A 57,671-nucleotide genomic window follows, 5' to 3' on the forward strand; every position below is an offset into this window, starting at 1 on the left:
GGCCGAGATGTCCGCGCGGCCCGAGGAATTCGATGCGATTGCCGAGGCCGACCGACGGCAGCGATTCGACCTCGGCCACGGCCCGGCACTGCGGATCACCCTGGTGACACTGCCGGACGAGCGCCGCCGCATGATCGTGAACGCGCACCACATCCTGATGGACGGCTGGGCGGTCGCGGTATTCTTCCGCGAACTCATTGCCGTGTACGAGGCTGGGGGACAGGCGGATTCGCTGCCGTCTGCGCGTCCCTATCGTGATTACATCGGCTGGCTCGCCGCGCACGACGCGACCACGGCGTTGCAGAGCTGGACGGAATACCTCGCCGACCTGTCGGGCCCGCTCATGCTGGCCGACGGCGCCGCGGCCCAGGTCGGCACGGTCGTGCCGCGAAGGACCCGGCTGAGCCTGGACCTCGCAGACACCGACCGGCTCGTGCGCTGGGCACGCGCCAGTGGTCTCACCATGAGCACCGTGGTGCAATTCGCGTGGGCCGTGGTTCTCGGCAGGCTCACCGATCGCCGCGACGTCGTCTTCGGCACCACCATCTCGGGCCGCCCGGACTCGCTGCCCGGCGTGGAAACCATGATCGGCCTGTTCATCAACACCGTCCCCGCCCGCGTCGTGCTGGATCGCGACGATACCGTCGGCCAACAATGCGCCCGGATGCAGCGCGAGTCGGCGGCCATGCGCGACGCGGGCTACGTCAGCCTGTCGAACATCCAGCGCGCGGCAGGCCACGGCGCCCTCTTCGACGTCCTGTTCGTCTTCGAGAACGCCCCCATCGGCGCGGCCACCGACCCCATCGTCACCCGCGACGGCACCAGATTCCTGCCCGTTTCCATGGAAAGCCTGGTGCACTACCCACTTTCGGTCGTCTCCTACCTCAATGACGGCGTCCTGGTCGTCATGCTGGAAGCCATCGCCGAAGCACTGCCGCATTTCCCGGTCACCGACATCGGCGAGCGAATGCTGGCTGTACTGCGCCAACTACCCGACCACACCAACGCGAGCCCGGACACACTCGACGTCCTACTGCCCGCCGAGCGGGCCGCATTGGCAACGCCAGAACCAGCACAGTCGACATCCCGCAACGGCAACCCAACACTCGCGTACCGCATCGCCGCAGTCCTCGATAGCAGTTCACCAGCCGCGAGTAGCGCTGCAAACCATGCGATGTCAGCCTTGGATGGCGCCGTGGTCGGTTCAGAGACCGTCGTGTCGGCTGTAGACAGTGTGGCTGTCAGCCATACGTCGTCGATTGCAGATTCCGCCTCGGACGCTCGCGCCGACACTGCGTCAGATTCGAATAGCATTGCGGCCGACACCGTGCCCGAGCTGTTCTCGCGTCAAGCCGAGCTCACCCCCGATTCGGTCGCGCTGAGCTCCGGCGACCAGTGGTATACCTATCGTGAGCTGCGCTGCGAGGTCGGTCGGCTTGCCGGTGAGCTTGCCGAACATGGCGTCGGGCCGGAAAGCGTTGTGGCGCTGGTGCTGCCGCGATCGGTCCGGTCGATCATCGCGATTCTGGCAGTGCTGGAAGCGGGTGGTGCGTATGTGCCCATCGACGTGTCGGCGCCGGCTGCGCGCGTCGAATCCATGCTGCGCCAGGCCGGCGCGCGTCTTATGGTGACGGTCGGCGCGTGTTTGCCGCTCTTGGACGGGGCGGACCAACGGACACTGTTGGTGCTCGATGATCCTGTTGTCGCGCGACGGATCGCCGAGCGAGCCATTTCGACGCCACGTCCCGTGCCCGCGCAGTCGTTCGCATATCTCATTTTCACTTCCGGCTCGACCGGAGAACCCAAGGGTGTCATGGGGACTCATGCTGCCTTGGCCAGCTATTTCGCCGACCATCGCGACCGGGTGTACTGCCCGGCGGTTGCTCGGCTCGGTCGCTCGTTGCGCATCGCGCACGCGTGGTCGTTGAGTTTCGACGCGTCCTGGCAGCCCATGATCGGGCTGCTCGACGGACATGCGGTGCACCTGTTCGATGAGTCCGAGATGCGGGACGCGCAGGGTTTGGTCGCGGGGATCGTGCGCCACGAGATCGACATGATCGACACGTCGCCATCGATGTTCACCCAGCTCTCGGCCGCCGGACTGGTGGACGGTGAACGTTTGACCGTGCTCGCTCTCGGCGGCGAGGCCATCGGCGCACCGATGTGGAAGGCATTGCGCGCTCTGCCCGGTACCGCCGTTTACAACTGCTACGGCCCGACCGAAACGACGGTCGAAGCGGTGGTCGCGACCGTGAATACCGGCCGCGATGAGCCGGGCAGCGCCAACCCGACCATCGGCGGACCGGTGGATCGCATGGCGGCCTATGTCTTCGACACCATGCTGCGACCGGTGCCACGCGGCGTTGTCGGCGAGTTGTACCTGTCCGGGGCACAGCTCGCACGCGGTTACATCGGCAGACCAGCGGCGACCGCCGACCGCTTCGTCGCCGATCCGTTCCGCCCTGGCGCGCGCATGTATCGCACCGGTGACCTGGTCCGGCAGCTGCCGGAGGGTGACCTGGCCTACCTCGGCCGCGCCGACGACCAGGTGAAGATTCGCGGCTATCGAATCGAAATCGGCGATATCGAAACAGCGTTGCTGCGACTACCGCAGGTCCGCGCCGGTGCGGTAGTCGTCCTACAGCGCCCCAGCGGGCCAACCCTGGTCGCCTTCGCGGTGCTGGCTGCCCGTGCCGACACCGCAACAATCGGCGCTGATTCTGTGGTGTTGCCGGTCGACGCCGCAGAGCCGGAGAGTGGCTTGTCGGGCGGTCACATCGCTGGCACTGGGCGCGAGACCGAGCCGCCCACCGACACGGCAATACTCGGTGTCGCAGCGTTGCGATCTGCTCTCACCGCCTGCCTACCCGCGTATATGGTTCCGGCGCGGATCATTTCGGTGCCGGAGCTACCGGTCACCCCGAACGGCAAGCTCGACGTGCGGGCGCTCACTTCCCTCGGCCTCGCGACGTTGCAGAGCGCTGGTTCGGCCGAACGCACCCCGCCGCGCACCGAAACCGAGCGGACTTTGTGCGTCGCACTGGCTGACGCGCTCGGCGGCACATCTCCCGGAATCGATGATGACTTCATCGCGCTCGGCATGGACAGCATCGTCGCGATCTCGTTGGTGAATGCGGTACGCCGGGCCGGTCTTTCGGTGAGTCCGGCCATGGTGATGGCTGATCCGACGGTCCGTGATTTGGCTGCCGCGATCGAAGATCGTGCGGCGCAGTTGGATTCGGGTGCTTCGGTGACAGCTCAACCCGGCGAGGTATTACCGACACCGATCATGTCCTGGATGTACGAGCACGGCGGATTTCGCAGACTCGCACTCTCCACGCTGGTCTCGCTGCCCGCGGATTCGGATCGGTCCCGGCTCGAGTCGGTACTACAGGCATTGCTGGACGCACACGACATGCTGCGAGCCCGCGTCACGGCGACCGCGAGTGAACCCCGATTGGAGACGCGAGCGCCCGGAAGTGTTCGCGCGTTCGACATCTATCGTGAAATCGACGCCAGCACAGGTGATTTCGAGAAACTTCTCGAGGAGTGCTCGCGAGCTGCTATCGATCGCATAGACCCGTTCGCGGGCATCATGATTCAGGCTGTGCGCTTCCGGAGACCCGATAAGGCGGACGTGCTGCTGCTGTCGATTCACCATCTCGCGGTGGACCCGGTCTCCTGGCACATCATTCTGGCGGATCTGGCCGATGCCTGGCAGCAGCTCGACAACGAACAGCCCATGCTCACCCCCGAACTCACCGGCTACCGGCAATGGTCGGAACTGCTGAATGAACGCCGCGACGAACCGGAAGTGCTCGCCCAGCGCGACTTCTGGTCGGAGCAGCTCTCTGGCTCCGATCCCGAACTCGGCCTGCGCCGCCCGGACCCGTCGGTCGACACCTGGTCCTCGTACCGGCTGACCCCGTCGTTCACCACCGCGGAGATAACCCGGCGCGTTCTCACCGGGCTCGGACCCGATCGCGGCATGCGCGAATTCCTGCTCACCGCCCTGGCTATCACCCTCGCGACCTGGCGCGCCGAACGCGATCAGGATCCTTCGGACGGCGCACTCGTAGCGCTGGAGGGCCACGGCCGGGAAGACGCGACCGTCGGCGCGGTCGACACGTCGCGCACTGTCGGCTGGTTCACCACCGTATATCCGGTCCGGGTCGGCGCGGGCTCGCCGATCGACATCACCCGCGCCGAATCCGATCCGTACGCCGTCGCATCCATCATGAAATCCATTGCCGTGCAATTGGATAGTGTGCCGAACAAGGGTCTCGACTACGGCATCCTCCGCTACGGCGGCGCCAACCCGGAATTCGCGACCGCCCCGGATCCCCAGATCATGCTCGACTACCTGGGCCGTATGGACCTCGCTAGCTCGTCGAATGCGGCGTGGTCGCCAATCACGGATCTCGCTTTGCACAGGTGTCTTCCCATCGCACCCGAACCGGAGATGCCGTTGCGTTACGCATTAGACCTGGTAGTCGCGGTATATCCGGGCCGGGACGGCCCACAGCTGGCCACCCTGTTCCGCTGGAGCGACGCACTGTTCGACGCATCCGCGATCGACCGCTGCGCGGCCATTTGGCAACGCGCCGTCGCGGCCGTAGCGCACACACTCCAGGACAACCGAGTCGAAATCGAGGCAGCCCGATGAACGGAAAGGTACGCGACACTGTGAGTACCAGCACCGCCGCAATCGTGGTCGAGGACGTGCGCAAGTCATTCGGTGACGTGCACGCGGTCCGCGGCCTGTCCTTCTCCGCCCCCGCGGGCAGCGTCCTCGGCGTGCTCGGCCCGAATGGCGCGGGCAAGACCACCACCGTCTCGATCCTGTCGACGCTCACCAAGCCGGATGCCGGACGCGCCATGGTGGCCGGCCATGATGTCGTCCGCGAGGCCGCGGCAGTCCGTGCGTCCATCATGCTGACCGGGCAGTACGCGGCGTTGGACGAGGTGCTGACCGGTCGCGAGAACCTGGTGCTTTTCGGCCGGTTGATGGGTTTGCGCCCTAAACGGGCGCGGGCCCGCGCCGTGGAGCTGCTCGAACAGTTCGACCTGACCGCAGCGGCCGACCGACGCGTCGGCGGCTACTCCGGTGGTATGCGCAGACGTATCGATATCGCCTGTGGTCTGGTGCGCCGGCCGAAAGTGGTGTTCCTCGATGAGCCGACCACCGGCCTGGACCCGGTGAGTAGGCAGGGCGTGTGGTCGCTGGTGCGCCTCCTCAAGGAGCAGGGTGTCACGATTCTGCTCACCACGCAGTACCTCGAGGAGGCGGATGCGTTGAGCGACAACATCATTGTCATCGACAAGGGCACCGTGATCGCCGAGGGCACCGCCGACGAACTGAAGGCCCGTTCCGGATCGAGCTTCTGCGAGGTGGTTCCGGTCGACGCGGCCGATGTGGCCGCTGTCGTCACCGCATTGCACGGCCTCGGCGCCATCACCGTCGCCGAATCCGCGGACCGGGTCTCGCTGCCTGCCCCGGACGGTGCGGCCACGTTGGCCGAGGCGCTGCGCCGAATCACCGATGCCCGAATCGAACTCATCGATATCGCATTGCGTCGCCCCTCGCTCGATGAGGTGTTCATCGAGCTGACAACTCCGCAGCGCGTCCCGGCAGCGAGTGAGGCGAACGCTTGAGTATCGAAACAGCCTCTGCCGCCACGATTCCTGCCGGCATGCAATGGAGTGCGTTGAGCGGGCGGACCATTCGCGGCGCCGTCCGCGAGGGCGATCTCGCCTTCGGTTTCCTGGCGCCGATGATCTTCTTCCTGTGCTTCTATGTGCCGCTGCGCAAATCGATGGAAGCAGTCGATGGCGGCTACGCACAGTATTTGGTGCCGGTAATAGTGCTGCAGGGAATGTTCTTCACCGCGATGTCGGCCGGTGATCGTGCCGCGCGCGACACCTTCAGCGGTATGGGAACTCGTATGCGCTCGATGCCGGTGCGGCCGTGGGTTCCGCTCGCGGCTCGAATGTCGGCGAATTCAGTGCGCGCAGTCGTCGGTTTGGCGGGTGCGCTGGTCATCGGCTCGATCTTCGGCTTCCGATTCCACAGTGCGGCAACCGCTCTCGTCTTCCTGGTGCTCGCGCTCGCTTTCGGTGTCGCATTGGTTGTCGGCGCGGATACCCTCGGTGTTGCCACGGGCAAGCCGGAGATCGGCGCGTCGGCACTGTTGGCGCCGCAATTGCTGTTGATCATGATGTCGACGGGTTTCGTTCCAGCGGAGGGCTTTCCGGGCTGGATCCAGCCATTCGTGCGCAATCAGCCGGTATCGCAGGCGGCCGCGGCCCTGCGTGATCTCGCCGAAGGCCGGTTCACTTCGGTGCTCGGCGTCGCGGCGGCCTGGGCCTTCGGTTTGATCGTGGCGTTCACCGTGGTGTCGGTGTGGGTGGAAAGGCGGCGGGCATGAGGACGCTGATCGACCAGAGCCTTGTGGAAACGGGCAGACTGCTGCGGCGCTGGCCGCGCGAGCAGGAGGTATTAACCTCGACACTGGTCCTGCCGGTACTGCTGCTGCTGATGTATCAACTGGTGTTGAACAAGTTCCTCAGCGCGTCCACCGGTGTGGACGCCATCTACGGTTTCGTTCCGATGATCGCGGTGACCGGTGCCATGTACGGTGCGATGGGCACTGGCCTTTCGCTGTACGCGGAGCGGGAAAGTGGTCTGCTGCGCCGGTTTTGGGTGCTGCCGGTGCATCGCGCGTCCGCCCTGATCGGCAGGTTGCTCGCCGAATGCGGGCGTACCCTCATCGCCACGGTCGTCGTGGTCGCGCTGGGAGTCGCGCTGGGACTGCGTTTTCAACAGGGATGGTGGGGTGCACTCGGTGTGCTCGCCATTCCGGTGCTGTTGATTCCTGGCTTCGCCACGATGGTGATCACCGTCGGCGTGACCAAGGCGGGAAACAAGGTCGTCCAGCTGTTCTCGGCGCTCGTGCTACTGGGGATGTTCTTCAACTCCGGTTTCGTCCCGGTCGAGAACTACCCCGGCTGGCTCCAGCCGCTGGTCCGGGTTCAGCCGATGAGTTGCGCCATCGAGGCCATGCGCGCGTTCACTCTCGGCGGCCCCGTAGCGACCCCGCTTTTGCAAACCCTCGCCTGGTCTGTCGGGCTATCTCTTGCCTTCGGCGCCCTAGCGGTTCGTGGCTACCGCGCGGCGGCCGAAAGTTGATCTACCAGGGCAAACCGGTAATCGGACGAACTGGACATATAGCTTCTCAACTTGATCGTTACATCAGCTAATTATATAGTTCGCTGGGGTAACCATTTTGTTAGGGGCCGTTGTGACAATTCAAAATGATGATCTCGACCTGGCCGACGTCCAGACCATTCGCCGACGAATGCGATACGACCGAGAGCATCCGCATTACAAGTGGATCGTCCTGACGAACACGACCATCGGTGTCCTGTTGAGCGCGATCAACGCATCGATCGTGCTCATCTCGCTGCCCGCGATCTTCCGTGGTGTCGGACTGAACCCGTTGGCCGCCGGCAACGTCGGCTATCTGCTCTGGATGCTGATGGGGTACCTGCTCGTCACCGCCGTGCTTGTGGTGATGTTCGGGCGTCTCGGTGACATCTACGGCCGGGTCAAGATCTACAACCTCGGCTTCGCGGTATTCGCGTTCACCGCCGTCGCGCTGTCCTTCGATCCGTTCAGCGGCGGTGCGGGCGCGATGTGGATCATTATCTGGCGCGTGTTCCAAGGCGTCGGCGGCGCGATGCTGATGGCCAACTCGACCGCTATCCTCACCGACGCGTTCCCGGCCAAACAGCGCGGTACCGCGCTCGGCATCAATATGGTCGCCGCCGTCGCCGGCTCCTTCCTCGGCCTGCTCATCGGTGGTGTGCTGTCGGAATGGGATTGGCGCGCGGTGTTCTGGGTGAGCGTGCCGCTCGGCATCATCGGCGCCATCTGGTCCTACCGCTCGCTGCACGAGGTAGGGGAACGTACCCACGGCAAGGTCGACTGGGCGGGCACAATCACCTTCGCGGTCGGGCTCACCGCGCTGCTCACCGGCATCACTTACGGCATCCAGCCCTACGGTGGACATCCCACCGGCTGGACGAATCCGTGGGTGCTGGCGGCGGTCATCGGCGGGCTCGGCGGGCTCGGCGTCTTCTGCTTCGTCGAATCCAAGGTCGCCGAGCCGATGTTCCACCTCGCGCTGTTCCGCAACCGCGCCTTCGGCCTCGGGAACTTCGCCAACCTGATGGTCTCGATCGGTCGCGGCGGCATGCAGTTCATGCTGATCATCTGGTTGCAGGGCATCTGGCTTCCCCTGCACGGCTACAGCTTCGAATCGACGCCACTGTGGGCAGGTATCTACCTGCTGCCGCTTACCGTGGGATTCCTTGCCGCCGGACCGGTTTCGGGCTGGCTGTCGGACCGCTACGGTTCGCGCCCGTTCACCACCGGTGGTGCGATTGTGGCCGCCGTGACGTTCCTGCTGCTGCTCGTCATCCCCGTCGACTTCAACTACCTGGCCTTCGCGGTGATAATCCTGGTCAACGGCATCGGCTGTGGCCTGTTCATCTCGCCGAACACCGCCGCCATCATGTCCAGCGTGCCCGCCGCCCAGCGCGGCGCGGCCTCCGGTATGCGTGGCACGCTATTCAACGGCGGCAACGCTCTGTCCATGGGAATCTTCTTCTCCCTCATGGTCGTCGGCCTCGCCGCCAGCCTCCCGTCGGCATTGGATTCCGGCCTGCGCGCCCAGGGCGTGTCCCCGGGCGCCGCCGCCGACATCGCCAACATGCCGCCGGTCGCCAGCATGTTCGCCGCCTTCCTCGGCTTCAACCCCATCCAGGAATTGCTCGGTCCCACCGGGGAATTGGCCAAACCGGGTGTCAACGCCGATACCCTCACCGGCCAAGAATTCTTCCCCCACCTCCTCACCGGCCCCTTCCACACCGGCCTGGTCGTAGTCTTTGTCTCCGCGGCCGTAATGATGTTGCTGGCGGCCATCGCCTCCTACTTCGCCGGCGATAAGACCATCGAGGAACAAGAGGCCGAACTCGCCGAGGCCGACGAACTGGTCGCTGCCCGCTGATCGCGCCGTCGACCAGCCCCGCCTGATAGGTCCGGCCGCACCACCGTTCATGTGGCCGAAATGGGTTGAAACTCGTGGGCGACTCGGCGGGCGGGACCGTATTCTCGGCGGCGTGACCGACAGTTATGTCGAGGACCTCGCGCGTGCGAACACGGCCGTGGGTGAGCTGATCGCCGAAATTCGTTCGGAGCAATGGAAGGCGCCGACGCCGTGCACCGAATGGGACGTGCGGGACGTGGTGAATCACCTGGTGGTGATGAATCTGGTGTTCGTGGCTCTGCTCGGCGGCACCCCCGCGCCGGAGCGTGGCGTGAACCATCTTGGTGACGACCCGGTCGCGGCCTATCGGGCATCCGCGGCCGCGTTAGAGGCTGCCTTCGCCGTGTGAAACCCGCTCCCCGGGCAATGGCATAAGCCATGGTTGACTGCGCGGCCGTGTCAGGCTGCGTTGCTGTCGGACGGCGGGTGTTTTCGCGGCCGTTGGTGGAGTTCATCGCGGTCGTGTATGTGGGTGAGGGCTTTGGCGAGGAGTTCGCCGGGGTGGTGGCGGTGGTTGACGCGTGGTGTTCGGGTGGGGTCGATGTGGGGTGGGGCTATCCAGGCGGTGCGGCCCGGGTGGGTTGAATCTGATTCGAGGACAAGGGTTTTCCAGCCGCCGGGGCCATCGTGGATGAGGGCGTGGCAGTGATCGCAAGCCAAGGTCTCATTGCCGATATCGGTGAGCCCGCCGGTGTTCCATCCGGTGACGTGATGGGTGGCGCAAAGGCTGGCCGGGGCATCACAGCCTGGCCGGGTGCAACCGCGGATGGACGCGATCAACGCCAGTCGTTGTCCGGCACTGGCTAACCGTTTGGTGCGACCGAAATGTAGTGGCACGCCTCGGTGGTCGAACACCATAAGGAATGGTTGTGCACGCTCGGCGAGCTTCAACGCTTCGGCGACGGGGATGGTGCCGCCGGTAGCGGTGGTTGCGACACCCGCCGCGCGTTCTACGTCGGCGACGCTCATGGTCAGGATGGTCGAAACCGGTATTCCGCGATGTGCCCCGAGTCGCTGGGCCGGTATCTCGAGTTGCAGCAGCGCTATCAGGCCGTCGTGATTGCGCTGCGCTACGGTCCGGTAGTCGCGAGCGGCAGCGGCGACCATCGCGTCACGGTCGATGTATTCGCAGTTCCCGGAGGGGCTTTCGGGGTCATCGGGATTATTCATCCCTGGTCGCGCCAGTTTCGCCAGTACCGGATCCAGTAGTGCGCGCAGGGTGGGGGTGATTTCACCATGAATGGGGGACATACCGTCAGCGCGTTGGCGTCCGATGGTGACCGCGCGCATCCGTTGACGGTCTCCGTCGTCGGTGAGTTTTCCGTCGGGGTCCAGATAGGCGAGTATCGCGTCGCCCACTTTTGGGATGTCGTCGGGGGAACCGGTGCGGGCATGTTCGGCGAGAACTTGTTCGGCCGCTTCGAAATCCGGATCCGAGGTGGAGCCGGGGACTCGTTTCAATACCGCTGCGATTCGGGCGGCGTGGTCGGCGGAAATATCGCCCGCAACTAGCGCGGCGGCCGTTCGGGGGTGCTGTGGCTGGTGGGTTTCGCCGGACATGTCGTGCCACATGCCGAGGGAATGTGCGGCGGCGATCCGCCGGGTTGCTTCCTGACCGGACAGGCGAAGGGTTTCGGTCAGGAACCCCTTCGGTCCATGTGCGCCGACCCGGGCCGGGATGTGGCGTTCGATCACCTCGACTGTCAGCCGGTTGGTCAGCGCGGTCAGCATGCGAGTGCTGCGTTCGACATCGCGCAGCAGATCGGTAACCGCGTCGTCGGAGAGGCTGGTAAGCGGCTCTTCGAGCAGGCTCGTCACAGCGGTCAGCAGCGGGTCGGTGACCCGCTGCTGACCCGCCTCACTGCTCGAACGCATGTTCTAATGCTAGCGGGAATGGCTGGCCTGCGCACTATCAAATGTATTCTGATCTGCGGCTTTTCACATTTGAACAGTGGGTGTGGGGTGAGATCAGTTCTGTGCGGATGCGCGAGGTGTTCGGCGCCTGCGTGGTGTCGAGTGACCAGTGATCTGTACGCCGATCCAAAGTCGGGAATCGGTCCCGCACAGTCCTCGCATCCACGATGTCTTGACGCTGAAATGGCGAAATGCCCAGCGCGCCAGGGGTTTCGGTGGTCACGCAGGGCTGCGAGCGGTCGAACTCGCTATCGTTCACGTGTGTTGTGAAGGCGTCCCACTTGCTGGACGTGAAGACGAGCGCTGGGCCAGTGTGGTTTTGGAGCCTCGGATGCCTACATGCCCTCCGTCGAGGAACGCTACCTCAACACATTCCTGAGAGGCGCTGCTGCGGCTGCTCTTGAATCACTTGGCAGCATCTCGATCTATGGGATGTCATGCGTTAGGACTGCTGCGCCGCCCTGTTGGATCCGGCCGACCTCCCCGCCTCGGGTGCGAGGGTTTGGTTTGGTGTCCGAAATAAGTTCTCGGCAAACAGCATTCGCCGGTTCTATCGAAGCGTTTCTCGACCTGTTCCACGGCGAAACTCCGGCGAAGCGCGCAGCGGCCCCATTGGACAGCGCACCCTTCGTTCAATGGTCCGACGGTTTCGTGCTGTGCCGTTGAGGAGGCCGGGCGTGACGATTAGCCACCGCGCGACACGTCGGCATACGCGTCGTCGAATAGAGCCCAACCGTCGCGACGGCCCACCGTGCGTGCTGCGGCCATCCACCCTGCGGCATCGGCGGCGTCGACGAACGCGCGAACCACGCGTGGTTTGTTCAGGTTCATTAGGCGATCGCCCAATGAGATATCACCGGCGGCGGACATACCGCCGTCGGAGACCCAGCGCCCCGCGCCTGGCTCGAATATCAGCGTCAGCCCTACCGTCGATCCGAGTTGTCGGAGGCGCAAGATTTCCTGGCAGCCATCCCTGTGTCGGTGGTAGTTACTCCAGAGATGCCGCTGCGTGTCGATGGTGAGTACTCGGCGGCGGTGCTTGGTCATGCACCAGGCTACATGCGGGTTCGTGATTCGCCAGCGGTGGTGAGCCTCGTCGCCGGGCTCGCGCTGTGGGGCACGGACCTGTGCAACGAGATCCAGCACCGGCTGGACCGCTACCTGCACATCGACGTGAAAACCAGCGCTGTTTTCCTCGACGGTCAAGAAAGCGACCGCGCCCTTTTTGACCGCGGGCAGATCGTTGTAACCGGGTAGCTGGCGGTACTTTTCGTCCATGCCGGGGAGTAGCCGGCCAACAGTAGATCGGCGGAGAGTTCGTCGACACGTTCCGGAGACAGCGCCAGCCTGCCCTGGTTGGCGGGCTGCTCGGTGAGGTTCTTCGGGATGCCGATGCCGAGCTGGGTGAAGATCTTGCTGGAACCGTCGTTCGGATCACCTGGTTCTGCCAGGTCCCGACGGCCTCTTTGCTCAGCGCGGGCAGCGTGGGGCGAGTTCGGGAAGCTCGTCATAGGTCTTCTGATCCGCCAGAAATCCATCCAGCAGAATCAGATCCGGCTCTAACGCCGCCACCTGTTCGGCAATATTGCCGGTGGTGTTCAGCGCCTTGGCGGAACTCAGCGAGTCCGGTTCCCATGGCGGATTCGTCTTCGACGCCGCGGCGACATTGTCCACATAGCCGACCGGCGTCACCCCGAGCGCCAGTGCCGTGTCCATCCACTGATTACCCAGTGTGACAACCCTTTTCGGCGTGCCCTCGACAGTGGTCGTGCCCCGGGCGTGGGTAATGGTGACCAGCGCCGGTCGGCGTGGTGGGTTGAGCGTATCGGCGTCCGGATCGCGTGAGTGCTTTCGTAATCCCTGACGGTTCAGGCGCAGACGCGGTTGAGTTCGTTCGTGGCGGGGTCCAGGTCGGTGATGTTGTCATCGACCAAGGCGTTGGCGTAGCCGTTGATAGCATCCTTTTCTTCGCCAACGGCCAGGGCGGCCAGGCCCGACAGCCTGTCGGACAAAGCTTGCTGGGTGGCATCGTCCAGGGTGTCGCCGCTGTTATAGATCGCGGCGTTGATCAGCTCGATGGCTTTGGCGCAGGTGAGGGACTTCGCGTGTGCGGGCGCGGCGGGCAGGACCTGCAGGGTGGCGGCCACCGCCGCGGTCAGCAAAGCAGCGGAGAAGAGCTTTATCATGATGTCCTCGAGTAACTTTCAACATGAAGGTCTGCGACTCACCTGAGCGGACCTCTCGGGCTCACACCATACCTAGTCACCGTCCGATACCGGCAACAAGGTTCTTCGAATGGTGGCAAGCGTGAGCCCTTGGCCTGCAAGCACCTGCAACCGATCCAACGTCGATTTCTGGCAAAGCAAGCGTGTTGATCCCATGGCGGCGTGATGGCTGATCAGGTGCAGACAATCCCGCTGCCCTAAGCCAGGTTTGCGGGTTCCCGTCTGGTGTCGCGTCGCAACCCCACCGACATGATGTCGGAGGGCTGGTCGAGTTCGATGCGGTGCCAGCGTCCCCGGGGGATGACGACGCTGGTGCCGGAGGTCAGACGCACCATGGTTTCCGGGTCGTCGGGATGTTCGGGTCGCAGGTAGAGGCGCAGCGCGCCGGAGAGGCAGCAGACGGCTTCTTCGGCTGCGGGGTGGACTTCCCATTCATCGGAATGGACATCGGCGTCGGTTTCGACGTGGAAGGTGGCGAGTTGCCAGCCGCCGAGGTCGGTGGCCATCCGGCGCTCGCCCGGTCGTACCTCGCCATCGGGCAAGAAGTGCAGGCCGGTGGCGAACATATCGATCAGTGTCAGGGGCATTGAGAGTCCTTTCTCGGGGTGGGTATTCGATGTGGTGCGTTAGGGGCGTGCGGCCGAAAGTTCTTCGTGGCGAGACACTTTCGGTGCGCTTGTAGATCTGCTGCGAGCCGACGGCAGAATTGAGGCCGCGACCAGCGCCGCGGTGGCGAACAGCAGCGCGGCAATGCCGAGACCGAGTGCGTAACCGTCATTGAGCCCGATCGGGTCGATTCGAGTGCCGGTGCGGCCCGCGGCAATTGTGGCGAGCGCGGCCACGCCGACGCTGCCGCCGAGTTGCCTGGCGCTGTTGAAGACGCCTGACGCCATCCCTGCCTCCGGGCCGCTGACGCCCATCGTCGCGGCTGCGGCGACTGGAGCCAGGCATAGACCGAGGCCGAAGCCGCCGACCAGCGAGGGGCCGAGCACGTCGGCTAGGAAACTTCCGTCGGGGCTGATCAGCGCGAACCAGCCGATGCCCGCAGCCGTGAGTAAACCGCCGCCGACCAGGGGCGTCTTGGGGGAACGGCGTGCCCCGAGGCGGGTGGCGACGATGGTGCCGACGATGACGGCCAGCGAGAACGGTACAAACGCCGCCCCGGTCGCCCCCGCGCTCATGCCGAGCACCTGCTGCATGTATAGCGACATCAGGTAGAAAGCGGCGAATTGTCCTGCGGCGGCGAAGAATACGAATATGTTCGCGCCCGTTACCCAGCGGCTGCGCAAGAGTCCGAGGCGAACGAGCGGAGTTCTGGCAAACCGTGCCTCCACGACGGCGAAGCAGGCCAGCAGGACCAAACCGGCGGCCAGCGTGGTGCAGGTGATTCCCGAAGCCCAGCCGTGACGATCTGTGCGCACGACGCCGACCACCAGCAGGCCGACGCCGCTGGTCGCGAGCACCGCGCCGACCATGTCCAGCCGTTCGCCGTTGCGACCTCGCTCATCCGCCGCGACGCCGACCAGCACCGCGCCGAGTGCGATCGCCACGATCGGAATATTGATCAGCATTACCCACCGCCAGGTCGCGTACTCGGTCAAAAGCCCGCCGACCAGCACGCCCATTGCTCCACCGGCGGCATTCACCGCGCTCCACACCCCGAGTGCGCGCACCCGCGCTGGCCCCTCGGTAAAGGTGGTGGTCAACGTGGAAAGCGCGGCGGGTGCCACGGCCGCCGCCGCCAAGCCCTGTAGGGCGCGTGCGGCGACGAGTTGCCAGGGTTCCTGCGCGAAACCGCCTGCTATCGAAGCGATTCCGAATACGACCAGCCCCGCGGCGAACAGTCGGCGCCGCCCGAATAGGTCGCAAGCCTTGCCTCCGAGTAGGAGGAACCCGCCGAAGGTCAACGCGTAGATGTGTACCACCCACGCCAGATCCAGCGGCTGGAATCCCAACTCCGCGCGGATGGCGGGTAGCGCGACGTTCACCACCGCCATATCGAGCGCAACCATGAATTGCGCCACGGCCACCGCCGTCAAGGCGAGGGCAGGCCGCTCGCGCCAGTTCTTATACATGTATAAAAACTAACGCAATCGATGTCCCGTGTCCACACCCTGCTTCGGAGATGGGTGATGATGGACGTCATGCCGAACCCGTCGACGCAGCGCAACCGCACCGGAAGGCCCCCGCGAATCTCGCTCCCGGAGATCCTCGCCGCGGCCCATTCGGTCATCGACGCCGACGGCGTGGAAAAGCTGACGATGCGCCGCCTGGCCACCGAACTCGGCTGCACGCCGATGGCGCTCTACCACCATGTGCGCGACAAGGAGGACCTACTACGGCTGCTGCTGAACGACTACGCCGACCGTGTCGTCTGGCCCGATCTGCCGGAGGATCCCCGCGAGCGAATCTTGGTCGCCGCCAAGGCAATGCATGATGTGCTCGCCGCTCGCTCCTGGATCGTCGACGTGCTCGTGGCGGACGATCTGTTCGGCGTCGCGGCCCTCTGGGTGAGCGAATCCGTCATCGATGCCGCCATGCGTGCCGGCCTGGCCCCCGAAACGGCCGTCCATGCCTACCGTGCGATCTGGCACTACACCGCGGGCAGTCTCATTTCGCACGCCAAATCGGCCCGCCGCGCCGCCGAAGACCGACCCACCTACCGTGCGTCGGTCTTCGCCGACCTGGACCCCGAAACCCTGCCCCGCTTAGCGGCCCTCGGCCCGCGCTGGGGCGAACTCACCTCGGCCGACATCTATGAATATGGCCTGCGAGCATTGGTCGACGGCCTACTCGCCGGCAAGGACGGTTAGAAACTGACGCGTTGATCCTGCGGCATGAACAGCTTGTCGCCCTCCTTGACGCCGAAGGTGTTGTAGAACTCGGCGAGGTTGCGGACCACCTGGTTGCAGCGGAACTCGTTGGGGGAGTGGACGTCCTGTAGCCCCTGAATGGTGGCTTCCTCGGTCTGCTTGTCCCGCCAGCCGCGTGCCCAGGACAGGAACATCTGCTGGTAGTCCGGTTCGATGCCCTCGCGCTGTGCCGCGATGCGGTACGCCTCCAGCGCGATCTGGAGTCCGCGCAGGTCGGCCAGGTTCTCGCCGACGGTGAGCGCGCCGTCGACATGGTATTTGGGATCGAGACCTTCGGGGACAAGGACGTTGTACTGATCGATGAGCCGCTGTGTCTTGGCTTCGAACGCGGCCATATCCTCGGGGGTCCACCAGTCGCGGCGATTACCGTCCGCGTCGTATTTAGAGCCCTGATCATCGAAGCCGTGCCCGATCTCGTGCCCGATGGTCGCCCCGACACCGCCGTAATTGACCGCGGTCGTGGCGTCCTTGTCGAAGAACGGCGGCTGCAAATATGCGGCGGGGAACGTGATTTGGTTACTGGTTGGGGCGTAGTAGGCGTTCACCGTCTGTGGCGACATACCCCATTCGGACTTGTCCACCGGAGTGCCCAATCGATTGAATGCCTTCTTCGATTGGAAAGTGTTGACAGCGAGGAGTGATTCGACGAGCTCGCCCTGGGTGATCTTCAAATCGGAGTAGTCGTCCCAGGAGTCCGGATAACCGATCCTGGCCTCGATCTTGTCGAGCTTGACGATCGAGGCTTCCCGGGTCGGCTGCGACATCCAGGTGGAATCGGTGAAGTTGGTCTTGTACGCGGCCATCAGATCGGCGACCATTTCCTCGGCGCGATCCTTGGCATGCGGCGGAAAGTGTTTGTCGACATACAGTTTGCCGAGCTGGTCGCTGAGATTCTCATCCACGACACCCACTGCCGACTTCCACATCTCCGGGCGTTCGTCGATGCCGTTGAGCACCCTGCCGACAAAATCGAAACGAGCATCGGCGATGACCTTGGGGAGGAACCGGGCGAAGTTCGCGGTCACGCTGGTTCGCAGGTATTCACGCCACACCGCGATATCGACCTCGGCCCACAGTTTCGCCGCCGCGGTCACGAACGACGGCTGGGAAACAACCAGCTGATCGAATAGCTGGCGGGGCCGGTCGGTATTGCCCGCCATCCACGGATCCCAATCGAATTGCGGTCCGAGCGCGGTCAATTCGGACCAGCTCATCAGGTTGTAGGTGGCGTCGGTATTCCGGTTGCGCACGCTGTCCCAGTGCCCGGCCGCGAGCTTGGTCTCTAGATCGACCACCCGCTTCGCGATCCCGGGCGGATCGGCGAAACCCGCACCAGCGGACATCTTTTCGATGTAGGTCTGATAACCGGCCAGCTGCGTCGAGTACTCGGGCTTGCGGTAGTACTGCTCGCCCAAACCGAGACCGGACTGGCTGATCGTCGGGATGTATTTGGTGGAGTCCTTGCGATCGATGCCGATACCGATGCCGATCACGCCCGAAATCGGCAGCTCGGCCATCACCTTGGCCAGATCCGCTTTGGTCGCCGCGCCGTCGATCTTGGCGTAGAGGTCGGCCAGCGGTGTCATACCGAGGCGTTCGATCGTGTCGAGATCGAGCCTGGCGTCATAGAGGTCACGAATCTGCTGCGCCTCCGAACCCGCCTCCGGATCCTTGATGCCCTCGATGATTTCGCGCAGCTGTTGCTGGGTTCGGTCGTTGGCCTCACTGATCGCACCGACGGCCGCCTTGTCCGGTGGCAGTTGGTAGTCGCGCAGCCAGGTGCCGTTGACATGCCGATACAGATCGTCCTGCGGCCGGATCGCATTATCGGCACCACCCAGATCGACCCCGGTGAGCTGCGCCGTGTCCTCGCGTGAGCAGGACATCAGCGTCGCGGCGGCCGGAACCACCCCGAGCGCGATCAGGAAGGTGCGACGGCCAAGCTGGACCGGACGACCGGAAGATGCCACGTGAATCCTCTCCCCGATGCGGCGACGCCGCACGTGTACCAACAGCAACTGCGAGCGAGGCTACCGGCGCGGCGGGGCATCGGCGCGGATTCGCTCGGCGCGGGTACCCAGCGCTGAGAGGTCATCGGGTGCGGTATCACCCTGGATTTGGGCCGACCTGCGCATTCGCCTACACTAGACCGGTTGCCAGCGGGAGCTATGCCCGCGATTCGGCCGCGAACCCCCAGTGGTTGGGTCCTCGTGATCCAGGAAATCGCTGGCAGGCGCGCGTTCGGGTGGCAATAGGACCATGCCCGTCGGGTCGGCAATCCGGCGTGCGTATACATCCAGGTCAAGGAGGCTGAAGTGATTCAGCAGGAGTCGCGACTGCGTGTCGCCGACAACACGGGTGCGAAGGAAATCCTCTGCATCCGCGTTCTCGGTGGCTCGTCCCGTCGCTATGCCGGTATCGGCGACATCATTGTCGCCACTGTGAAAGATGCCATCCCCGGCGGCAACGTCAAGCGGGGTGAGGTCGTCAAGGCCGTCATCGTGCGCACCACCAAGGAGCGCCGCCGTCCGGACGGTTCCTACATCAAGTTCGATGAGAACGCCGCCGTGCTCATCAAGCCGGACAACGACCCGCGTGGCACCCGCATCTTCGGCCCGGTCGGCCGTGAGCTGCGCGAGAAGAAGTTCATGAAGATCGTTTCGCTGGCCCCGGAGGTGCTCTGACATGAAGGTGCACAAGGGCGACACCGTGCTCGTCATCTCGGGTAAGGACAAGGGCGCGAAGGGCAAGGTCATCCAGGCCTACCCGGCGACCGGTAAGGTCCTGGTCGAGGGCGTGAACCGGATCAAGAAGCACGTCGCGAACTCCACCAACCAGCGCGGCGCCTCCTCTGGCGGCATCGTGACTCAGGAAGCCCCGATCCAGGCCTCGAACGTGATGGTCGTCGACTCCGATGGCAAGCCGACCCGTGTCGGTTACCGCACCGACGAGGAGAGCGGCAAGCGGGTCCGGATCTCCCGTAAGAACGGGAAGGACATCTGACATGACCACCTCTGAAAAGACCCAGCCGCGCCTGAAGGCGCGCTACCGCGCCGAGATCAAGGACGCGCTGAACGGCGAGTTCGACTACGCCAACGTGATGCAGATCCCGGGTGTGGTCAAGGTTGTCGTCAACATGGGTGTCGGTGACGCCGCCCGTGACGCCAAGCTGATCAACGGCGCCGTCAAGGACCTGGAGCTGATCACCGGCCAGAAGCCGGAGATCCGCAAGGCGACCAAGTCGATCGCGCAGTTCAAGCTGCGTGAGGGTATGCCCATCGGTGCGAAGGTCACGCTGCGTGGCGATCGCATGTGGGAGTTCCTGGATCGCCTGGTCTCCATCGCGCTGCCCCGTATCCGCGACTTCCGTGGCCTGTCGCCCAAGCAGTTCGACGGCAACGGCAACTACACGTTCGGCCTGAGCGAGCAGTCGATGTTCCACGAGATCGACGTGGACTCCATTGACCGCCCGCGCGGTATGGACATCACCGTTGTGACCACTGCGACCAACAACGAAGAAGGCCGCGCGCTGCTCAAGCACCTCGGCTTCCCGTTCAAGGAGAACTGAGCATATGGCCAAGAAAGCACTGGTCAACAAGGCCAACGCCAAGCCGAAGTTCGCTGTCCGCGCCTACACCCGCTGCCAGCGGTGCGGTCGCCCGCACGCGGTCTACCGCAAGTTCGGCCTGTGCCGTGTCTGCCTTCGCGAGATGGCGCACCGCGGCGAACTGCCGGGCGTTCACAAGAGCTCCTGGTGACCCCGCGCTCCAAGTGAGCGCGCACACCTGAGTAAAACAAGCAATAAGGGCACGGTCTCCCCGGAGACCGTGCCCTTACTGCTATCCGCAGCACACCAAGCATTGATCGCGGCCGGATACAGGCAGCCGGACATGTCGCGGGAGCACTGATCGGTCGCCTCGGGCAGGAGGTGATGATCGGACTTCAGACGGCACGTCCGGGGTATTCGATGACCCCTCACTGAATTCGCGGCGGCGAGGATGTTTACCTCTTGCCGACGGGACGGCCAAAACGGTAGGGTTTCGCCCAGCTAACGTCGAAGGCCAGTGCTAGAGGATGGCTTTCGGAGGCTGCGGAGGGTAAGTAGCGGTGAACGCTATGCGGAATTCAGTCGGAAGGGGCGGGGTATTGCTAGAGGATTCAGTTTGTTGTGGCCGAGAAGCCCGACTGAAATGTGAAAAGGTGCGCTGATGCGCGGACACTATCCATATAGCGATGAGCCGGATTTCAACGGCGACTATCGGAATTCCGACAATATCCGGGCTGGAGCCGTATTTGAGGTGCCTCGGAAGGCTCCGTATGTGAAAATGCTCCTAGGTCCGGATCTGCTGCCAACCGAGATCACCTTCGGTCGGCACTGGAAGAGCGAATATTCCGCGTCGCAGTACGGTGAATCGATAATGGCTGCCTTTCGATTTTCGGTCTACGAGATGGCGCTGCATTTCGCAGAGATCGGCGAGCGTCCTGTGTCGAGCGTCCCGTCGTTGCGGGAAATAACTCCGACCCTGCTGCGTACCCGAAGTTATGATGAGTACAACGAATGTTTCGGACGTTTACTCGGCGAGGGAGAGTATGCGGCCAACAGTCCGTGGCTGAATGATTTCGACGAGCCGACCATGACGGTTACCGCCAGCGGCTCCGGATTGAAGTCGATCACGATAGACCCGGCCTGGGCCGTCAATGCCGAGCCGTTCGCGATTACGCAGGACATCCTCGGCTGCGTGGAGTCGATTCGATCTATGAAGCCGACTCTATCAAGAGATGAGTACCTCGATCGAGAGTCCGACGCGGAGTTGATGTCTCGTCTCGTCAGGCATGGATATCAACTAATGGAGAATGATAACTGATGACCGATGACCTCAAAGTTGAACTGCAGCTCCTCGAAAATGTTGCCAGATCGTGGGATGGTGTTGTCAAAACCGGACTGTCCGGAACTGCGCAGTCGATAGACGAGTTGAAGTTCTCGCGTCTACAGTTCGGTATTTTCCAGATCCCTTGGGGCAAATACACTGAGACGGCAGTATATATTCAGGATCGTCTCAACGAAGGTAGCCAGTCGGCCAGCGACATCGGTGGCGCCCTATATAAAGTGGCGCGAACATTTGAGCAGCAAGATACCGAACAAGCGGCGGGTATCAGGCAAGCTCAAGGTGATATGGGGTTCAGTATCTAATGGCGGATTTTCCGACGAAGGATCTCGATGAGGCGGTTGAGAACTTCAAGAAGCAGCAGGACGAATGGAAGAAGCAGCCCAAGGAGCTCAACGACAAATTCGATAGGCTGAAGGTGCTGAGCCTCGCTCTCTATATGACGTATACGAGCGACAGGGATGCGGCCCAAGAGAAGCTCAAGAAGCTCCTCGAGAAGATCGAGGAAGCTGCGGAAGGAATCGCGGCGCCATTCCTGTTCATTCAATATGCTGCGAACTGGCAGACAGTGGCCAGCAAGGTGCGCGATGTCAACAATGAGCAGGGGCGAACCGAATTGAGTCTGGATGGCCATTGGTCAGGGAAGGCGCAACAGCGCTATGCGGTATCGCGGACCAATCAGACAACAGCACTCTCTACCTCAAATGATATGTGCGAAAAAGTGCATGAACAGCTCCTTTCTCTTGCTCGTGGAGGCTTGGATTTCTATAAATCCTTAGCGGACCGCCTTGCGCAGTTACTGGCTAAACTGGCGACTGCTTTGACCAAGGTCGCAACCGTTGTCGAAGCTCCGTGGGGTATCTCCGATACGATCGACTTGTGCGGTGAGGCTGTGCTCTTCGTCGAGCAGACAATCACCGAATACACTCGTCTGATGGCGGAGCAGCAAATCTCTGCGAATGAGCTGAAGAATATCATCAGCCATCCCAACGGTTTCCCGAAGATTGATGGAAAGGATCATTGGCCGAATTCGGTTGCCAATGGGTTTGAGGATCCGACAAATTGGGAGCTTGCCAAGTGATTTCGAAGCGGGGGGCTGTCCGTGGTCGGGTGGTTGTTGCTGGGGTCTCTGTCTTTTCTGTTTTTATGCTTTCTGCGTGTGGCGAGGATGGGTCGGGAGGTGGAGGGAGCGGAGCGGCGGTCCGGTCGGAGAACGAGCTGTGCAAGCGCGCTCTCAACCTGGTTCGGGGGGTGTGGGGCGAGCAGAGTGAGATAACGATCAAACCGCATATGTCTGCGGTCGATGATCAATTCGACGATAGTGTGTCTTGCTGGTTCGAAAATGGCAATAATCGATATGGTGAGCTCAAACTGTCGAAAATTGATCCATCGGAGAAGGTGCTGGATAAGTTCGATAGGGTAGTTTCAGTCGATAAAGATCGAGTGCAGGTAAAGTATACCGGGAATATTAATCCGCACTTCGGGCTCGAATTCGGTGGGTGGGGTGGAGAATTGGAGTTGAGGCGTCCGAACAAGGACGAATCATTCTCGACTCCTACCGATCATGAGATCGACGCTGGAGCACGAGTGCTGGCCGAGACGCTCCACCTGGTCGTTGGCTGATTCAGGCCGCAGAGCAAGCATTACGCTCGCCTTCGAGAGTGATTCTCCTTCTTGGCCATGTACTCGGGGAGATCGGGCTGTCCGATGGGCGGACGCGGCATGGTCCAAACCTGGTCTCGACCACAGTGCCTACCTCGAGGGTTCGGTTCGATGTAGGTCATAGGTCGTTCGGCAGCAGTCGGAATGCCTTGTGTGATGTCAGCGGCGTGAGGGCTCGGAAGTCTCGACGATCGAGGGTGAGCACGGTGTTGGTTTCATACTTGGCGGCGAGTGCGACACAAACGGCGTCAGCGAGGTCGAGGCGCAGGGCGGGATAGAGCGTCCGTACAGCGTTGGCCTGATCGAGAGTGTCGGTAGTCAGCGTGGTGATTTCGAACAGTCCGAGATCGGCTCGAGCGGTGATGTCTTCGATCATCGAGATCGCGTGTGCCTGTCCGAGTGCACGTCGGCCGACCTGGTCGAACTCGGCCAGGATCAACGGAGACAGCGCGACCAGACCGGCGGCTTCGAGAGTGTAGAAGGCGCCATCGCTGTCAGCGGAGGAGGTATCGAAAGCCGCGAGCAGTCCGGAGGTGTCCGCGATGACGATTTCTGTTCCGGTGGCACCGAGCCCAGCGGAGCCTGCGGGCCGCGGCCTCTTTGATCGTCGCGAGGTCGTCGGCGTCGGCGTAGACCATCGTCCGCTTCAACGACATATGTGTACGGTGGCATACGTTTCGGACGGCAGCAACGATCTCGAGTGGCAGCGGCTCATTTCGCCCGGATTTTGCCGAGGTCAGGCGCCCGTCTACACTAGACCGGTTGCCTGGGCACCTCTGTGTCCGTATGCGCCTGATTCAGTGACTGCGTCGGGCGGTGGACTGCCTGGGCACCGAGAACTCGTAAGAGAACTCATCCGGTCGGCAAATGTCGGCCGGACCAGCCCCATTGCTGTAGGCCCACGACCGGTACGACTGTGTCGGTGGTGTATGGGAACCGCAGCGAGAAAGGTGTCGAGGTCTAACCATGACCATGACTGATCCGATCGCGGACTTCTTGACACGTCTGCGCAACGCCAACTCGGCGTACCACGATCAGGTGAAGGCTCCGCACTCGAAGCTCAAGGCGAACATTGCCGAGATCCTCAAGCGCGAGGGCTACATCGCCGATTACCGCACCGAGGAAGCGGCCGTCGGCCAGAGCCTCGTTGTCGACCTGAAGTACGGCCCCAGCCGTGAGCGCAGCCTGCAGGGCCTGCGTCGCGTCTCGAAGCCGGGTCTGCGTGTGTACGCGAAGTCCACCAACCTGCCCAAGGTCCTGGGTGGCCTCGGCGTGGCGATTATCTCCACGTCGACCGGCCTGCTCACCGATCGCCAGGCGGCCAAGCAAGGTGTAGGCGGGGAAGTCCTCGCCTACGTCTGGTAAGCGGAGGTAGGACAATGTCGCGTATTGGCAAGAAGCCCATCGCAATTCCGGCCGGCGTCGAGGTGACCCTCGATGGTCAGAGCGTGTCGGTGAAGGGTCCCAAGGGCACCCTGTCGCACACGGTCGCCGAGCCGATCACCATCGTCAAGGGCGAAGACGGCCAGCTCGAGGTCGCTCGCCCGGATGACGAGCGCCGCAGCCGCGCGCTGCACGGCCTGACCCGCACCCTGGTCTCGAACATGGTCGAGGGTGTAACCAAGGGCTACGAGACGAAGATGGAAATCTTCGGCGTCGGTTACCGCGTCCAGGCCAAGGGCTCGAACCTCGAGTTCGCGCTCGGCTACAGCCACTCGGTGCCGATCGACGCCCCGGAGGGCATCACCTTCGCGGTGGAATCGCCCACCAAGTTCTCCGTGTCCGGAATTGACAAGCAGAAGGTCGGCCAGATCTCCGCTGTGATCCACGGACTGCGCAAGCCTGACCCGTACAAGGGCAAGGGCATCCGCTACGCCGGCGAGGTCGTTCGCCGCAAGGTCGGAAAGACGGGTAAGTGATCATGGCGCAAACCGAAAACCAGAAGGCCAAGCGCATTCCGCGCGGCAAGGATGTGTCGACCACGCGTCGGCTGTCCAAGACCCGCCGGCACTTCCGTCTGCGCAAGAAGGTTGTCGGCACCACCGAGCGTCCGCGTCTGGTGGTCAACCGCTCCTCGCGTCACCTGCACGCGCAGCTCATCGACGACTCGATCGGCAAGACCATTGCCGCCGCGTCGTCCATCGAGGCCGATGTGCGTGCCACCGAAGGCGACAAGTCGGCCAAGGGCAAGAAGGTCGGCGCCTTGCTGGCCGAGCGTGCCAAGGCTGCCGGTATCGAGGCCGTAGTGTTCGACCGTGGTGGTCACGACTACCACGGCCGCATCGCGGCGCTGGCCGATGCCGCTCGCGAAGGTGGGTTGAAGTTCTAATGAGCGGAGCTTGCGGAGCGAGCATTCAACTCAGCTCGCGATTCGATTTCATCAACGGAAGGAACGTCTGATGCCGGGACGTCAACGGCGTGACGGCGGCAACGGACCCGCCGGACAGCAGAATGGTGCCGCCGGTGGCGGCGACAACCGCGACAACCGTGGCGGTGGCCGCGACCGTCGTGGCGGCGGTGACCGTCGCGACAACGCGGCCGAGAAGAACCAGCTCGAGCGTGTCGTCGCGATCAACCGTGTCTCCAAGGTCGTGAAGGGTGGTCGTCGCTTCAGCTTCACCGCCCTCGTGATCGTCGGTGATGGCAACGGTCTGGTCGGCGTCGGCTACGGCAAGGCCAAGGAAGTTCCCGCGGCCATCCAGAAGGGTGTCGAGGAGGCTCGCAAGAGCTTCTTCCGCGTTCCCATGATCGGCTCGACCATCACCCACCCGGTGCAGGGCGAAGCGGCGGCCGGTGTCGTCATGCTGCGTCCGGCCTCGCCGGGTACCGGTGTGATCGCCGGTGGTGCGGCTCGTGCCGTGCTCGAATGCGCTGGCATTCATGACATTCTGGCGAAGTCGCTCGGTAGCGACAACGCCATCAACGTCGTGCACGCGACGGTTGCGGCACTCAAGATGCTGCAGCGTCCCGAAGAGGTCGCGGCCCGTCGCGGTCTGGCCCTCGAGGACGTTGCCCCCGCGGGCATGCTGCGCGCACGCGCTCAGGCAGCGGGAGGTGCCAGGTAAATGGCTGATCTTGAAAAGGCCCAGCTCAAGGTGACCCAGATCAAGTCCGTCATCGGCGCCAAGGAGAACCAGCGCGCGAGCATGCGCACACTGGGACTGCGGAAGATTCGCCAGACCGTGGTTCGTGAGGACACTCCTCAGAACCGTGGCCTGATCAACGTCGTGCGCCACCTCGTAACAGTTGAGGAGGTCTGACATGACCATCAAGTTGCACCACTTGCGTCCGGCTCCCGGCGCCAAGACCGAGAAGACCCGGGTGGGTCGCGGTGAAGGCTCCAAGGGCAAGACCGCGGGCCGCGGTACCAAGGGCACCAAGGCTCGCAAGAACGTTCCGGCCGCCTTCGAGGGTGGGCAGATGCCGCTTCACATGCGGCTGCCCAAGCTCAAGGGCTTCACGAACCCGTTCCGTACGGAATACCAGGTCGTGAATGTCGGTGCGATCGCCAAACTGTTCCCCGAGGGTGGCGAGATCGGCAAGGCCGAGCTCGTGGCCGCCGGCGCGGTTCGCAAGAACCAGCTGGTCAAGGTCCTCGGTGACGGCGAGATCGGTGTCGCGGTCCAGGTGACCGTCGACAAGGTCACCGGTTCCGCCAAGGAAAAGATCACCGCGGCCGGTGGCACTGTCACCGAGCTGGGCTGACGTACTCTGATCGCAGTGGCACCGGACGACTGAAGACTCGTCTGGTGCCACTGTTAGAGTTCAATAGTTGTCTGCCACGCCCCGTCATGGGATACGCGTCTCCGACCAGGACTTCGCTGAAAATGTCCATGGCATGACCATGTCGTTCGCCAGGAGGATCTGTGCTTTCCGCCTTCGTATCGGCCTTCCGGACTCCGGACTTACGGCGGAAGATCCTCTTCACGCTGGGGTTGATCGCGTTGTACCGCTTGGGTGCCTCGCTGCCGTCCCCCGGTGTCGATTACAAGAACGTCCAGGAATGCGTCAACCTGGTTTCCGGTGGTGACTCCCAAGGCATCTACCAGCTGATCAACCTGTTCTCCGGTGGTGCCCTGCTGCAGTTGTCGGTCTTCGCGATCGGCATCATGCCCTACATCACCGCCAGCATCATCATCCAGCTGCTGACCGTCGTCATCCCGCGGTTCGAGGAACTGCGTAAAGAGGGCCAAACCGGCCAGAACAAGATGACGCAGTACACCAGGTATCTGTCGGTTGCCTTGGCGATCCTGCAGGCCACCGGTCTGGTCGCGCTCGCGGCCCGAGGTCAGCTGTTGCAGGGCTGCCAGAAGGACATCCTCGCCGACACCAGCATCTTCGGCATGATCATCATCGTGCTGGTGATGACCGCCGGTGCGGCACTCGTGATGTGGTTCGGCGAGCAGATCACCGAGCGCGGTGTCGGCAACGGTATGTCGTTGCTGATCTTCGCCGGTATCGCCGCCCGTATCCCGTCGCAGGGTAAGGGCATTCTCGACAGCCGCGGTGGCCTGATCTTCGGCCTCGTGTGTGTGGCCGCGCTGGCGATCATCGCCGCGGTGATCTATGTCGAACAGGGCCAACGCCGAATCCCGGTGCAGTACGCCAAGCGCGTCGTCGGCCGGAAGATGTATGGCGGCTCCTCGACCTATCTGCCACTGAAGGTCAACCAGGCGGGTGTTATCCCGGTGATCTTCGCGTCGTCGCTGCTGTACCTGCCGAACCTGGTGGCGCAGCTGACGTCGTCGAGCGGGGCGACCGATCAGAGCTGGTGGCAGGAGATCATCCAGAAATACTTGGTGAACCCGGGCAACCCGGTGTACATCGCGATCTACTTCGGTCTGATCGTGTTCTTCACCTACTTCTATGTCGCGATCACCTTCAACCCGGAGGAGCGCGCCGACGAGATGAAGAAGTTCGGTGGCTTCATTCCGGGTTACCGGCCCGGTAAGCCGACCGCCGACTATCTCAGTTACGTCCTGAGCCGTATCACCCTCCCCGGCTCGATCTACCTCGGTCTTGTTGCTGTCCTGCCGAACCTGTTCCTCGATATTGGTTCCGACGGTGGCGCGCAGAACCTGCCGTTCGGCGGCACCGCGGTGCTGATCATGGTGAGCGTCGGCCTGGACACCGTGAAGCAGATCGAAAGCCAGCTGATGAATCGAAATTACGAAGGGTTCCTTAAGTGAGAGTTGTACTGCTCGGACCGCCGGGTGCCGGCAAAGGCACCCAAGCCGATCTCATGTCCGAAAAGCTCGGTGTCCCGCACATCTCCACCGGGGACCTCTTCCGCACCAACATCTCCCAGCAGACTCCGTTGGGCCGCGAAGCGCAGAAGTACATCGACGCGGGCAACCTGGTCCCCAGCGATGTGACCAACCGCATGGTCGAGGCCAGGGTCGCTGAACCGGACGCGGTGAACGGCTTTGTGCTCGACGGCTACCCCCGCACGGTCGATCAGGCCGACGCGCTGGAGAAGATCCTCGCGGGCATGGACACCAAGCTCGACTCGGTGCTGTGCTTCGTGGTGCCCGAGGACACCGTGGTCGATCGGATGCTGTCGCGTGGCCGCGCCGATGACAACGAAGACGTGATCCGCAACCGGCTTCGGGTGTACCGCTCGGAGACCGAGCCGCTGCTCGAGCATTACGACGGGCTGGTCCTCACCGTCGACGGCGTCGGCGAGGTCGACGAGGTCAACGTACGCGCCCTACAAGCGCTAGGACACTAACCCTTGGTCTTCGGACGTAAGAACAAGAAGGTGGTGCCGTTCCGCTCCGCGGGCGAGCTGGACGCCATGGCGGCGGCGGGCGCCGTCGTCGGGCGTGCGCTGGTCGCGGTGCGAGCGGCCGCCAAGCCCGGTGTTTCGACATTGGAGTTGGATGAGGTTGCCGAACAGGTGATCCGCGACGCGGGCGCGGTGCCGTCCTTCAAGGGGTATCACGGGTTCCCCGGTTCGATCTGCTCATCGGTGAACGACCGTGTGGTGCACGGGATTCCGACCGGCAAGGAGATCCTGGCCGAGGGCGACCTGGTTTCCATCGACTGTGGCGCGATTCTTGAAGGCTGGCACGGTGATTCGGCGTGGACGTTCGGCGTCGGCCCGATCATCGATGCCGATCGGCTGCTGAGTGAGGCGACGAAGCTGTCCATGGAAGCAGGTATCGAGGCAATGGTGCCCGGTAACCGGCTGACGGACGTTTCGCACGCCATCGAGCTCGGCACTCGCGCCGCCGAAGAGGAGCACGGCCGGGCCTACGGCATCGTCGACGGTTACGGCGGGCACGCCATCGGCCGGGAGATGCACCTGGATCCGTTCCTCGCCAACGAAGGCGACCCGGGCAAGGGGCCACGACTGGTGGTGGGATCGGTACTCGCGATCGAGCCGATGCTGACATTGGGCACGACTCAGACCAAGGTGCTCGACGACGACTGGACCGTGGTGACGCTGGACGGCACCCGCGCCGCACATTGGGAGCACACGGTCGCCGTCACCGAGGACGGCCCTCGGATTCTGACGCTACGTTCCGAATAGTCTCGACATTGCCTGCGCCCGAACAACAGTGGTGGCGATCGGTTCGGCGACATCACGCGGCGAGACCCGATCGCACCGATGCCGCGGGCTCGGCCCACACGGCGAATTACGCACTGTGACACCGGTTTCGACGTTCTGTCGATCGGCCGGTGCCGCCGGCGCTATCCCAGCTCGTCGCTGGATCGGTGGCGTCGTTCCTTCCACCCGCGGCTATTGGTCTGACCTTGCCTTTCGCGGCGAGGGGATTTCCTTTCCGCTTCGACTAACTTTCAACGATGCGGAAAGCGTATGTCGAACCTGCGGTCACCCACCCGAGTAGGCAACTACTCGAATATCGTTGAGCCGTACCGCATTTGCCGCTGTGTGGTTGCGCAGGTACCCAGTGGCCTTGGCGTGCGGCCGGTTAGCGGTGGCAGACCGCGCGCACGGTCAGAGTGACCATGGGCAGGTCGAACTCGCCCTCGGCGGTTTCCGGCCTGCTGTGCAAGTAGTCGAGGATGCGGCCGAGTAGTGCGACGCGCTCTTGCTCGGGGATCACCAAGGTGTGTGAATGGGTTCCGATTGTGGCCGTCAGGGATTCGGCGGTGCGTCGCTGAGAATGGGCGAATCGGGCGATATCGAATTCCGGGAACAGCGGGTGCTTCGGGAAGCGATCCGCTTCGGATGCCTGCGGTGGCACGACGGCCCGAAATCGGGCGACCTCGTTGAGACCGGCGACCCATTCGACGGACTTGTCGTTGGTATTCCAGAATCCGGCGAACACACCGTCGTCGCGCAGCACGCGGGCAATCTCGGGGAAGGCCCGCTCGGGGTCGAACCAATGGAACGCTTGCCCGGCGACCACCGCGTCCACCGAAGCGTCCGGCAGTGGAATCGATTCCGCGGTGCCCGCGATCGTGGTCACGCTGGGATACCGCGCGATCAGTTCGCCGCGCATCTCGGCGTCGGGTTCAACGGCCACCGGTTCGGCACCTGCGGCCAATAGCCCCTCGGTGAGTTTGCCGGTGCCTGCGCCGAGGTCGAGGACAACCAGCGAGCGCTGCTGCCCGAGTGGCTCCAAGGCCCACTGAATGGCGGCCGCCGGATAGTCCGGTCGGTGGTCGGCATACTCGGCGGCATGTCCGCCGAACGATGCGGCGCGGCGGGCATGGAGGTTACGTTGGTCGGTGCTCTCATCCGTCGAATTCCCCATAACTCCACCATAGGACCGATTGGTCTCGAGTTAGCCCGAGTTGTCCCGCTTTGGGGCGACGGTCGCGTCCGAATCGCCGATGGGGAATAGGATCGGACTGAGTAGGTATTGCGAACGGCCCTGTCCCGGTTTGTTTTTAATTCGAGGCACGATGGCGGCTCGCAGGTCGGTAATCAGGCCGGCGAGTTCTTCGGGGTCGAGCCATATGGCGTGCTGGCGATAGCCGACCAGGTCTTTCGTGGGGTCGGCCCCGTTATGGTCGAGGTAGGTGTTGAACTCCGCGAGCAGAGTGGCCATCGCTGCGGTGAAGATTCCGCGGTGATCCTCGGGGGAAGCGGATGCCACCTGATCGGCGTCGATGACGGCACGTTCGCGGCGCAACCGATAGCGGCGTTCGACCGCGCCACGCACGCGCTGTTCGCCGACGACTTCGAGAATGCCTCCGGTGGCGAGCAATTCGACATGGCGGTAGACGGTGGCCTTCGAGACATCGGGCATTCGGGCGCACAGCTGCGCTGTTGTCAGGGTTTGCCCGCCCGACATGGCATGCACGATCCGCAGGCGTACCGGGTGAGCCAGTAGTTCCATGGAGTCCATATCGCTTATCTTCTCATCTATGATACCTTTCGCAAAGTTGAGAATAATAAGAAAGCTGTGGAGGACACCATGGAGCGAACCGAGTCGTGGCAGACGCCGGACTACGCGAATCCGGCCGCATTCGACGAGCAGGAGGTCACTGTCGGTTCCGGTGAGCTCGCCGTCGAGGGTGCGTTGACCGTCCCCCGGGGTGACGGGCCCTATCCGGCGGTAGTGCTGCTTGCCGGTGGCGGGCCATTCGATCGTGAGGGAACGGTCGGGCCGAATCGGATATACCGGGATATCGCGTGGGGTCTGGCCAGTCGTGGGATCGCGGTGCTGCGATTCGACAAGGTTACCTGCGCCCACCCCGAGAAGACCTCGGCGGCAACCGAATTCACGCTGCATGAGGAGTATGTGCCGCACGCGCTCGCGGGCATCGGGCTGCTCGGCGAGATCCCGGCTGTCGATGCCGAGCGGATCTTTCTGGTCGGGCACAGCCTGGGTGGAAAGGTGCAGCCCCGAGTGGTAGCGGCTGAGCCGAGGGTGGCAGGCATGGTCATTCTGGCCGGTGACACCCATCCGATGCAGTGGGGCCTGGTGCGGGTGCTGCGGCACCTTGCCGAGGTCGCCCCGGAGTTCATCGCGGCGTTTCCGCCCATCGAGACCGTGATCGAACAGGCGAAACTGGTTGATAGTCAGGAACTTTCGCCGGGCACCCCAGCGGAGGATCTGCCGTTCGGAATGGCAGCGTCGTACTGGTTGGACCTGCGTGCCTACGATCCGGTGGCGGCCGCGGCGAAGCTGAACAAGCCCATGCTGATTCTGCAGGGCGAGCGCGACTATCAGGTGACGGTGGCCGACGATCTGGCCGGATGGCGGTCCGGGCTTGCCGACCGGCCGGAGGTCACCATACGGACCTATGCCGCCGACGATCATCTGTTCTTCCCGGGAAGCGAGCCATCCCTGCCCGCGGACTATCAACGGCTACAGCATGTCGACGCCGAAGTTGTCAGGGATATCGCGGACTGGATCGTGACCCACTGAAGACCGCGAGGGTAGGTCGCCGCCGTCGCGGTGCGCTCGATTCGCCTGAACCGGAGCGACTTTGGGATAGTGCAATCGCAGCCAACGCGGGAAGGTAATGCATCGCGATGCGTGATCGGACCGCACGCCAGGTGGCCGGAGGTGGTGTGGGCTCAGCCCTCGAGTAGCACGGTGACCGGGCCGTCGTTGGTCAGGTCGACGTGCATGTGGGCGCCGAAGCGGCCGGTGGCCACGGTGGCGCCGAGGTTACGGAGGGTCGCGACGAAGGCGTCGACGAGCGATTCGGCGATTGGAGCCGGCGCGGCGGCGTTCCAGGAGGGGCGGCGGCCCTTGGTGGTGTCGGCGTAGAGGGTGAACTGGCTGACCACCAGAAAAGGCGCGCCCAGGTCGGCGGCGGAGCGTTCGCCGTCGAGGATACGCAGCCGCCACGCCTTGTCCGCCAGGGTTTTCGCGGTCGCCTCGGTATCGCCATGCGTGACGCCGACCAGGGCGACCAGGCCGTGCGGCGCACCGTGTGCGGCCGGGTCGATGTGACCGACGACGTGGTCGTCAACGGTCACTCTGGCCGCGGTCACTCGCTGTAATAGAACTCGCACATCGATTGATCTTGCCGTGTCGTCATCCGGCCGAGTCCACAGGCCGGTGTCTAGCTAGTCGACTGCCTTAAGCTTCACCTTCTGGAAGAACATCAGGTCGGTGTTGGGGACGGCATCGGCAGCTTGGCGGATGCCGCTGGCCGGTAGGTGGGTGAGTTTGGCGAACATCGGGGAGTTGCCGAATGCGGCGCGTACCTGGGTTTCGGAGGCGTAGTCCGCGCCGTAGTCGGCGAGGGTCGCGAAGTTCAAGGGTGCCAGGGGTTTATCGAGAGGAACCTGGCCCGCCGGCCGGCCGAGAGCGGCGTACTGTACTGCGTTGCCCCCCTCGTATCGGCACAACTCGTAGGACATGTTCTCGGTGGCCGCCACGCTGATTACCGGCCATCGTGTCGAAAGGTGCAGTGCCAGTGGATGTTTACCAACCGGCGCGATTTCCCACTTCAGGCTCATGACAATGACGGAGCCGGGGTAGGTCTGTTCCAACAGCACCATGTCGTCACCCAGCCGTTCGGCCGTGTTCAGTTCGAGATCGGCCGCGCTCCAAATGATTTCGACATCGCCGAGGTGAGTGGCACCTTCGGCGGGGGCGGCGCCGTCGGCGGCATAGGCGGCGATCACGGCGTCCCGGATCTGGGCCAGGGCGTCCGGCGCCGAGCAGCGCACGCTCAATGCCCCGAACGAGGTGGCGATTTCTACCGGTCGCGACGGGGGATCGGGCATGGCGCCCGGGGCCAGCGGTTTGATCCCGACCAGGGCCAGCTTCCAGTTGATCTCTTCGATCGTGGATAGGTCGCCCGCGGTTTGGTACAGAATCTGCTGCTGGGTCAGCCGACCGGCCCGCTCGAGTGTCGCGCATTCCAGCTTCGCGAGCGCGCCATAGGACTTGGCGGTGAGATCGATCTCCTCGATCCGGGTCTGACGCAATCGCTGTGTCATCTCGGGCGAGGTCAGCGCCGCGTACTGTTCGCGGTACATCGCGACGGCCTGTTTGCGCTGCCTGCCCACCATGAGAGTGCGCAGCAGCGTGCTCAAGCTCGCGAGGTACTTGCCGGACTGGTCCGGATTCGCCGCGAAGAGCCTGCTGCGGATCCGCACGGCGTCCTCGGATGCGGCGACGGCGGTATTCGGGTCGAGGCGGCACAACCACACACCGCATTTCGACAGGCCGTCGGCGCACACACTCGCGGCCTGTGGATGGGTGTGCGCCACCTGACGGTAGGCGCGGCAGGCACTGCGAATGGTGTTGGCCGCCAGCTCTCGATGGCCGATATGGCGTGCGGCCTGCTCGAATACCCGCAGTGCGTCTTGCACCTCGCCCGCGAATTGTGCCGAAACATGCCCGGCGGTGAGCCAGTGCAGCCGAATCGCGACGGCCTCCTGTGCCGGCGCCAATGCCTCGGCCGTTCGGTCTTGGTCCGAACCGTTCTTCGTGGCGACCAGTGCTTTGGCGAGATCGCACAGTGACGTAGCCAGTTTCAACTGGGCTTCGATCGATCTGTCGATCGCAGCCCCTCGATCTTCGGCCACTCGGCGCTCGATCGAGCTCAGATCCATCACGACCCCAACTCTCCGCATCAACTTCCGCGTACGGTCGTCGATCGGCCGCATCGTGCCCGCCGAGTCTGCCATAAATGTGCGGCTGACGTCGCAACGCGGGGGAAAAGGTGATCCGTCGCGCCGACAGCACCCCCTGAACGCGGTGTAACTGCCACGGTACTTTCCGTTCATGTTCGGGTCACGGATGAGTCGCAATCGGCTGTCATCGTTCGAATCGCAGTGTCTTAAAGGAAGGGCGCGGGCGACCGCAGGAGCACACGAGGAGCGAACGCGATGTCGGACAATCTGAAGCACGACGCGGAGCTGTTCGAGAAGGCTGCCCACAAGACCGGGTATGTTCGCGATCGCGTCAATTCTGTGCTGTCCACATTGGAGGGGTCGCTGCACGGGCGCGGGAAGCCGTGGGGCGAGGACAAGCTGGGCGACCAGTTCTTCGAAGGGGACCAGGGCTACAAGGTGTCGCGCGAGAAATTGTTCACCAACATCAAAAACGCCGCGGCCAGCTTCGACAACTTCTCCAACGGTCAGACCACCTCGGCCGAGCTGCTGCGAAAGATGGACCACTCGAACAGCGACGGCTTCCAATGATCCGAGATCGGCGCGGCGCATGACTAATGAACACGCGAAGTCGGAGTTGGCCGCGGTACTCGATGAAGTCCAGCAACAGATGCGCGATATCGCCCGAGTCCAGCAGCAGCGCGCGCAGCTGACCGCCAGTGCGACAGTGCGTAAACGGGTGACGGTCACGGTGAACGCCGACGGCGCCATAATCGAAACCAAGTTCGGGCCCGGCGTCGATGAGCTCAGCTATTCCGACATCGCGAAGGCGGTGACGGCCGCCGCGCAGCAGGCATTCACCGACGTCGCGCGTAAGGGGCAGGACCTGATGGTTCCCTTGAACGATCGACGGGCACGACTGCCCAAGATGTCCGACCTGGTCGAAGGCATGCCGGACTTCACCGCCGAAACCCCTGAGCGGCCGTCAGTTTCGCTCGCGCCACCCGATGCCGACGAGCGTCGGGGCGCTATCGGCGCCAGGGAGAGCGACAGTTCCGCAATGGAATTCAGTGATGTCGAATTGGTTGCGCGGCAGCGGACTCGGGACCGCGGAGTCAGCGATTCCAGCTGGTAGTGCAAGGTTGATTACGGATGGCTGAGCTACCCGGCTACCTGAAGTGGCTGGAATGGGTGGCTGGATCCGACTGGCCCGCAGGCGATCCCGACGGCATGTGGGGAATGTCGAAGGACTGGAGCGGCGCCGCCGAGGACCTGCGCGACATCGTCGGCGATATCAGGATCGCGAAGGTCGCGTCGATGGCCGCGTATCAGAGCGGCGACGGCATCGACAAGATCGTCGAGGAATTCGACGGGTACATCACGGGACCCAATTCCCTCGAGGCCCTTGCCGGGGATCTCGACAAGATGGCCGAGGCCGCGAACAGCGTCGGCACCGAGATCGAATACGGCCAGCTGATGATGATCACGTCGCTGGGGCTGCTGGCTGCCGAGATTACTATTGCCTGGATCTTTCCGCCGACCGCACCGGCGGAAGTCGCTGTGGCGACCATCGCTACCCGTGCGGCGATTCGCATTCTCGCCAAGCGGATCATGGACAAGATCGTCGAAATCGTCGCCAAGCTTCTCGGACGCAGGCTGGCTGAATTCCTGGTCAGGCATGTGGCCATCGACACCGTCCTCGGTACCGTCCAGGACCTCGGCATCCAGGGGTACCAGGTCGCCGCGGGACACCGTAAGGCGGTCGACTGGAATCAGGTCAAGGTCACGGCGATCAGTTCGGCCGTCGGTGCGGGAATTGCCAGTCCACTCGGCGAGAAGCTCGGCAAGGTGCTCGAGAACAAGATTCCGGGGATGAGTACCTGGTTGCGTGGCATGATCGTCGGTTCGGTGGCGGGCGGGGCGGGTGCCATGGGTGGATTCGGTGCCAGCATCGGCGTGCAGTTCTGGGACACCTGGCACGCCGACGGTGGTGGTTGGGACAAGGCCGTTGAAGGGCTCGAGAATACCGAGTTCGACCCGCGCATGCTCACGGCCGGCGTGACGAACGGCGCGATGTCGGGGGCCAATCGTGGTCTGGCAGACAGCTTCTATCAAAGCCGGCACCCGGAATGGTATCGGCCCTCGGGTAGTCCCGCCGACCCGGACAGTTTGGCCCGCACCGGTTTTCGTCCCGATGCCGTGGCGCCTGGCGTCGGTGACGGGAGCTCGGTCAATGGCAACGGGGCAGGTCTGCCGCATGGTGCGGGCGACGGGTCGGTGCGTGGTAGCGGTGCGACCGCTCATGGTGGTGGCGACGGGGCGGACGCACGCGGAAATTCGAATGGTGCTGGGGCAGGCGAGCATTCGACGAATGGACATGCTGGCGAGGATGGTTCGAGTAATGGGCGCGGCGGTGATGGGGTCGGGCGCAGTGGGGATGATGGATCGGCGGCTGGGCGCGCTGGTGACGCGGCTGGGCATGATGGGTCAGCGGGCGGGCGTGCGGGTGACGCCGCTGGGCATGGTGACAGCGGCGCGGGTACGGGCGAGCGTGCGGGTGACGCGGCCGGGAATGGCGCTGGTGATGGCGGGGCGAACGGTCGCGCGGGCGACGGCGCCGATGGGACCGGCGATGGGTCGTCGAACGGCCGGCAGGCTGTGGATGCGTCGCGGTCCGACCAGCCGGCAGTGCAGCAGAATTCGGCGCAGAACCATGATGATGGCACCGGTCATGGCGAGCGTGTGCCGGAGTCCGAGCGCACGACCGTAGCGGCGCAGGCGGGCCCGCCGCAAGCGCGTGCCGACGCGGTGTCCACGGGGAGCGATCAGAGTCCGGTGTCCAACGGTGCCACGACGCTGACGGGCGCGGACCATAGCCCGGTCTCGAGTGGTGGCGCCGACGGTGTTCGAGCACCCGGTGACACACCGCCACCACCTGTGGCATCGAATTCGGCTCCGGCTTCCGGACCGGCCCAAACCGGTGCCGAAGTACGCAATGGAGCCCAGCCCGGCCCCCGTGCTGGTACGCCAGGGGACGTCCGTCCCAACGCCGGAACCTCCGCCGAGGTAGCTCGCGGCGAACACGCTCGGCCACAGGCGGGTTCGGAGGCCGGACCCGGCGAGTCGAGAGCCGGAATACCGGAGAACCGGGCGGGCACACCGGATGGACACAATGGCGCGGACGCGCGCGCGTCGGCCGATCGCGCTCGCGCCGGCGACCCGCAGTTGGCCGGAATGCGACGCGGTGACAGCAGCGTCCATGCCGAAAATCACACGCGTGCAGTCGAACCCACAGTGCGCTCGCACGATGACACCGTGGACCGCTCGCCGGCATCTTCCGATGCTCCGATGATCGACCGCCCCAATGGGCAGCAAGTCGGTGAGCCCGCGATCGGCCGCGATCAGGCCGAAACAACGACCGTTCGAAGGGATTCCGCAGACCCCGAAACCTCCGAGCCGCCGCGCCCCGATCAGGACACCTCGCGCCCGTCGCGCAGCGCCGACGAGTCCGACGGCCGTGACCGCGCCGCTCAAACCGACGATGGATCCCAGCGGGAAGGAACCGGGCGCCGCGACAGCGGTGCCGACACCCGTGGCCGAGCCGGGGATCTCGGCGGCGGCACCCCGCAGGATCGAGGGCGGGGTGAAGACGGTGCTGATACGAATCAGGGCAGGCGCGTCGATGATGATGCTGAGCGGACCCAGCGACCCGACAGCGCAGTTCCCGAGCATCACGCTCCAGCCGTCGAGGTGGGCGGCGGCTCGAAGGAGCCACCGTCCGAGCCGCCCGCTCCGCCTGCCCCGGACGGTCCTGGCGAAGGTTCGGATCCGAATGCGCACCCCGACAGGGGGGCCGGTGAATTGCCGGTGATCGAGCCGACGGATATATCGATGTCGGCCGAGCAGCGTCGGCTTGTCATCGATGTGGCGGGTGAAGAGGTTCCACTGCATGTCGCGCGCGAGGGTGAAAACCAGTGGAAGGTCGTGCCGGACGAGCGCGGAACTCCCACTCGGCCAGACGATTCCGAGCCGCCCCAGCGTAGCCAGCTGCTGCGGCGGGCGTGGGAACGCGTTCGGGACAAGATGTACGTGCGTGGCTATGTGGGCGATTACCCCAAGTACCCATCGGGATCGGGGCAGGATCGCGAAGGTCAGAACGCGGCAGTCGAAGGGATCACACACGCACCGGACCTATTGGACCCCGCCGCGCATACACCGCCGACACCGCATGTGCCGACCCATCAGCCCGAGATCCGGCCCGCGCCGGAGGGCAAGGACGAGGGGCTGAACCTGGCCAGGATCCTGAAGGAGGGTGCGACGGTCTGGAAGAATCGCGAGCACCTCCCGATTGTGGGCAAGCTTTCGGGCCGTGTTCCGGACGTCGCAGGCGATTTCGTGGCTCCACGCACCGGCGAAGGCGAAGAATATCGCTTCTGGGTGAAGGACGCCAATCCGGATCTGGTGCGCCAGACGATCACCGAACTGTTGGACGTCGAGGCAATGCCGCGAGACGAAGCGAAGGCGGTACTCGAGGACGCGCTCGGCGTCGCCGACGCACAGCAGCGTGAGCGAATTCTCGATGACATGCAGCGCTTCGGTCTGATCACCGAAAACGAGGCCAGGGCGCTGGAAAACGAACACCAGCAGCGCGAAAACGAACAGGCACAACCGCATCCGGAGCCCGATGGCCCGCCACCCGAGGGTGAGACACTGACGGAAACCGCGCACCGTCTCGGTATCGAACTGACCGACGAAAGCCCGGAGGCGATCCGTCAGGCCCTCGACGAACACGAGTTCCGCACCCTGCGCGAGGCAGCCGCGATCGAGGGGCTCGCCGACGCGGCCAAGCGACTCGACGAGGAACAAACCCGCCCGTACGTCATGCGCGATATGGGCACCGGAGCGCCGGAGCTATCGGGTCGCGATGGGACGCCACCCCGAGTGGTCGAAGGGGCGGATGCCCACCGTCGCACCGATGATGATGATGACGACTACTACGACTCCGACGCTCGACCCACCCGGGACCCCGATCCGGCAGGTCGACCGGTTCCGATCCTCGACGGGGTCAGCATCTTCGACGACAACCCGATGGGCCGGTTCCTCCGGGAATTGGTCACCGCCTTTGGTGGCGACCCTGGGCTACTTAACTACACCCCGGTCGGCAACGGCGCCGATCCGCTGCGCGAATGGGGCGATATCGGGTCCGGTAGCGAACTCGGCCGCGACCAGGGTCCGCGTGCATTCTTCGAAAACGCGCTGCGGCGCGACCAGCTCCGTGACGAGGTATCCACCTGGGCGCAGATGTTCGGCCGTGGCATCGGCGACGTGAACACCCCCCACAAACTGGATACAACGTTGCGGCAACTGCGGGCTCAGAATGACGCTCGCGTGGCACGGGTCGCCGAATTCGCGGCGGCGGCCGAACCGCATCTGCGTACCGAGGCCGATAATCAGGAACCGGTCGGTGCGTCGCATGGTGATCAGGTCGCTCGGGTCCCGGCCGGCGAGGGGACGCCGGATCGGCTGCTGGTCATCGGTGGGCCGCTCGATCGAGCTGATGCGCTGGCCAGGGCGCTGGCCGACGATCCGGCATTGGCCGACGCGCTCAAACGCGGCGACGTCGAGATCGACTTTCGGGAAGTGCGGACGGACCGAAACGGCCATATCCATCTGGACCCGGTAGCCACACCGGAGGTCCACCACCATCGTGAAACGATCGATGGCCGGGACCTGACGGTGACCATGGTTCGCGAGGGGGAGGGCCCGTGGCGACCGGTACAGGCACCGGTCGAAGCGCCCACCGTCCACCCGGACGAGGCGGGTGCGCGGGGCGAAGGCGCGCCGCCACGGGCCCGTGCCGATGTGGTCCGGGATATCGTCGATCTGGCGCGGGAACTCAATCTCGGTCCGGCGGCGCTGCACCTGGATAAGGTGCTCTCGACGATCCGGAACCTGATGCTGGACAACGCGGTTCGCGCCGGTCAGGCCGAGGGATTGGCCGATTTCGCGCGCACGATGAACGATATCCAAACCTTCAACGACGTCAGTGCTGCCCGCAGCCGGCTCGCGGCCCGCCTCGGCCTTCCTGACTCGGAGGTGACGCCGCAGCGACTAGCGGACGCCCTGGCCGATGCGCCGCAGCGAAAAGCATTGCGCGAGCAGCAATTCAAAGACTTGGCCAAATATGCCAAGCAATTGCGTGATGTCGACCCGGCCGTGGTCAAGGCTGCCCGTGATCGGTTGGCGGTCGGTCTCGGTTTGGAAGATTCGAAGCCGCTGCAACCGTCGAAGATCAAGATCGATGACGTCGGGCGGGTGCGTCGCGGACTGGACGACAACGGCCTCGACCCGCGGAAACTACAGAAGGTGATCGCCGATCTGGAAGGCGAAGGCAAACAGCGGCAAGTCCTCGACGCGCTCGCCGAATACACGAAGTCGCTTATCGACATCGACCCCTATTCTGATGTACCGCACGGTGATCACTCCGCCGATCCGCGGGCCGCAGGTGAACCACCCGTGCACGAGGTCGAAGCCGTGCGCGCACTGCGCGAGATCGTTGCCGAGGCATTGCACGGCGACGACCCACTCGGCTTGGGGAAGGTGATCGCGGAGCACCCCGGCCGCGCCGGCGGCGACCTACAGGTCGACAACCGGCACGACAACCAGGCGCGACCGAACCCGCGGCGCGACTGGTCGCGGCTGGTCGGTGTCGATATCGCCGACGCCGACGATACGACGTTCCGTAAGGTCTACGAGGCCTACCGCGACGGAAATATCGAGAACCACGAGGGACTCACTCCCGCCCAGCTGACCGCTGAACTTGCCACCATCCGCGCCGAAATCCGGGCCAGGGCCGCGCAGATCAGAGCTCTCGCCGACCTCGTCAAAGAGCTCTACGGGACCCCGGAAGTACTGCTGGCCGGGCCGGACGCGCCGAAACTTGTTGCCCCGGTGGGCGGCACGGACAATGGTGAGCCGACACCGCCTGCCAAGCCATATGGGGCGGAATCGGTCCCACCACAACGAGATTCACCGGTCGCCGCCGGGCCGCCGCGCCAAGATTCCGTGAACTCAGAGGCCCAGCAACGCGGCAAGCCGGATTCTGAGACCTCACAACCAGCAGATTCCGAGCACAAGCAACCTCGTAAGCCGGAATCTGAACCCCGGCAGCCTGATTCGCCGGATGACGATCCGGCTGTGCCGTTGCGGCCGCCGCGCCCCGAGAGCGACGATGTGGCGACTGTGGAACTCCCCCGGCCGGAGTCGGAGGACGGGACGGGTGCTCCAGAGCAGGGGCGTCCGGGGCTGGACGCCGAGGCGGATGCTTTCGATCAGCGGATGCGTCAAGAGCATGCGGCCGCGCTGCGGCGTAATCAAGAGTGGTACGAGGAACAGATGCGTCGGCTCGGACTTGCGCCAGGAGCGGACGGCACCTTTTCGAGCCCTGAAGAAGTGGCACCACAACGAGATTCGGCACAATCACGGCCGGAAGAGACGGATTCACGCTCGGACTGGAAGCGGCGTATGGATGCCGAACAGGACGAGTGGACCGCGCGAATGCGGGCCGATCTCGACGAATGGGTCGCCCGAATGCGCGGTGGCAAGGCGGCGCAGGAGTTGGCGGGGGTGCGCCAGACCGTCGAGGACGGCTTGGATGTCATCCATCGGCAGACCCGCGAACAGCTCGATGCCCTGCGGCAGCTCAACGAAGACTTCTTCGCGGACTCGGCGCGACGGGCGGGCCTGGAAGACCTTGTCCTGGAGCCGGATAATGCCGATCCGAGGCCCGACGGACCGGATTTCGAGAACGCGAAGCGTCGGATCGATGAACTGGTTGCCGCGGCGTTGGCGGAGAATCGTCGCGCCCACGAGGCAGCCCTTCGAGCGCTGGACGAGTCGCAACAACCGACCCAACCACCGGTTCGCGACGTCGATCCGGATTCTGGTGCCGCGCACAATGATCCATTGCGCAACCTCGAGGAAACGAGAGGCGGAGCCGAGGCCGGTTTCGACGAGTCGCAGCGCCGGATCGAGCAATGGCACGCGGAAGCGTTGGCCGCGAACCAGCGTCGCTTCGAGCAACTACGCCGCTGGCTGGATGCCGATCAACCACCCGGCTGGCCCGACGACGAGAACGGCTCAGGTGCACCCCGCCCGGCACCGACCCCACCTGACCGCCCGGGCTCGAACGGCGAAGCGCGCCAAGAACCCGCCGCCGAACCGGTACCGGATAACGATGCGGGAGGGGGCAAACCTCCGCCCGAGGACCCGCCGGCGCCGCGTCCGGAGGAGCCAGGTGAGGCTGGGGATTCGGGTCGACGCGATCAGACTGCTAACCCAGAGGAGTCAGGTAGGTCTGAGGGACCAAGCGTATCGAAGCCACCCGGCTCGCGGGAATCCGATTCGGCGCAGCAGGATTCACGTCGTGACGATGGGGCGGTTGCGCCGGACGCGGATCCGCTGACTCCGGAGGCACGGGCCGAACTCGAGCGATTGCGGGTCGAGCGCGCCGATGCGGTTGCGGCGCGGGAAGAGTTGCGCGATATACGCAAGATCCGCGCTGAGCGACTGCCGGTCGATGTCGACACCGATCTCACGCCGGGCCGTCGCATGGAGGAAACGTTCGAGAACCTGCGTAATCAGACGATGCGCGTCGAGGATATGCGGCGCAGGCACGCGGAGATCGACGCACTCGAACGAACGGCCGAAGCCGTCAATGAGGCCGACGCGAAGGTGACGCGGCTCGATGACGCGATCGCGGCGATCGAACTGTCGGGCACGCCCGAGGCCGCGCACGCCGCGCTGGTCGGTGAGCGTGCGGCGCTGGTGTCGGAGCGGGAATTCTGGCGCGCCAAGCGCGATGATCGAGCCTCGCGCTTCGGTGTTCGCGATCCGGATCGCGCACTGAGCCACGACAATCTGGAGCCGACGCTGCAACGCCTCAGCGGCGAGATCGTCGGCACCAGAGAGGTTCCCGGTACCGGCGACGAAGCACCGAGACAAACAGCGGAACTGGTCGGATCGACCGAACGCGCGCAGCGTGAAGCACAGATCTTCAAACTTCAGGACGCCGCAGAGCAGTTCAATGAAGCGGATCTGGCTCTCGCCGAACATGATCGGCGCATTGCCGCGCTCGAGGACGCGAACGTCGGCACGCATCAACCACTGTCGGATTCGGTGCGTGCCGAGCTCGAACGTCTCGGCCGTGAACGCGCCGCCGAGGTGTTGGCCGTAAAGCCTTGGCGGGCAATGCGAGACGATCTGGCCAGGCGACTTCGAGTGGACACCGACGAGCTCGACCACGCCGGAATAGACGAGACTCTCGAGAAGGCCGCGAACCGCACTGTGCGCGCCGATGAGGTCCCCGAGCGTGGGCGGCAATTGAAGCTGCTGCGTGAGGCCGCGGAACATGTCAACCAGGCGGAAAACAGGATCGCCCGAATCCAGGACCGGATGGCCGAATTGGCCGGTGCCGGTCACGATCTGATCGACGGGGCGGGAGCCCGGCGGATCACCGATCGGGTCGGTCTCATCGACGGCGAGAACTCGGTGATCATTGTCGTGGCGCCACGGGGGACGCTGGAACATCCCCGTGCGGGCCACGACGCGGCGCTCACCGATGCACTACAGCGCAGTTCCGCAGTGGCACAGGCGATCACGAGGCCGGGGACGCGGGTCGAGTTCCATGAGATCGTTGCCGAACGCGACGTACCGGTGCGGACCAAGGAAATCGATCCGCCGCAGGTGCGTCAGCACCGGACTTCGATCGGACGCGCCGGCATGCGACGCATCGATTCGACGCTGTGGCAGGACGGTGCGGGCAAATGGCACCCGGTTGATCCGACCAGGCCGGACTGGTCGACCAATCGCAATGGTCCGAGGGTGCCGGGCGAGTTCAAGCCCCGGGATCTGCCGGAGGGTGTCAGCGGTTGGGCCAGCGATCCGTTCCAGGCATCGGTCGTCGATCCGTTCTTCGACCATCCGGCCGGAGCGCTCGACGAGGCGCTGCTACCTCGTGTCCCGGGCGGTGCCCCGGCTGATCCCGGCATCCCCACCTACGAAGGGCCGATGCCGGGTGTCTTCTACAACACGATGCGACTCATCCTGGAGTCGGCGAAACTGTCCGGGTTCACCTGGTTCGGTGACAGCGACCATCCGGGACGAATCCGGCCGAGGTTCAAGGGGCACCCGTGGTCCCGGGCGCGGCGCACTGACGTGCAGCCGATGGCGCGCGAATGGTCGCCGCAGGATCGGGTGCCCGACCGGGGCGAGTTGTCCGACCAGTTCAAACAGCGTCAAGCCGACGACCGGGCGGACTGGGCGCGGGTGCAGGAGTGGGCCGACACGCAGTACCAGCACCATCGTGCCGGCGACGCTGATATCGCCGCCATCGCCGATAAACTCGCCGCGAATCCGGCTTCGGGCGGCGCGGCCCGCGCGGTGCGTGCGGCCGAACTCGTCGATCGGATCGCTCGCCGAATCGGCAATGGCGGCGACCTCGATCGGATCATCGACGAACTGACCGGCGGCCTGCGCGACGAAAAGCCGGGCGACGCGGCACGTTTGGCCGACCATGTCCGAGACGAGCTGGGACGCGTCGACCTCGACCGGCCCGAACTCGTGCGCGAGGTGGCCGACCGGCTGGACAACGCCGTTCCCGGGTTCACCCGCGCGGAGATCGAACAAATCAAGAACCACCTCATGCGGGATCGGCATCTGGTGAACGGCACCGACGGTGTAATTCGGCGGCGCCCGCTCGATGCGGTCGCCGATGTCGCCGAAGCCTGGCATCGCCTCATCGAGGGGGACCCGCTCCCGCAAGACATCCTGCTACTACAGGATGCCCTCGCCGAATTGAACTTCCTGCGCGACAACCCGATTGCCACCTGGCGTGACGCAAACCAGCACGCCATCCGACTCGGCTTCGACTGGAACACCGACCGGCCACCCCTGACCGGATGGCGCGCCGGCGTCAAGTACGCCCCACCGGCCATCGTTCGCGAAAGCCCGCTACCGCCCCGCCGCGACCCCAGCACGCGCCCTGATGCCCCGAACCCGCCATCCAGCAATCGTCGACTGCCCACCGGACAAGACCCGAATGCTGAAGCCGACAAGCTACTCTCGCATCCGGATGGCGAGAGCCCGAATGCCGAGCAGCGGCGACCCGAGTCACCGGATGATATGGCGACAAAGCTGGTGGGTAGGCCGGAGGGTGCCGACGAGCCGACGGTTGAGGTGCCGCCGCGTTCGGATGACGGTGGCACGAATACCGGTACAGATGGGGCGAACTCGGGTCGAGTCGCAGGTCAGCGGCCGGGCGGTGCGGCACGGCCTGATAATGACGGCGGCCAGGAGCCACCTGAGACGCCGACGAACCTCGGCGACGACCACCAACGTGCCGAATTGCCTGGTCCGTCGCTACGCTCGCACATCCCACATATTCCCAGGGACTACGACTTCGACCTGCCCGACCCGATCCGCATGGATCCGCATGGTCCCCTGCCGCAGCCGCAGCCGCAGCAGCCTCCGACACCCCCGCAGCCCCTGAGACCGCCGGCAACTCCGCCGGAGCCCCCGGTTCCGCCAACACCACCACCGAACCCTCCGGCTCCGCCATGTCCGCCGATCCCGCATCCACCGGTGCCGCATCCGCCGAACCCGCAGTTGCCGGAGCCGCCGGTTCCCCCGACACTGCCGAGGCCTCCGGAGTTGCCGCATTTCCCATTTTTGCCCGATATTCCACGGTTACCGGCGGCCCCTGTGCTGCCGGAGTTTCCGGCTCCGCCGTCGGGTTCGTGGCCATCGGTGCCGCCGACGCTGCCCGGGGCGCCGGGGTTGCCTGATGTGCCGTTGCCACCGGAGCGCCCGTGGGCACCGGGTGTGATGCGGCCTGCGCTGCCGGAGGTTCCGTTGTCACCGTCTGACCCGGGAGCAGCGGCGCAGTACCCGCCCCCGTCGGCCGGTTCGCGCGCGGACACACCGGTGCCGCCTGCTGAAGCGCCGGTGTCGCCGCGCTATCCCGAGTCGCCGGACAGGCATGACGCACAGCGACCGCGATGGTCGGGGTATTCGCAGCCCAGCAATCCGCAATCCAGCTGGCCTGCGACGGATTCGACAAGCTCGGGCGCGCCGGGACAGGGGCCCCCGCCTATCGGCGGGAATCCGGCGCCGAGCAATGGCGGCCGAGGCAATGGCCGTCGTACCAATCATTCCGAAAACGGCAGCGGCAATAGCATTTTCGTGCGCCCATTCACCGGCTTCGGGGTGCTGGCCAACTTCGATCCGGCCACCGGCGCACTGCGCGCCATCCCAGCCGACACCGGACCGCTAGGTGGCATCTACGGTGACCTGGGCGAACTCCCGGTGGTGTTCTACCGAGACAGCGCTGGGCTTGCCCTACGCATCGGTGACCGGTCCATCGACCTCGACGGCCCGGTCACCGTCGAGTGGACCCCGGCCGAGCACCGCTACACCCTTTTCACCATCACGGTCGCGGGCACCGCCGCCGCCCAATTGACCTACCGCTCACTCCCACCCGAAATGGATCTCGGCCTGTTGATCCGCGATGTCCTAGCCGACCCGACCCGCCGCACCGGCATTTTCACCGCTAGCCACCCCGGGTAATGTACCCGCATATCAAATGGGGAGGTCAACAGTGAATTCTCAATACCGCTACGACGATGGCGCACAGGGCAACCCCCGGGCCGGTTATCCGCAATCCGCTCAGCGAAGTCTGAACGGGAATCCACCACCCAGCAGGGTCACTGCCATCGCTGCCGGGGTCTTGGCAGCCATTGCCGGTGTACTTGCCATCGCCGGAACCATCATCTCGATAGCTATCGTCGCCGACGTCAGCAATGACGAGCACGTCGCCAGCGATCTCCCCGATCTCAGTGGAGTGCTCATCGTGTTGTTCGCCTTGTTCGCCGTGCTGGCGGGGACTGCGGGGCTGATGTATCTCCTTGGCGCACTATTGCTTTTCGCGCGCAAGACCGCAGGCCGGGTCCTCGTGATCATCGCGTCGGTACTCGGAGTGGCCGGCAGTTTCGTTGGCTTCGGACAAGATCCGAATATCGGTAGAATCGCTGTGCTGGCGTTCTGTGTGGTGACTCTCGTGCTCGCCGCTGTTCCGTCGACCGGTCGATGGATCGCGGCAGGCAAGCACCCGCCGCATCAGCAGGCGGGCAGTTACCTGCCGCACCCGTAGCGCCGATACACGCGGGACGGCGTCGTCATTCTTCGTCGAAGCCCCTCGAGAAGCAATGGCCAGGCCGAAACCTTTGGGTGTTGAATAAATCTCGTCAGCGTGCGCCGAGCGCATCGAGAATCATCGGACGCGCCGTCGCGAGCGCTTGCTGCCAGTAGGGCCAGGTGTGCGTTCCGTTGCCGATATCGACCCGGGCGGCAATCCCCAACGCCGCGATTCGATCACGGAAAATTTGGGTGGCGACCACCGTCATCGCCTCCAGACCCATGGCGTTCACCGTGTTGCCGATTCCGTTCGGCAGATCGAGTGGACCTGGCACGCCATTTCCCGTCGAGACGTACATCGGCAGCCCGCGCAGCAATTCCGCCTCCACAGTGGCGTCATTGCGGCTCCAGGCGGGATCTCCGGCCGGGCCCCACATGTCGTCGACATTGAAATTGCCCTCGTCGCGCATAGCGGCGCGCATCGCTTCGTTCCAGAGCGGATACGTCGGATTCACGAACCCGGAAAAGGACCCGGCGAACTTGAACTGGTCGCGGTGATAGGCGGCCAGTGTCAGGGCGGCGTTCCCGCCCATGGATGCCCCGGCGATGGCGTTGTTGGTTCGCGAAACGCCATACCGTTCCAGGAAGGCAGGCAACTCCTGGGTGAGGAAGGTTTCCCATTTGTACGTGGTCGCTTGATGATTGGTGCTACTCGGCCGATACCAGTCGGTGTAGAAACTCGAGCGCCCGCCGACCGGGAACACCAATGTGACGTTGTCGCCCGCGAATTGGCGCAACGCGTCCGTATCGGTTGTCCACTGACTGTGATCACTTGGTGCGCGAAGACCGTCGAGCACATAGAGCGCCGAACTCCCACCACGAGCCGCCCACTGCACCTGGACCTTTATCGGCCCCATGCTGGAGGGCACGAAGAGTTCCTCGTAACCGCCTACCCGCGTGCGCAATACCGGCGCGTTGATCGGTGCGGCGGTAGCAATCGCCGAACCGATCGTCGACACCAGCACAGCTGCTGCGATGACGGCACCGGTCTTCCTCAGCCAACCACGAATTCCGCGCTTGTCCCAAGATCGCGCCGCCGCACCCACCCACATACCTCCTGCATTCTTGCCCGGTCAGTAACCGAGGCCCGAATGCGGCTGTCGCTCGGGCTGACTCGCCCGCTATGAGAATGCGTCCCACCGCGCTCGGGATCGGAATAATCATCATAGACTTGTCAGCAACTCAGCGGCCTACGACGATTCAACAGTCGCGTTCGACGTCGTCGACCGGGCGTGGGGCGGCGTCCCGGCCGATTCGGGGACCTCAGTCCCTTGGTGCGGTCGCACCTATCGCACCCACACTTGTGTCAAGGATCAGTACCTGTCGTTGGTGGGATCGACGCCCGACGTGCGCGGCGTTGTTGTGCCAGGATGGGGGCGGCAGTACAGCTTGGGCGCAGTGGCGTCGGCCTTGCGGTGTTGGTCGATTGTTGCGGTGCGGGGAGATGAGGGAGATTGCGGCGACGTGACCACATCAGGCGGGGACGTACCCGATGACGAGTCGGCTTCGGATCACGAGCAATCCGGTGGAGCCTCGGGCGCGCAAGGTTCCGAGGAGCGGGCTGGAGCTGTGAAGTCGTCCGGTCAGGCGGGCGACGATGTACCACCCGCACAGGAATCCGGCTCATCCGACCCTGCCGCCGACGATCCCGACGCCGCCTTCCTCGCCGAGTTCATGAAGTCCTTCGACGACCAGGAAGACGCGCCAGACGTCGGCTTCTCGCTGGAGGAAGCGACCCCACCGGCCGACCCCACTGAGCAGGCCAAGCAGCTCAGCCACCAGATCGCCCGTGCGCTGGCCGCATTGGGGCCGCAGGGGTGGCGGCAACTGGAGGCGGTGTTCGTGATGTCAACGAGTGCGGAGCTGGCGCAGGTGTTCTACGCCGATGATCAGCAGCGTCTGGCACGCGTGCAGCCGACCGACGAGGTGATCGGGTTGGTTCGCGAGCACCGGCATGTTTCGGCTCAGCTCGGTGACGGTCCGTGGTGGCGATTGCTGCTCACGTTGGCGAGTACCGGTGAGATCGAGGTCGATTACGACTACGGCGACGAGCCGTTTCCGGATGACCAACTGTTCCCGCCGGAGGTGTACCTCGCGGATCTGGAGGTCTACCCGCATAGTTCGCTGCCGGTGTGGCTGGCGGCATATGTCGGACACGGGGATCGGCAGTCGCGCCCGGCGCACATCGCGGCCGAGCAGTCGCGTGCGGACCGGGAGGCTGGGGTGCGAGGTCTGCGCTCGGAGCGGGATTTTCCGGCCTTTCCGATCATGTCGGCTCGCTGGGCGGTGATCGCGGCTGCCTTCGTCGCTGCCGGATCTCAGTGGGGCCCAAGGGTTTTGCCCGCGTTGAACTTTTTCGAGGGTGCCAAGCGCAGCGGATCGACGTTGTACGCGCTGCCCGGCGGCCGGGCCGTGCTCTCGGGCGGTGTCTGGAACGCACCCGAACTGGATGCCGCGTATAACAGGGCCGCGCCGCTGCCGCGGGTGTACTCGGGCGCGCCCGAGTGGGTGGCGAATCCGGTGCTGAATCCCCGTGCCGCCAATGGGCTCCTGTCGTTTTGCTACTGGTGGGAGGCGGGTAACTGGTATCGAGGTGAGTCGCCGGAATCCGAGCATCTCAGCGCCGCCGTGCCGGGGATCTGGAGCTCCGAGACGGTGGTCGACGTGGTGTCGGGTCTGCTTGCCGAGAACCCGACCGAGCAGCAGCGCGCGTCGGTGGCCACGCTGGTGTCGGCGGCGGAGGCCGGCGTCACGACCCGTGAAACTCTGGTCGGCGTCTTCGGCGACGAGGGGAAATTCGATATCGACAGTGCCCTGTACCAACTCATGCTCGCCGGGGTAACCACGACGGTGCCGCAACAGTTGTCGCGGGCCGAGGCGATCGCCAGGGTCCGGCAGTTCATCCTCGACCAGGACCTGGACACTACCGGCTACCCATTGGACAAACTGCGCGCTGACCGGATCAGCGTCGGCTGGATGGTGTACGTGCCGACCGAGCCCGGTGAGATCTCGATTGGCCGCGCGATCTTCTACATCGCCGATGACGGTGTGCTGGAACAGTCTTCGTCATCGGTGGCCCCCTCGGTCTACGCCGTCGAATTCGAGCAACGCTTCCAGCAGCGCCACGGCTCGGTGCCGAACTGATCGGCAGGCGCAGCGTCGGCGTGGCTCAGATTCCCCACCGGTAGCCCAATCCTCGGATGGTGGTGATCAATCCCGGGCGGTCGAGTTTCGACCGCAACCCCGCCATGTGAACGTCAAGGGCCCGCGATACCGACTTGGACGAGTCACCCCAAATCCGGTCCATCAACACCTGGCGGCTCACCGCCGAACCAGGGCGTTCCACCAGTATGCGAACCAGCTCGAACTCCTTGTGGGTCAGCATGATCGCGGCACCGGCCACCACCACCTGCCGCGCCACCAGATCGACCAGAACATCCCCGGTTTCCACCGCTTCCTGCGGTGGAATCGTGGGGATCATGCTGCGGCGAGTGACCGTTTCCAGCCGCGCCACCAACTCGGCGATCCGTGGCGGCTTCACCAGGTAGTCGTCGGCGCCGCTGCGTAGCGCCTCCACGATGGAGCGTTCGCCGCCGCGCGCGGTCAGGATCAGCACCGGCACCGAGCTGACCCGGCGCAACCTGCGCAGTACCTCGATGCCGTCCATATCCGGTAGCCCGAGGTCGAGAATCACCACGTCGTAGTCGCGATAAGAGTTGAGTAATTCGGCACCGCGTCGCTTGCGATCGACGCGGTAGCCACGCATGGTGAGCACTGTTTCCAGTGCGTCGCCCATGCCCTCGTCATCTTCGACCACAGCAAGCCGCACGCGCCGATCGTCGCAAATCGAACGTTCGGCGCGCAGCGGTTTCCTCGAGGCCGTGAACTCGAATCAAATAGCGGGAACCTCGGTCGCGGTGCCGGTCTTGGTGGCGGCGGTGGCTTCGGTGTCGATGCGTGAACTGGTCGACGTCTCACGCATGAAGTAGTAGATGGCCAGCGAGATGGCGATACACAGCGCGACGTAGTAGAAGAACACCGATTCGTGGCCTGCCTTCTTCAGTGCAAGTCCGAGCGATTCGGCGGTGCCGCCGAATACCGAGACGGTCAGCGCGTACGGCAGGCCGACGCCGAGGGCCCGGATTTTGGTCGGGAACAGTTCGGCCTTCACGATCGCGTTGATCGAGGTGTAACCGGTGATGATCACCAGCGCGATCATCATCAGACCCCACGCCGCCGCCGGGTTGGTGGTGTGCGCGAGCACCGTCATGATCGGCACGGTCAGCAGTGTGCCCGAGATGCCGAAGAACAGCAGTAGCTTCCGACGGCCGATCCGGTCCGACAGCGCCCCCGCCAGCGGCTGGATCACCACAAACGCAAGTAGCGCAAGGAAATTGATCCAGGTCACCGTGTCCTTGGGGATATGCGAGGTATTGATCATGAACTTCTGCATATAGGTGGTGTAGGTGTAGAACGCGACGGTGCCACCGAGGGTCAGCCCGCACACGATCAAGCATTCACGCGGATACTGCAACAACACTCGCAGCGAACCGCGAGCCTCGGGCGTCCCGCTCGCCGACGCCTCGGCCTCGAAGGATGACGATTCGTCCATATTGCGCCGCAGCCACATGATCGCAACGGCGCCGAACGCGCCGATGATGAACGGAATGCGCCAGCCCCAATCGCTCATCTGTTCCGACGAGAGATAGTGCTGCAATACGATCTGCACACCGAGCGCGACCAGCTGACCGGCAACCAGTGTCACGTATTGGAAGCTGGAGTAGAACCCTCGCTTGCCCGGTGAGGCCACCTCGGACAGATACGTTGCGCTGGTGGCATATTCGGCGCCGAGCGACAGGCCTTGCAACAGGCGAGCCAAGAGCAGGATCAGCGGCGCGGCCAGTCCGATCGTCTGGTAGCCGGGGGTGACCGCGATAATCAGCGAACCCGCGGCCATCACCGTCACCGAAAGGGTAAGGGCGGCACGGCGGCCCGCCTTGTCGGCGTAGCGGCCCAGCAGCCAGCCACCGATCGGCCGCATCAAAAAGCCGAGTGCGAAGACCATCGAGGACTGCAGCAGTTGCGCGGTGGAATCACCGGACGGGAAGAATGTTTTCGCGAAATACACGCTGAACGCCGCGTAGACGTACCAGTCGTACCACTCGATCAGATTGCCGAGTGATCCGCGCATCACGTTGGCGATGACTCTGCGCTCGCCAGCGTGCTGTGTCGTAGTCATGTCACATCTCCTTCTGCCGCCACACCTGCCGACATCAGACCACCGTGATGCCCATCACAAGACATGGCCAGTGTTCCGGCCGATTTCTAACCGTCCCTTAGGAAAGATCCGTACGCTCTGAACAGCCCGAACAGGCTGGATCGAATTCTTAACAGTCCCTTGAGCTTCTCGATGCTGGGAGCGGGATGGGGATCTGCGACAGCGTGTCACTATCGAAAGCGCAAGCAACGGAACGGAAACATGCGATGAGCGTCGGGAAAATCGGATACGCCGATGGCGTGAACGAACTCGCGGCGGCAACGGCCGGGCAACATGCCGGGGCGTTGGAGGATCGCATCGTTGCCGGGATCGCCGCGCTGGGTCCATCTGGTCGTCGACAGTTGGAGGCGAAGTTCGCGCTGACGGTGACCGCGACCTCGGCGCGGGTCGTGTGCACGTATTCGAACCGGGAGACTCGAATCACCGTGCCCGCGGCGGTGCTGGCATTGGTCCGGGAGCATCGCACGGTGGTTTCCCGGACCAGTGCCGGCCCCTGGTGGCGGCTGGTGGTCCGGTTGACTCTGTCCGGTGGCGCGTCCGTCGATGCCGCGCGGATCGAATACGACTACGGCGACGAACCGTTTCCAGGCGACCAACTTTTCCGGCCCGAGGTATATCGCGCGGATATCGCGGCCCATCCCCGTGCTCGGCTACCGGTGTGGCTCGCGGCCTATATCGGTCACGGCGGCAGGCAATCTCGCCGTCCGCGCCGGGCGGCCGCCGCCGTCCGCGACGATCTCGCACACGGGATCCGGCCGCGACACGTTGATGCCGAATTTCCGTTGTTCCCGCAGTTGTGGGCACGCTGGGCGACATTGTCGGCCGCCTATCTCGCGGCCGGTTCCGATCGAGGCCCGCGTGTGGTCCCCTCGACCGGCTCATTCGAAAGCGCGAGGAACGGCAGCAGTGGTTCCACCCTCTATGTCCTGCCGGGCGGTCGAGCCGTGTTGTCGGGTGGCGTCTGGAACGCGCCCGCACTCAACGCCGCCTACAACGGCGGCATCGATCTGCCGAATCTGTATGCGGGCGCGCCGGATTGGGTGACGAACGCGGTTTTGAACCCACGCGCCGCCGTCGGCCTGTTGTCGTTCTGCTTCTGGTGGGATGGCGTTCGCTGGTATCGCGGTGAATCGCCCAGTGTGCAGGAGTGCGGTGCCGCGCTGCCCGCGGTATGGACGACCGACGCCGTACTCGAGACGATCGCCGGGTTGCTGCCCAAGCACCACGGCGTCGAGCAGCGGCCCGCAGCGGCCCGGCTGCTGGCCGCCGCCGAGCGAGGTGTGGTGACCCGCGAGCTCGTTGCGAAGGCTCTCGGCGCCGCAGTTGAGCTGGATGGCGCACTGCGCCAACTGATTGCGGCCGATTCGACCCCCCCGCGGCCGGAGCGCGTTGCCGGTGTTCTCGGTGCCAGGCGGGCCGAATCGAGTGCGAAGGGCCCGCCAGGCTTTCGTCTTATCGACGGCAGTTACCCGCACGACCACCGAATTGTGCTGTAGCCGAACGGTTTACCAGGAGGTTTGAGATGTCCGACAACATGAAGGTGACATCCAAGGGGCTGCGTACCACCGCCGGGCACCTGGATGACATGGCCGATAAGTTCGCGACGGTCCGGGACCGGCTGGTGGCGTCGAATACCGAACACTGGGGTAAATGGGGCACCGACGATTTCGGCAAAACGTTCGAAGGCGATAAGGGCTACATACCTTCGCATGAGAATCTCATGGACAATCTGAACGGAAAAATCGACCTGCTGCAAAACTATTCGGACGGCCTCAATGAAAGCGCCGACGAGCTCGACCGTGCCGAACTCGCCAATTACGAGGATCTCGAGGGAATCTGACGGCGGCGTTGCGGACTGCGGGTGAGGAGAATATCCGATGGTCGATGATCTTACGAGGGCGCATTTCGCCGATCTGATGGAAGATCTGAAGGCGAGCGTCGAGGCCGTCGCGCGCGCACAACGCGAGCATGCTCAGCTCACCGCGACGGCCACCGCGGCGGGCAAGCGGGTCACCGTGGTGGTGAACGCCAATGGCGATGTGATCCAGACTCGATTCTCGTCTGATATCGAGGAGCTGACCTACCCCGAGATCGCCGCCGCGATGACCAAGGCCGCGCAGGACGCCGCTGCTCAAATGCGGCGCCGGACCCGCGAAATGATCGCGGGATTGAAGAAGGACCAGGCACGGCTGCCGAAGCTATCGGAATTTCTGCCGGGCATCCCCGACCTGGCGGACCTGGTTCCGGCCGCGCCGGAGGTTTCGCTCGCGCCGCCGGGGGCGCGTGAAGGCGCGCAGGTGGCGGGCAAGGCGGACGGCGCTATGGAATTCACCGATGTCGTCGGGCTCGGCCGTAAGCATTCCGGATCGGGACCGAACGTCGCCGATGGCGGTTGGTGAATCCGCGCCGCGACATAGGGGGCAGGTAGATGTCGAGCGACGGAATTACCGAACTGTGGGATTGGATTCCGGGGTGGATTCTGTCCGCACTCAACTTCGGCCAGGGCTACCCGGACGGCCACCAGGGCGACCTATTCGATCTCGGCGCTGATTGGCACACCTGCGCCGACGACCTGATGAACCTCAAAGAGGAACTAAAGTCGGTCACTGACGAAACCTACAAATGGTATGAGGACGGCGACGGCGCCAAAGATATCAAGGCTCAGTTCGACGGCCTGTTCGACCCGGACTCGCCCTACTCTGTCGACCAGCTGGCGCAAGGGTTCAACGATCTCGGCGACTACACCAGCGGCGGTGGCACCGAGATCGAATTCACCAAGATTCTGGACGCGATCTTCGCGGGCATCACCGTCAACGCGATCTTTTCGCTGCTCGGCGACGAGCCGTGGGGGCCTCCGTTCATCCCGGTGGTGCTGGGAATCGGGCGCGCGATGATCAGTGCGGTCGGCAAGGAAGCGATCGCCAAACTGGCCACCGCGGCCGCCGAGGCATCGCTCAAAAACCTGCTGGAGAACTATGTCAAGAAGATCACCATCCAGACATCGACGAAACTCCTGGACAAGACGCTGCTCAAACAGCTTGCCCTGGCCACCGGTAAGGCGGCGCTGACGGGGGCCGCGCTCGATGCGGGTATTCAGGGCTACCAGGTGCTGGCCGGTCACCGCGAGGACTTCGACGTCAAACAGACCGTCCGCACGGGCCTGGAATGGGGTGGCGGCGGGCTGCTCGGCGCACCGGTGGGCATGGCCGCCGGTAATGCTCTCGCCAAGGTCGCCGTCTCCGACGCTGTGCGAAATCTGAGTGCGCGCAACCTATTCGGGCGCGCACTGTTGTCGCCCAATGTCCGAGGGGTCCTCAGCGGTGTGGCGGGCGGCGCGATCGGCGGCTCGGCGGGCATGTACGGAGCGGGAATCGCCTTCCAGGCCGGGGATCACCTGCTGAATCCGAACGATCTGGATTGGAAAGGGGTCGACTGGAAGTTCCATCCTGGCTTGATTGCGGCGGGCGCGGGAATGGGTGCGCTGCACGGCCCGAAGGCGGGTGCGGAGCAGCGGCTCGAGGTGCTGAAGCTCAGCGAGAGCTCGCCGGGCATGGACGGTGCCCATGCCAAGCCGCCGCCGGCGGTGTTCGAGGCGGCCGCGCGATCGGAAGCCGGGAAACTGGCCGCCGAGCTGATCTCGGCCACCGATTCAGCCAAGGCCGCGACCCCGGCAGAGGCGCAGCGCATGGCCGCGACCCGTCAACGTGCCCAGGAACTGTTCAACGGCAGGACCGTTGACGGCAAACCGGTGACCCAGATGGAGCGGTTGACCAAGCTCCAGGCCATGGAAAAGGAGTTCACCGACCCCGGCAACCAGGTTTCCGACGGCACGGGACATACAGAAAACGTTGCCGCAGCACCGAATTCGCGAGCTGATCTGCTGAGTGCGGAGCATGCTGCCGATTCTCAGCCGAGCCAGGATGTTGCCTCGCGGGCGGGGCTTGCGGGCGAGCCCCGCGCGACGGTGGGGCGGACCGGCATCGAAGAGGCTCCGCGCGCGAATCTCGCCGATGCCGTAAATGCCGACCACACAAGCGGTCTCGATACCAAGAATCAGGAACACGCTGCACTGCCATCGCATTCGGAGGTGCAGGAGCAGCGCGGTGATATCGGGACGGAACAGCAAGAGCGTGCCGATCTCGAAGCGCCCCGCGACCTCGAGCGGGAACCCTCAGGTGCTCCCGAGCCGCTCACACCGAAAGCCGGTGTGGTCAGCGACTGTGTGCAGGAAGCCGCGCACTGGCTCGAATCCGATCAGCGGGCTACGGTACTGGAGGGCCCGGTGCCGGCGCCGAAAAGCCTTGCCGGCGTGCCCCTCAGCGAAGTGCGCACGGCCTTCGGCGAGGCCCGCTTCGAAGGGTTTGTCTCCGGTAAGTCCTCGGCCTCCGGACATGCCCAGATCGTCGACAAGCTGATGCGCGAAGGCAAGGGAACCAGTGCGTTCGTGGTCGAAAAGCGCGCGCAACTCAATGAGCTTGGCACGAGCGCGCACGCCTACACCGTCACCTATCTGGGCAAGACCGATGGTGCCCATCTCTTCAAGGTCAACGGCAAGAGCGCGATCTACACCGGAACCGAAAGAGGCAGGGAGTGGTTCCGTGACGAGACCGGCCTGCGCAAGTCGCTGGCAGAACTGGCGGGCGGTGCGCGACGAGCGGATGCGGTCGCGACCGAGGCCGTGATCGTGCGTGACGGTGTCGTCATTCCCGGCCTTGGTCACCCGGACGCGGCGCCATTGGACGGTGCGATGCTGGTTGGTGCCGAACCCGTTCGCCCCGGCGAAGATCCGGTCCATGACGTCGCACGCTACTTCGAGGAATCCGCCCCGCGCCGTGGTACAGAACCCGATCTGCTCTCACCCGGCGAACGTGCCCGAATACAGGCACTCGACAATGCCCTCGGCATGGACGGTGCGCTGAGCGGGCTGGAAAATCCGATGCATGAGCTGGCCGATCTAACGCAAAAAGCTTGG

General features: G+C 64.3%; 50 protein-coding genes and 1 pseudogene (2 of these 51 cut by a window edge). 35 read left to right on the plus strand and 16 right to left on the minus strand.

Translation table 11 applies throughout. From position 1 onward, the window contains the following. The 6 genes from LKE06_RS10865 to LKE06_RS10890 form a co-directional block, all read left to right on the plus strand. On the plus strand, window positions 1-4,666 hold the 3' portion of the coding sequence (locus tag LKE06_RS10865) for a non-ribosomal peptide synthetase (protein WP_227998465.1). Its footprint begins 278 nt before the window's first position; 4,666 of the gene's 4,944 nt are visible here — the last part of the coding sequence; its start codon lies off the left edge, out of view; the stop codon is at window positions 4,664-4,666. Window positions 4,667-4,686: 20 nt separating this feature from the next. Next, on the plus strand, window positions 4,687-5,655 hold the full coding sequence (locus tag LKE06_RS10870) for an ATP-binding cassette domain-containing protein (RefSeq protein WP_372477323.1): 969 nt from the start codon (window positions 4,687-4,689) through the stop codon (window positions 5,653-5,655). Continuing rightward, the gene (locus tag LKE06_RS10875; protein ID WP_227998467.1) at window positions 5,652-6,428 is read left to right on the plus strand and encodes an ABC transporter permease; all 777 of its coding nucleotides are present in this window, start codon (window positions 5,652-5,654) and stop codon (window positions 6,426-6,428) included. Before LKE06_RS10870 ends, LKE06_RS10875 begins: the two co-directional genes overlap by 4 nt. Beyond that, window positions 6,425-7,189, plus strand: a complete 765-nt coding sequence (locus tag LKE06_RS10880) for an ABC transporter permease (RefSeq protein ID WP_227998468.1) — start codon at window positions 6,425-6,427, stop codon at window positions 7,187-7,189. The genes LKE06_RS10875 and LKE06_RS10880 overlap by 4 nt, the downstream gene beginning before the upstream one ends. 169 nt (window positions 7,190-7,358) lie before the next feature. Then, window positions 7,359-9,071 carry an MFS transporter gene (locus LKE06_RS10885; RefSeq protein ID WP_227999398.1) on the plus strand — a complete coding sequence of 571 codons (1,713 nt, stop codon included), beginning with the start codon at window positions 7,359-7,361 and terminating at the stop codon, window positions 9,069-9,071. A 112-nt stretch (window positions 9,072-9,183) separates the two neighbouring features. Further along, entirely contained in the window at window positions 9,184-9,459 is a 276-nt protein-coding gene (locus tag LKE06_RS10890) for a maleylpyruvate isomerase family mycothiol-dependent enzyme (RefSeq protein ID WP_227998469.1), read from the plus strand. 50 nt (window positions 9,460-9,509) lie between these two features. On the opposite strand, the gene LKE06_RS10895 is transcribed toward LKE06_RS10890, so the two are convergent. The 3 genes and pseudogenes from LKE06_RS10895 to LKE06_RS10905 all read right to left on the minus strand — a co-directional run bounded on the left by LKE06_RS10895 (window position 9,510) and on the right by LKE06_RS10905 (window position 11,978). After that, entirely contained in the window at window positions 9,510-10,985 is a 1,476-nt protein-coding gene (locus LKE06_RS10895) for an HNH endonuclease signature motif containing protein (protein WP_227998471.1), read from the minus strand. A gap of 294 nt (window positions 10,986-11,279) precedes the next feature. After that, window positions 11,280-11,387 (minus strand): annotated as a pseudogene (locus tag LKE06_RS33125) (hypothetical protein); the annotation flags it as partial. 321 nt (window positions 11,388-11,708) lie between these two features. Beyond that, entirely contained in the window at window positions 11,709-11,978 is a 270-nt protein-coding gene (locus LKE06_RS10905) for a hypothetical protein (protein WP_227998472.1), read from the minus strand. A 45-nt stretch (window positions 11,979-12,023) separates the two neighbouring features. On the opposite strand from LKE06_RS10905, the gene LKE06_RS10910 reads away from it, so the two are divergent. Beyond that, window positions 12,024-12,281 carry a hypothetical protein gene (locus LKE06_RS10910; RefSeq protein ID WP_227998474.1) on the plus strand — a complete coding sequence of 86 codons (258 nt, stop codon included), beginning with the start codon at window positions 12,024-12,026 and terminating at the stop codon, window positions 12,279-12,281. Window positions 12,282-12,494: 213 nt separating this feature from the next. Here the strand turns inward: LKE06_RS10910 and LKE06_RS10915 are convergent, their stop codons facing one another. From LKE06_RS10915 to LKE06_RS10930, 4 genes are all read right to left on the minus strand, one after another. Next, window positions 12,495-12,740: a TroA family protein gene (locus tag LKE06_RS10915; RefSeq protein ID WP_227998477.1), complete on the minus strand. Its 246-nt coding sequence runs from the start codon at window positions 12,738-12,740 to the stop codon at window positions 12,495-12,497. A gap of 152 nt (window positions 12,741-12,892) precedes the next feature. Continuing rightward, window positions 12,893-13,210 carry a hypothetical protein gene (locus LKE06_RS10920; protein ID WP_227998478.1) on the minus strand — a complete coding sequence of 106 codons (318 nt, stop codon included), beginning with the start codon at window positions 13,208-13,210 and terminating at the stop codon, window positions 12,893-12,895. Between the two features lie 236 nt (window positions 13,211-13,446). Then, entirely contained in the window at window positions 13,447-13,836 is a 390-nt protein-coding gene (locus LKE06_RS10925; protein ID WP_227998479.1) for a cupin domain-containing protein, read from the minus strand. Between the two features lie 39 nt (window positions 13,837-13,875). Then, window positions 13,876-15,324 carry an MFS transporter gene (locus LKE06_RS10930; RefSeq protein ID WP_227998480.1) on the minus strand — a complete coding sequence of 483 codons (1,449 nt, stop codon included), beginning with the start codon at window positions 15,322-15,324 and terminating at the stop codon, window positions 13,876-13,878. A gap of 69 nt (window positions 15,325-15,393) precedes the next feature. Here LKE06_RS10930 and LKE06_RS10935 point away from each other — a divergent pair, with 69 nt between their 5' ends. Further along, the gene (locus LKE06_RS10935) at window positions 15,394-16,062 is read left to right on the plus strand and encodes a TetR/AcrR family transcriptional regulator (RefSeq protein WP_227998482.1); all 669 of its coding nucleotides are present in this window, start codon (window positions 15,394-15,396) and stop codon (window positions 16,060-16,062) included. On the opposite strand, the gene LKE06_RS10940 is transcribed toward LKE06_RS10935, so the two are convergent. Beyond that, window positions 16,059-18,092, minus strand: a complete 2,034-nt coding sequence (locus tag LKE06_RS10940) for a M13 family metallopeptidase (protein WP_308188341.1) — start codon at window positions 18,090-18,092, stop codon at window positions 16,059-16,061. The two genes, LKE06_RS10935 and LKE06_RS10940, sit on opposite strands and share 4 nt — an antisense overlap. Before the next feature lie 345 nt (window positions 18,093-18,437). Between LKE06_RS10940 and rplN the strand changes: the two genes are divergently transcribed. The 8 genes from rplN (at window position 18,438) to LKE06_RS10980 (ending at window position 22,631) form a co-directional block, all read left to right on the plus strand. Continuing rightward, the gene (gene rplN, locus LKE06_RS10945; protein ID WP_227998484.1) at window positions 18,438-18,806 is read left to right on the plus strand and encodes a 50S ribosomal protein L14; all 369 of its coding nucleotides are present in this window, start codon (window positions 18,438-18,440) and stop codon (window positions 18,804-18,806) included. 1 nt (window position 18,807) lies between these two features. Continuing rightward, on the plus strand, window positions 18,808-19,125 hold the full coding sequence (gene rplX / locus LKE06_RS10950) for a 50S ribosomal protein L24 (RefSeq protein ID WP_227998485.1): 318 nt from the start codon (window positions 18,808-18,810) through the stop codon (window positions 19,123-19,125). Window position 19,126: 1 nt separating this feature from the next. Continuing rightward, window positions 19,127-19,690 carry a 50S ribosomal protein L5 gene (gene rplE, locus LKE06_RS10955; RefSeq protein WP_227998487.1) on the plus strand — a complete coding sequence of 188 codons (564 nt, stop codon included), beginning with the start codon at window positions 19,127-19,129 and terminating at the stop codon, window positions 19,688-19,690. A gap of 4 nt (window positions 19,691-19,694) precedes the next feature. Further along, on the plus strand, window positions 19,695-19,880 hold the full coding sequence (locus tag LKE06_RS10960) for a type Z 30S ribosomal protein S14 (RefSeq protein WP_014981705.1): 186 nt from the start codon (window positions 19,695-19,697) through the stop codon (window positions 19,878-19,880). A 450-nt stretch (window positions 19,881-20,330) separates the two neighbouring features. After that, window positions 20,331-20,987 (plus strand): hypothetical protein, encoded by a 657-nt coding sequence (locus tag LKE06_RS10965; protein WP_227998489.1) that lies wholly within the window; start codon window positions 20,331-20,333, stop codon window positions 20,985-20,987. Next, the gene (locus LKE06_RS10970; protein WP_227998491.1) at window positions 20,987-21,313 is read left to right on the plus strand and encodes a hypothetical protein; all 327 of its coding nucleotides are present in this window, start codon (window positions 20,987-20,989) and stop codon (window positions 21,311-21,313) included. Before LKE06_RS10965 ends, LKE06_RS10970 begins: the two co-directional genes overlap by 1 nt. Beyond that, a complete protein-coding gene (locus tag LKE06_RS10975; protein WP_227998492.1) occupies window positions 21,313-22,089 on the plus strand; it encodes a hypothetical protein in 777 nt (258 codons plus the stop codon). The genes LKE06_RS10970 and LKE06_RS10975 overlap by 1 nt, the downstream gene beginning before the upstream one ends. Beyond that, window positions 22,086-22,631, plus strand: a complete 546-nt coding sequence (locus LKE06_RS10980) for a hypothetical protein (protein ID WP_227998494.1) — start codon at window positions 22,086-22,088, stop codon at window positions 22,629-22,631. The genes LKE06_RS10975 and LKE06_RS10980 overlap by 4 nt, the downstream gene beginning before the upstream one ends. Window positions 22,632-22,788: 157 nt before the next feature. Here LKE06_RS10980 and LKE06_RS10985 read toward each other — a convergent pair whose 3' ends face one another. Beyond that, window positions 22,789-23,220, minus strand: a complete 432-nt coding sequence (locus LKE06_RS10985) for a PIN domain-containing protein (protein WP_308188366.1) — start codon at window positions 23,218-23,220, stop codon at window positions 22,789-22,791. A 416-nt stretch (window positions 23,221-23,636) separates the two neighbouring features. On the opposite strand from LKE06_RS10985, the gene rpsH reads away from it, so the two are divergent. The 9 genes from rpsH to map all read left to right on the plus strand — a co-directional run bounded on the left by rpsH (window position 23,637) and on the right by map (window position 29,205). After that, entirely contained in the window at window positions 23,637-24,035 is a 399-nt protein-coding gene (gene rpsH, locus LKE06_RS10990) for a 30S ribosomal protein S8 (RefSeq protein WP_227998498.1), read from the plus strand. A 14-nt stretch (window positions 24,036-24,049) separates the two neighbouring features. Beyond that, complete coding sequence (gene rplF, locus LKE06_RS10995; protein WP_227998500.1) at window positions 24,050-24,589, plus strand: 50S ribosomal protein L6; 540 nt, start codon at window positions 24,050-24,052, stop codon at window positions 24,587-24,589. Window positions 24,590-24,591: 2 nt separating this feature from the next. After that, window positions 24,592-24,999, plus strand: a complete 408-nt coding sequence (rplR, locus tag LKE06_RS11000) for a 50S ribosomal protein L18 (protein WP_227998502.1) — start codon at window positions 24,592-24,594, stop codon at window positions 24,997-24,999. Between the two features lie 70 nt (window positions 25,000-25,069). Then, window positions 25,070-25,735: a 30S ribosomal protein S5 gene (gene rpsE, locus LKE06_RS11005; protein ID WP_227998503.1), complete on the plus strand. Its 666-nt coding sequence runs from the start codon at window positions 25,070-25,072 to the stop codon at window positions 25,733-25,735. Beyond that, entirely contained in the window at window positions 25,736-25,930 is a 195-nt protein-coding gene (gene rpmD, locus LKE06_RS11010) for a 50S ribosomal protein L30 (protein ID WP_227998505.1), read from the plus strand. 1 nt (window position 25,931) lies between these two features. Continuing rightward, window positions 25,932-26,375 (plus strand): 50S ribosomal protein L15, encoded by a 444-nt coding sequence (rplO, locus tag LKE06_RS11015; protein WP_227998507.1) that lies wholly within the window; start codon window positions 25,932-25,934, stop codon window positions 26,373-26,375. Window positions 26,376-26,536: 161 nt separating this feature from the next. Continuing rightward, window positions 26,537-27,859: a preprotein translocase subunit SecY gene (secY, locus tag LKE06_RS11020; protein WP_227998509.1), complete on the plus strand. Its 1,323-nt coding sequence runs from the start codon at window positions 26,537-26,539 to the stop codon at window positions 27,857-27,859. Beyond that, window positions 27,856-28,401, plus strand: coding sequence for an adenylate kinase (locus LKE06_RS11025; protein ID WP_227998510.1), 546 nt, complete (start codon window positions 27,856-27,858; stop codon window positions 28,399-28,401). The genes secY and LKE06_RS11025 overlap by 4 nt, the downstream gene beginning before the upstream one ends. Before the next feature lie 3 nt (window positions 28,402-28,404). Then, the gene (gene map, locus LKE06_RS11030) at window positions 28,405-29,205 is read left to right on the plus strand and encodes a type I methionyl aminopeptidase (protein WP_227998512.1); all 801 of its coding nucleotides are present in this window, start codon (window positions 28,405-28,407) and stop codon (window positions 29,203-29,205) included. A gap of 403 nt (window positions 29,206-29,608) precedes the next feature. Here map and LKE06_RS11035 read toward each other — a convergent pair whose 3' ends face one another. Together LKE06_RS11035 and LKE06_RS11040 are read right to left on the minus strand one after the other, a co-directional pair. Further along, entirely contained in the window at window positions 29,609-30,397 is a 789-nt protein-coding gene (locus LKE06_RS11035; RefSeq protein WP_227998516.1) for a class I SAM-dependent methyltransferase, read from the minus strand. 30 nt (window positions 30,398-30,427) lie between these two features. Next, window positions 30,428-30,994, minus strand: a complete 567-nt coding sequence (locus LKE06_RS11040) for a helix-turn-helix domain-containing protein (protein WP_227998521.1) — start codon at window positions 30,992-30,994, stop codon at window positions 30,428-30,430. A gap of 69 nt (window positions 30,995-31,063) precedes the next feature. Here LKE06_RS11040 and LKE06_RS11045 point away from each other — a divergent pair, with 69 nt between their 5' ends. Then, window positions 31,064-32,020 (plus strand): alpha/beta hydrolase family protein, encoded by a 957-nt coding sequence (locus tag LKE06_RS11045; protein WP_227998523.1) that lies wholly within the window; start codon window positions 31,064-31,066, stop codon window positions 32,018-32,020. A 152-nt stretch (window positions 32,021-32,172) separates the two neighbouring features. Here LKE06_RS11045 and dtd read toward each other — a convergent pair whose 3' ends face one another. Together dtd and LKE06_RS11055 are read right to left on the minus strand one after the other, a co-directional pair. After that, window positions 32,173-32,616, minus strand: coding sequence for a D-aminoacyl-tRNA deacylase (dtd, locus tag LKE06_RS11050; protein WP_227998524.1), 444 nt, complete (start codon window positions 32,614-32,616; stop codon window positions 32,173-32,175). A gap of 54 nt (window positions 32,617-32,670) precedes the next feature. After that, window positions 32,671-34,170, minus strand: coding sequence for a hypothetical protein (locus tag LKE06_RS11055; RefSeq protein ID WP_227999401.1), 1,500 nt, complete (start codon window positions 34,168-34,170; stop codon window positions 32,671-32,673). A gap of 276 nt (window positions 34,171-34,446) precedes the next feature. On the opposite strand from LKE06_RS11055, the gene LKE06_RS11060 reads away from it, so the two are divergent. Genes LKE06_RS11060 through LKE06_RS11075 form a run of 4 tightly spaced genes read left to right on the plus strand, consistent with a single transcriptional unit; the run spans window position 34,447 to window position 47,377 of the window. After that, complete coding sequence (locus LKE06_RS11060; protein ID WP_227998526.1) at window positions 34,447-34,761, plus strand: hypothetical protein; 315 nt, start codon at window positions 34,447-34,449, stop codon at window positions 34,759-34,761. A gap of 19 nt (window positions 34,762-34,780) precedes the next feature. Further along, complete coding sequence (locus tag LKE06_RS11065) at window positions 34,781-35,305, plus strand: YbaB/EbfC family nucleoid-associated protein (RefSeq protein ID WP_227998528.1); 525 nt, start codon at window positions 34,781-34,783, stop codon at window positions 35,303-35,305. 17 nt (window positions 35,306-35,322) lie between these two features. Continuing rightward, entirely contained in the window at window positions 35,323-46,794 is an 11,472-nt protein-coding gene (locus tag LKE06_RS11070; RefSeq protein ID WP_227999451.1) for a WXG100-like domain-containing protein, read from the plus strand. Between the two features lie 31 nt (window positions 46,795-46,825). After that, window positions 46,826-47,377, plus strand: a complete 552-nt coding sequence (locus LKE06_RS11075) for a hypothetical protein (RefSeq protein ID WP_227998530.1) — start codon at window positions 46,826-46,828, stop codon at window positions 47,375-47,377. Between the two features lie 94 nt (window positions 47,378-47,471). On the opposite strand, the gene LKE06_RS11080 is transcribed toward LKE06_RS11075, so the two are convergent. After that, entirely contained in the window at window positions 47,472-48,467 is a 996-nt protein-coding gene (locus tag LKE06_RS11080) for an alpha/beta hydrolase (RefSeq protein ID WP_372477324.1), read from the minus strand. A 418-nt stretch (window positions 48,468-48,885) separates the two neighbouring features. Here LKE06_RS11080 and LKE06_RS11085 point away from each other — a divergent pair, with 418 nt between their 5' ends. Further along, entirely contained in the window at window positions 48,886-50,565 is a 1,680-nt protein-coding gene (locus tag LKE06_RS11085; protein WP_308188342.1) for a hypothetical protein, read from the plus strand. Window positions 50,566-50,590: 25 nt separating this feature from the next. Here LKE06_RS11085 and LKE06_RS11090 read toward each other — a convergent pair whose 3' ends face one another. Together LKE06_RS11090 and LKE06_RS11095 are read right to left on the minus strand one after the other, a co-directional pair. Next, the gene (locus LKE06_RS11090; protein ID WP_227998532.1) at window positions 50,591-51,250 is read right to left on the minus strand and encodes a response regulator transcription factor; all 660 of its coding nucleotides are present in this window, start codon (window positions 51,248-51,250) and stop codon (window positions 50,591-50,593) included. 63 nt (window positions 51,251-51,313) lie between these two features. Further along, the gene (locus LKE06_RS11095; RefSeq protein ID WP_227998533.1) at window positions 51,314-52,660 is read right to left on the minus strand and encodes an MFS transporter; all 1,347 of its coding nucleotides are present in this window, start codon (window positions 52,658-52,660) and stop codon (window positions 51,314-51,316) included. Between the two features lie 245 nt (window positions 52,661-52,905). Here LKE06_RS11095 and LKE06_RS11100 point away from each other — a divergent pair, with 245 nt between their 5' ends. The 4 genes in view from LKE06_RS11100 to LKE06_RS11115 are tightly spaced (at most 37 nt apart) and all read left to right on the plus strand, a layout consistent with a single transcriptional unit that may run on beyond the window. Further along, window positions 52,906-54,195, plus strand: a complete 1,290-nt coding sequence (locus LKE06_RS11100; RefSeq protein ID WP_227998535.1) for a hypothetical protein — start codon at window positions 52,906-52,908, stop codon at window positions 54,193-54,195. Between the two features lie 26 nt (window positions 54,196-54,221). Further along, entirely contained in the window at window positions 54,222-54,539 is a 318-nt protein-coding gene (locus LKE06_RS11105) for a hypothetical protein (protein WP_227998537.1), read from the plus strand. A gap of 37 nt (window positions 54,540-54,576) precedes the next feature. Further along, entirely contained in the window at window positions 54,577-55,098 is a 522-nt protein-coding gene (locus LKE06_RS11110; RefSeq protein WP_227998538.1) for a YbaB/EbfC family nucleoid-associated protein, read from the plus strand. A gap of 29 nt (window positions 55,099-55,127) precedes the next feature. Next, a protein-coding gene (locus LKE06_RS11115) for an ATP-binding protein (RefSeq protein WP_227998539.1) crosses the window boundary here: on the plus strand, window positions 55,128-57,671 show its beginning. Its footprint extends 8,598 nt past the window's final position; 2,544 of the gene's 11,142 nt are visible here — the first part of the coding sequence; it begins with the start codon at window positions 55,128-55,130; the stop codon falls past the right edge of the window.

Origin of the sequence: Nocardia australiensis (genome assembly GCF_020733705.1) — a bacterium.
Taxonomy (GTDB): Bacteria; Actinomycetota; Actinomycetes; order Mycobacteriales; family Mycobacteriaceae; genus Nocardia; species Nocardia australiensis.

What these genes read in the sequence shown, in the direction of transcription:
- LKE06_RS11040 (WP_227998521.1), bottom strand. Translation starts at nt 30,994, where the DNA reads ATGGACTCCATGGAACTACTGGCTCACCCGGTACGCCTGCGGATCGTG.
- rplO (WP_227998507.1), top strand. Translation starts at nt 25,932, where the DNA reads ATGACCATCAAGTTGCACCACTTGCGTCCGGCTCCCGGCGCCAAGACC.
- LKE06_RS11110 (WP_227998538.1), top strand. Translation starts at nt 54,577, where the DNA reads ATGGTCGATGATCTTACGAGGGCGCATTTCGCCGATCTGATGGAAGAT.
- LKE06_RS10885 (WP_227999398.1), top strand. Translation starts at nt 7,359, where the DNA reads ATGCGATACGACCGAGAGCATCCGCATTACAAGTGGATCGTCCTGACG.
- LKE06_RS10915 (WP_227998477.1), bottom strand. Translation starts at nt 12,740, where the DNA reads ATGGACACGGCACTGGCGCTCGGGGTGACGCCGGTCGGCTATGTGGAC.
- LKE06_RS10925 (WP_227998479.1), bottom strand. Translation starts at nt 13,836, where the DNA reads ATGCCCCTGACACTGATCGATATGTTCGCCACCGGCCTGCACTTCTTG.
- LKE06_RS11060 (WP_227998526.1), top strand. Translation starts at nt 34,447, where the DNA reads ATGTCGGACAATCTGAAGCACGACGCGGAGCTGTTCGAGAAGGCTGCC.
- LKE06_RS10970 (WP_227998491.1), top strand. Translation starts at nt 20,987, where the DNA reads ATGACCGATGACCTCAAAGTTGAACTGCAGCTCCTCGAAAATGTTGCC.
- LKE06_RS10960 (WP_014981705.1), top strand. Translation starts at nt 19,695, where the DNA reads ATGGCCAAGAAAGCACTGGTCAACAAGGCCAACGCCAAGCCGAAGTTC.
- rplF (WP_227998500.1), top strand. Translation starts at nt 24,050, where the DNA reads ATGTCGCGTATTGGCAAGAAGCCCATCGCAATTCCGGCCGGCGTCGAG.
- rpsH (WP_227998498.1), top strand. Translation starts at nt 23,637, where the DNA reads ATGACCATGACTGATCCGATCGCGGACTTCTTGACACGTCTGCGCAAC.
- LKE06_RS10965 (WP_227998489.1), top strand. Translation starts at nt 20,331, where the DNA reads ATGCGCGGACACTATCCATATAGCGATGAGCCGGATTTCAACGGCGAC.
- rplR (WP_227998502.1), top strand. Translation starts at nt 24,592, where the DNA reads ATGGCGCAAACCGAAAACCAGAAGGCCAAGCGCATTCCGCGCGGCAAG.
- LKE06_RS10895 (WP_227998471.1), bottom strand. Translation starts at nt 10,985, where the DNA reads ATGCGTTCGAGCAGTGAGGCGGGTCAGCAGCGGGTCACCGACCCGCTG.
- rplE (WP_227998487.1), top strand. Translation starts at nt 19,127, where the DNA reads ATGACCACCTCTGAAAAGACCCAGCCGCGCCTGAAGGCGCGCTACCGC.
- LKE06_RS11045 (WP_227998523.1), top strand. Translation starts at nt 31,064, where the DNA reads ATGGAGCGAACCGAGTCGTGGCAGACGCCGGACTACGCGAATCCGGCC.
- rpmD (WP_227998505.1), top strand. Translation starts at nt 25,736, where the DNA reads ATGGCTGATCTTGAAAAGGCCCAGCTCAAGGTGACCCAGATCAAGTCC.
- LKE06_RS10880 (WP_227998468.1), top strand. Translation starts at nt 6,425, where the DNA reads ATGAGGACGCTGATCGACCAGAGCCTTGTGGAAACGGGCAGACTGCTG.
- LKE06_RS10910 (WP_227998474.1), top strand. Translation starts at nt 12,024, where the DNA reads ATGCCGCTGCGTGTCGATGGTGAGTACTCGGCGGCGGTGCTTGGTCAT.
- LKE06_RS10975 (WP_227998492.1), top strand. Translation starts at nt 21,313, where the DNA reads ATGGCGGATTTTCCGACGAAGGATCTCGATGAGGCGGTTGAGAACTTC.
- LKE06_RS11105 (WP_227998537.1), top strand. Translation starts at nt 54,222, where the DNA reads ATGTCCGACAACATGAAGGTGACATCCAAGGGGCTGCGTACCACCGCC.
- LKE06_RS10920 (WP_227998478.1), bottom strand. Translation starts at nt 13,210, where the DNA reads ATGATAAAGCTCTTCTCCGCTGCTTTGCTGACCGCGGCGGTGGCCGCC.
- LKE06_RS11100 (WP_227998535.1), top strand. Translation starts at nt 52,906, where the DNA reads ATGAGCGTCGGGAAAATCGGATACGCCGATGGCGTGAACGAACTCGCG.
- LKE06_RS11055 (WP_227999401.1), bottom strand. Translation starts at nt 34,170, where the DNA reads ATGGATCTGAGCTCGATCGAGCGCCGAGTGGCCGAAGATCGAGGGGCT.
- LKE06_RS11065 (WP_227998528.1), top strand. Translation starts at nt 34,781, where the DNA reads ATGACTAATGAACACGCGAAGTCGGAGTTGGCCGCGGTACTCGATGAA.
- LKE06_RS10935 (WP_227998482.1), top strand. Translation starts at nt 15,394, where the DNA reads ATGCCGAACCCGTCGACGCAGCGCAACCGCACCGGAAGGCCCCCGCGA.
- LKE06_RS11095 (WP_227998533.1), bottom strand. Translation starts at nt 52,660, where the DNA reads ATGACTACGACACAGCACGCTGGCGAGCGCAGAGTCATCGCCAACGTG.
- rpsE (WP_227998503.1), top strand. Translation starts at nt 25,070, where the DNA reads ATGCCGGGACGTCAACGGCGTGACGGCGGCAACGGACCCGCCGGACAG.
- LKE06_RS11070 (WP_227999451.1), top strand. Translation starts at nt 35,323, where the DNA reads ATGGCTGAGCTACCCGGCTACCTGAAGTGGCTGGAATGGGTGGCTGGA.
- LKE06_RS10930 (WP_227998480.1), bottom strand. Translation starts at nt 15,324, where the DNA reads ATGTATAAGAACTGGCGCGAGCGGCCTGCCCTCGCCTTGACGGCGGTG.
- rplX (WP_227998485.1), top strand. Translation starts at nt 18,808, where the DNA reads ATGAAGGTGCACAAGGGCGACACCGTGCTCGTCATCTCGGGTAAGGAC.
- LKE06_RS11035 (WP_227998516.1), bottom strand. Translation starts at nt 30,397, where the DNA reads ATGGGGAATTCGACGGATGAGAGCACCGACCAACGTAACCTCCATGCC.